The sequence below is a fragment of the Microcoleus sp. K5-D4 genome (genome assembly GCF_036704575.1).
In the GTDB taxonomy this organism is placed as follows: domain Bacteria; phylum Cyanobacteriota; class Cyanobacteriia; order Cyanobacteriales; family Microcoleaceae; genus Microcoleus.
This window is the reverse complement of sequence record NZ_JAUBSD010000037.1, coordinates 1-57671: the sequence shown is the minus strand read 5'-3', so window position 1 is coordinate 57671 and position 57671 is coordinate 1. Positions and strand designations below refer to the sequence as shown.

The 57671-nt window shown below is 45.8% G+C and carries 47 protein-coding genes and 1 tRNA gene (1 of these 48 running past the window's edge); 14 read left to right on the top strand and 34 right to left on the bottom strand.

Annotated elements, in window-relative coordinates:
• From QUA77_RS13880 to QUA77_RS13865, 4 genes are all read right to left on the bottom strand, one after another.
• Positions 1-4616: the 5' portion of a tetratricopeptide repeat protein gene (locus tag QUA77_RS13880; protein ID WP_333450620.1), read on the bottom strand. Its footprint begins 178 nt before the window's first position; 4616 of the gene's 4794 nt are visible here — the first part of the coding sequence; the start codon lies at positions 4614-4616; its stop codon lies off the left edge, out of view.
• 96 nt (positions 4617-4712) lie between these two features.
• Positions 4713-4931 carry a hypothetical protein gene (locus tag QUA77_RS13875; protein ID WP_333036689.1) on the bottom strand — a complete coding sequence of 73 codons (219 nt, stop codon included), beginning with the start codon at positions 4929-4931 and terminating at the stop codon, positions 4713-4715.
• A 152-nt stretch (positions 4932-5083) separates the two neighbouring features.
• Positions 5084-5689, bottom strand: a complete 606-nt coding sequence (locus QUA77_RS13870) for a 50S ribosomal protein L25/general stress protein Ctc (protein ID WP_333059165.1) — start codon at positions 5687-5689, stop codon at positions 5084-5086.
• A gap of 193 nt (positions 5690-5882) precedes the next feature.
• Positions 5883-7220 carry an adenylosuccinate synthase gene (locus QUA77_RS13865; RefSeq protein ID WP_333182403.1) on the bottom strand — a complete coding sequence of 446 codons (1338 nt, stop codon included), beginning with the start codon at positions 7218-7220 and terminating at the stop codon, positions 5883-5885.
• 254 nt (positions 7221-7474) lie between these two features.
• Here QUA77_RS13865 and QUA77_RS13860 point away from each other — a divergent pair, with 254 nt between their 5' ends.
• The 5 genes from QUA77_RS13860 to QUA77_RS13840 all read left to right on the top strand — a co-directional run bounded on the left by QUA77_RS13860 (position 7475) and on the right by QUA77_RS13840 (position 14793).
• Entirely contained in the window at positions 7475-8512 is a 1038-nt protein-coding gene (locus QUA77_RS13860; protein ID WP_333036693.1) for an adenosine deaminase, read from the top strand.
• Between the two features lie 321 nt (positions 8513-8833).
• Positions 8834-10138, top strand: a complete 1305-nt coding sequence (locus QUA77_RS13855; protein WP_333036696.1) for an aspartate aminotransferase family protein — start codon at positions 8834-8836, stop codon at positions 10136-10138.
• Positions 10139-10406: 268 nt separating this feature from the next.
• Entirely contained in the window at positions 10407-11885 is a 1479-nt protein-coding gene (locus QUA77_RS13850; RefSeq protein WP_333450617.1) for a TldD/PmbA family protein, read from the top strand.
• Between the two features lie 132 nt (positions 11886-12017).
• Entirely contained in the window at positions 12018-13364 is a 1347-nt protein-coding gene (locus QUA77_RS13845; RefSeq protein ID WP_333450616.1) for a TldD/PmbA family protein, read from the top strand.
• Between the two features lie 304 nt (positions 13365-13668).
• Entirely contained in the window at positions 13669-14793 is a 1125-nt protein-coding gene (locus tag QUA77_RS13840) for a THUMP domain-containing protein (RefSeq protein WP_333045060.1), read from the top strand.
• A 206-nt stretch (positions 14794-14999) separates the two neighbouring features.
• Here the strand turns inward: QUA77_RS13840 and hpxZ are convergent, their stop codons facing one another.
• The 3 genes from hpxZ to QUA77_RS13825 form a co-directional block, all read right to left on the bottom strand.
• A complete protein-coding gene (gene hpxZ, locus QUA77_RS13835; RefSeq protein ID WP_333450613.1) occupies positions 15000-15392 on the bottom strand; it encodes an oxalurate catabolism protein HpxZ in 393 nt (130 codons plus the stop codon).
• 91 nt (positions 15393-15483) lie between these two features.
• On the bottom strand, positions 15484-15903 hold the full coding sequence (locus tag QUA77_RS13830; RefSeq protein ID WP_333293063.1) for a peptidylprolyl isomerase: 420 nt from the start codon (positions 15901-15903) through the stop codon (positions 15484-15486).
• 236 nt (positions 15904-16139) lie between these two features.
• Complete coding sequence (locus QUA77_RS13825; protein WP_333450611.1) at positions 16140-17009, bottom strand: prohibitin family protein; 870 nt, start codon at positions 17007-17009, stop codon at positions 16140-16142.
• Between the two features lie 87 nt (positions 17010-17096).
• On the opposite strand from QUA77_RS13825, the gene QUA77_RS13820 reads away from it, so the two are divergent.
• Together QUA77_RS13820 and QUA77_RS13815 are read left to right on the top strand one after the other, a co-directional pair.
• Positions 17097-17888, top strand: coding sequence for an RNA ligase family protein (locus QUA77_RS13820; RefSeq protein WP_333450609.1), 792 nt, complete (start codon positions 17097-17099; stop codon positions 17886-17888).
• Between the two features lie 15 nt (positions 17889-17903).
• Positions 17904-19058, top strand: coding sequence for an AAA family ATPase (locus tag QUA77_RS13815; protein ID WP_333450607.1), 1155 nt, complete (start codon positions 17904-17906; stop codon positions 19056-19058).
• Positions 19059-19144: 86 nt separating this feature from the next.
• On the opposite strand, the gene QUA77_RS13810 is transcribed toward QUA77_RS13815, so the two are convergent.
• On the bottom strand, positions 19145-19354 hold the full coding sequence (locus tag QUA77_RS13810; protein WP_333182414.1) for an acetyltransferase: 210 nt from the start codon (positions 19352-19354) through the stop codon (positions 19145-19147).
• 27 nt (positions 19355-19381) lie between these two features.
• Complete coding sequence (locus QUA77_RS13805) at positions 19382-20548, bottom strand: zinc-dependent alcohol dehydrogenase (protein WP_333450605.1); 1167 nt, start codon at positions 20546-20548, stop codon at positions 19382-19384.
• A 662-nt stretch (positions 20549-21210) separates the two neighbouring features.
• Between QUA77_RS13805 and mutS the strand changes: the two genes are divergently transcribed.
• Complete coding sequence (mutS, locus tag QUA77_RS13800) at positions 21211-23838, top strand: DNA mismatch repair protein MutS (protein ID WP_333450604.1); 2628 nt, start codon at positions 21211-21213, stop codon at positions 23836-23838.
• Positions 23839-24010: 172 nt separating this feature from the next.
• Here the strand turns inward: mutS and QUA77_RS13795 are convergent, their stop codons facing one another.
• The 16 genes from QUA77_RS13795 to QUA77_RS13720 all read right to left on the bottom strand — a co-directional run bounded on the left by QUA77_RS13795 (position 24011) and on the right by QUA77_RS13720 (position 42637).
• The gene (locus tag QUA77_RS13795) at positions 24011-24721 is read right to left on the bottom strand and encodes a hypothetical protein (RefSeq protein ID WP_333450602.1); all 711 of its coding nucleotides are present in this window, start codon (positions 24719-24721) and stop codon (positions 24011-24013) included.
• A gap of 29 nt (positions 24722-24750) precedes the next feature.
• The gene (locus QUA77_RS13790) at positions 24751-25428 is read right to left on the bottom strand and encodes an actin-binding WH2 domain-containing protein (RefSeq protein ID WP_333450601.1); all 678 of its coding nucleotides are present in this window, start codon (positions 25426-25428) and stop codon (positions 24751-24753) included.
• A 371-nt stretch (positions 25429-25799) separates the two neighbouring features.
• A tRNA-Gly gene (locus tag QUA77_RS13785) sits at positions 25800-25870 on the bottom strand.
• A 162-nt stretch (positions 25871-26032) separates the two neighbouring features.
• Entirely contained in the window at positions 26033-28045 is a 2013-nt protein-coding gene (gene uvrC, locus QUA77_RS13780; RefSeq protein ID WP_333450599.1) for an excinuclease ABC subunit UvrC, read from the bottom strand.
• A 116-nt stretch (positions 28046-28161) separates the two neighbouring features.
• Entirely contained in the window at positions 28162-28914 is a 753-nt protein-coding gene (locus QUA77_RS13775; protein ID WP_333450597.1) for an amino acid ABC transporter ATP-binding protein, read from the bottom strand.
• A gap of 51 nt (positions 28915-28965) precedes the next feature.
• Positions 28966-30165 carry an amino acid ABC transporter permease gene (locus QUA77_RS13770; RefSeq protein ID WP_333450595.1) on the bottom strand — a complete coding sequence of 400 codons (1200 nt, stop codon included), beginning with the start codon at positions 30163-30165 and terminating at the stop codon, positions 28966-28968.
• Between the two features lie 117 nt (positions 30166-30282).
• Positions 30283-30804, bottom strand: coding sequence for a DUF29 family protein (locus tag QUA77_RS13765; protein WP_333450593.1), 522 nt, complete (start codon positions 30802-30804; stop codon positions 30283-30285).
• 170 nt (positions 30805-30974) lie between these two features.
• Positions 30975-32189 carry an ABC transporter permease subunit gene (locus tag QUA77_RS13760; RefSeq protein ID WP_333450591.1) on the bottom strand — a complete coding sequence of 405 codons (1215 nt, stop codon included), beginning with the start codon at positions 32187-32189 and terminating at the stop codon, positions 30975-30977.
• A gap of 180 nt (positions 32190-32369) precedes the next feature.
• Positions 32370-33455, bottom strand: a complete 1086-nt coding sequence (locus QUA77_RS13755; protein ID WP_333450589.1) for an amino acid ABC transporter substrate-binding protein — start codon at positions 33453-33455, stop codon at positions 32370-32372.
• Between the two features lie 317 nt (positions 33456-33772).
• Complete coding sequence (locus QUA77_RS13750) at positions 33773-34000, bottom strand: hypothetical protein (protein WP_190656515.1); 228 nt, start codon at positions 33998-34000, stop codon at positions 33773-33775.
• 315 nt (positions 34001-34315) lie between these two features.
• The gene (locus QUA77_RS13745) at positions 34316-39421 is read right to left on the bottom strand and encodes a PAS domain S-box protein (RefSeq protein ID WP_333450587.1); all 5106 of its coding nucleotides are present in this window, start codon (positions 39419-39421) and stop codon (positions 34316-34318) included.
• 203 nt (positions 39422-39624) lie between these two features.
• The gene (locus QUA77_RS13740; protein WP_006634220.1) at positions 39625-40026 is read right to left on the bottom strand and encodes a fasciclin domain-containing protein; all 402 of its coding nucleotides are present in this window, start codon (positions 40024-40026) and stop codon (positions 39625-39627) included.
• 347 nt (positions 40027-40373) lie between these two features.
• Entirely contained in the window at positions 40374-40763 is a 390-nt protein-coding gene (locus QUA77_RS13735) for a hypothetical protein (RefSeq protein WP_333036734.1), read from the bottom strand.
• A 1-nt stretch (position 40764) separates the two neighbouring features.
• Positions 40765-41127 (bottom strand): hypothetical protein, encoded by a 363-nt coding sequence (locus tag QUA77_RS13730; RefSeq protein ID WP_333036735.1) that lies wholly within the window; start codon positions 41125-41127, stop codon positions 40765-40767.
• 283 nt (positions 41128-41410) lie between these two features.
• Complete coding sequence (locus QUA77_RS13725; protein WP_333036736.1) at positions 41411-41854, bottom strand: Hsp20/alpha crystallin family protein; 444 nt, start codon at positions 41852-41854, stop codon at positions 41411-41413.
• 495 nt (positions 41855-42349) lie between these two features.
• Complete coding sequence (locus tag QUA77_RS13720) at positions 42350-42637, bottom strand: hypothetical protein (protein ID WP_190656534.1); 288 nt, start codon at positions 42635-42637, stop codon at positions 42350-42352.
• A 186-nt stretch (positions 42638-42823) separates the two neighbouring features.
• On the opposite strand from QUA77_RS13720, the gene QUA77_RS13715 reads away from it, so the two are divergent.
• From QUA77_RS13715 to plsY, 4 genes are all read left to right on the top strand, one after another.
• Positions 42824-43618, top strand: a complete 795-nt coding sequence (locus QUA77_RS13715; protein WP_333036742.1) for an MlaE family lipid ABC transporter permease subunit — start codon at positions 42824-42826, stop codon at positions 43616-43618.
• Positions 43619-43681: 63 nt separating this feature from the next.
• On the top strand, positions 43682-44074 hold the full coding sequence (locus QUA77_RS13710) for a DUF3119 family protein (RefSeq protein ID WP_333036744.1): 393 nt from the start codon (positions 43682-43684) through the stop codon (positions 44072-44074).
• A 59-nt stretch (positions 44075-44133) separates the two neighbouring features.
• Positions 44134-45465, top strand: coding sequence for a DUF3086 domain-containing protein (locus QUA77_RS13705; protein WP_333182425.1), 1332 nt, complete (start codon positions 44134-44136; stop codon positions 45463-45465).
• Positions 45466-45577: 112 nt separating this feature from the next.
• The gene (gene plsY, locus QUA77_RS13700) at positions 45578-46258 is read left to right on the top strand and encodes a glycerol-3-phosphate 1-O-acyltransferase PlsY (protein ID WP_333036748.1); all 681 of its coding nucleotides are present in this window, start codon (positions 45578-45580) and stop codon (positions 46256-46258) included.
• A gap of 96 nt (positions 46259-46354) precedes the next feature.
• On the opposite strand, the gene QUA77_RS13695 is transcribed toward plsY, so the two are convergent.
• Positions 46355-47176, bottom strand: coding sequence for a calcium-binding protein (locus QUA77_RS13695; protein ID WP_333036750.1), 822 nt, complete (start codon positions 47174-47176; stop codon positions 46355-46357).
• 124 nt (positions 47177-47300) lie between these two features.
• Between QUA77_RS13695 and QUA77_RS13690 the strand changes: the two genes are divergently transcribed.
• Positions 47301-49766 carry a protein kinase domain-containing protein gene (locus QUA77_RS13690; RefSeq protein ID WP_333450584.1) on the top strand — a complete coding sequence of 822 codons (2466 nt, stop codon included), beginning with the start codon at positions 47301-47303 and terminating at the stop codon, positions 49764-49766.
• A gap of 36 nt (positions 49767-49802) precedes the next feature.
• On the opposite strand, the gene proC is transcribed toward QUA77_RS13690, so the two are convergent.
• From proC to der, 7 genes are all read right to left on the bottom strand, one after another.
• Positions 49803-50648 (bottom strand): pyrroline-5-carboxylate reductase, encoded by an 846-nt coding sequence (proC, locus tag QUA77_RS13685; RefSeq protein ID WP_333450582.1) that lies wholly within the window; start codon positions 50646-50648, stop codon positions 49803-49805.
• 206 nt (positions 50649-50854) lie between these two features.
• Positions 50855-51472 (bottom strand): cell division protein SepF, encoded by a 618-nt coding sequence (locus QUA77_RS13680; RefSeq protein ID WP_006634207.1) that lies wholly within the window; start codon positions 51470-51472, stop codon positions 50855-50857.
• A gap of 117 nt (positions 51473-51589) precedes the next feature.
• The gene (locus QUA77_RS13675) at positions 51590-52255 is read right to left on the bottom strand and encodes a YggS family pyridoxal phosphate-dependent enzyme (RefSeq protein WP_333036755.1); all 666 of its coding nucleotides are present in this window, start codon (positions 52253-52255) and stop codon (positions 51590-51592) included.
• A gap of 72 nt (positions 52256-52327) precedes the next feature.
• The gene (gene pipX, locus QUA77_RS13670; protein ID WP_006634205.1) at positions 52328-52597 is read right to left on the bottom strand and encodes a transcriptional coactivator PipX; all 270 of its coding nucleotides are present in this window, start codon (positions 52595-52597) and stop codon (positions 52328-52330) included.
• A gap of 42 nt (positions 52598-52639) precedes the next feature.
• Positions 52640-53098 (bottom strand): holo-ACP synthase, encoded by a 459-nt coding sequence (gene acpS, locus QUA77_RS13665; protein ID WP_333036758.1) that lies wholly within the window; start codon positions 53096-53098, stop codon positions 52640-52642.
• A 255-nt stretch (positions 53099-53353) separates the two neighbouring features.
• A complete protein-coding gene (locus tag QUA77_RS13660; RefSeq protein ID WP_333450579.1) occupies positions 53354-54352 on the bottom strand; it encodes an energy-coupling factor transporter transmembrane protein EcfT in 999 nt (332 codons plus the stop codon).
• 169 nt (positions 54353-54521) lie between these two features.
• Entirely contained in the window at positions 54522-55883 is a 1362-nt protein-coding gene (gene der / locus QUA77_RS13655) for a ribosome biogenesis GTPase Der (protein WP_333036762.1), read from the bottom strand.
• Positions 55884-56128: 245 nt separating this feature from the next.
• On the opposite strand from der, the gene QUA77_RS13650 reads away from it, so the two are divergent.
• Entirely contained in the window at positions 56129-57337 is a 1209-nt protein-coding gene (locus QUA77_RS13650) for a NupC/NupG family nucleoside CNT transporter (protein WP_333450577.1), read from the top strand.
• A 1-nt stretch (position 57338) separates the two neighbouring features.
• Here the strand turns inward: QUA77_RS13650 and QUA77_RS13645 are convergent, their stop codons facing one another.
• On the bottom strand, positions 57339-57632 hold the full coding sequence (locus tag QUA77_RS13645) for a zinc ribbon domain-containing protein (RefSeq protein WP_333450627.1): 294 nt from the start codon (positions 57630-57632) through the stop codon (positions 57339-57341).
• Positions 57633-57671 lie beyond the last annotated feature (39 nt).

The window sequence follows — 57671 nt, the reverse complement described above, 5'->3', positions numbered from 1 at the left end:
GTGTTTGCCTTCATCCTAGGTAGTTCATCAGGATTGCTAGCTAGGGAGGCTAAAACTTCTAGTAAGCCATCCGCCGAGACCGATTTACTAACCCATCCTACATTGTATTCTCTCACTCGTTCAGCGATCGCACCTAGATGTGTCGTAATAATTGGTATGCCTAATGACAAAACTTCATCGGCTACCAAACTGTAAGTTTCAGACCAAACTGCTGGCAGGATAACCACATCGGTATGTTTTAGCAACTCTGGCAGATCTTGTCTATTATAAGCACCGCGAAACTCAATATGTTTCTTGAGCGACTCCATAGTAGAATTATCGGTCGTTTCTACACAACCACCATACCCTTCAAAAACAAAGTTATTTCTTAATTCTTCTTGAGTGGCAACTTTTTCTAATAAATCTATTATCAAATGCGCCCCTTTTGTGTAAGTCACAAAATTCCCAACAAAGGCTACTTTAATTGGCAAGGATTGATTGTTGACAACAGTATTATTTGTCCTCAATTGCACCCGTCTATCGTTCTCTAATTCTTTCAAAGCCCCATGTCTAATCACCGTAATTTTATCGCTCAAATCGGGATATTCTCTAGCAAAGTATGACCCCGCAGCAGCAGAAGGTGAAATTATCTCAGATGCACCGGTGAATAGTTCTTGACATATACTATGCCAATTTTGTCTTAAGTCTTTTCCTTCTCCGAATAACGACTGACTGCATTCCTGACAATATACTTCGCTTTTGTGTTCAAAACAAAATTGTGCATTTTTGTCTAGCAGGTTATAGCTGGGGCAAATAAAGTAGTAATCATGCGTGGAAATAATGTAAGGTATCTGCATTTTATTGAGGACAGATACAACATCTCGTAAAGGCCAGCGAAACAAATGGTGAATATGTATTATGCTGGGAGCAAAATATTGTAGTATTCCTCGAAACGTTTTCTGAAAATCGGGATGATTGGACAGGTAAGGACGATGCTTTAGACCAGGACAGTTAAATTCAAACTTAAACTTTTCGTCTTTGAAAAAGACAGTAAGGACAACTGTTTCTTTTTCTGTTGCATACAGAGTATAAACAGGTCGATTTGGACTGATTTCTGCAATCAATGCAGCGCAGTGATATTCAGTTCCTCCCAAAGGAGCATTGGCTATACTCTCTGTATCGTTGTGAAGAATGAAGCAAATTGGTGACAAGCGCTTAAGTTCTGCCAAACGCTGATGAAGCTGGATATTAGCAATAATATATTGAAATGGTCTGGCGTTAATGAAGTTGCCCACATCTTCGAGATATGTTGGATGTAACTTAGACATCTGTTGTAAATTGACAGTGGCGATTTCTTGCTTTTCTGCTCCAAAAGATTTACTGCCTGCATGGTAAACAAATGTTGAATCATCAATGATGTGAGAATATCCCTTCTGAGCGGCTCTGTAGCAAAAATCATTTTCTTCTCCATAGCCCTTTCCAAAATTTAATTCGTCAAAATAGCCTACTTTATTCAAAACTTCGCGTTTAATGTACATACAGAAACCGACACCCGTTGGAATAGTAGGATAGTGCCGCCACGAAATTCGATTAATTAAATCTGCAAAACTATCAATAGTTTGATTGGGTGGAATATTATTTTCCTGTAGCCAACTGGGAACAGAACATATTGTACCGTTATTGGTCAAAGGAGTAACAGTAGCTATTTGAGCGTCGGAGTAGGCAGCAATAATTAGGTTTTCGAGCCAATTTGCTGTCAATACTGTGTCACTGTTAACCAAGATAATATCTCGCCCTTGAGCAGTTTTAAACGCCAAATTACAAGTTTTGACAAAACCAAGGTTTTTGGCATTCTTTATTAACGTTACCTGGGGATAATGGGATGAAAAGTGAGTTGTCAACTCGGTTATCCTTTCATCTGTACTGGCATCGTTAACGATTAAAATCTGGTGTTTACAGTCTGTATATTTTAACAAAGATTCCAGACATTTTTTGGTGTCTTCATAGGCATTGAATATGGGTATCACCACAGTTACGTCAGGGTGACAATCAATAGCTTTTGTTTGAAAATAAATTTTCCCATCCTTTTCTCCCTGGTTAGCTAAATTACCTCCCAAATATTCATAACACCAAGAAGCATCTGTTTTTGGGTTAAGTTGAAATGCACGTCGGTAACAAGCAACGGCTTCATCCCACTGTTCTTGTTTAGCCAGAGCTTCCCCCAAGTAGTAATAATCTAAACATGAGCTCTGGTCAAGGTTAATAACATAGCGATAATGAGCTATTAACTCATCTAAGGAATTTTTTTTTTTCAGGACACTCTCTAAATTTCGGGTGATTTCAGCATCGCCCGGCCGAATTTGCAACGCCATCTGATAAAAGACGATCGCCCCATCCGGCCAACTGTGCCGCACCAAAGCATCAGCCAACTCAACATAAAGGTCAGCATCATTCGGCGCAATCTCCAGGGCCTTGTGATACAACTGCACGTCATCACGATTATCCTGAATCGCCCGCCGGTACAAACGCATCGCCTCCTTCAAATCCCACTGCGATCGCATCCTCAAAGCATCAGCCAACTTTTGCGAAAGCCAGGGCAAATCCGCCTGAATTTCCGCAGCGCGGCGGTAAGCGGCGATCGACTCATCCCACCGTTCCAGTTGCTCAAAAGCCGTTCCCATGTTGTAATAAGTCCACGGAAAATCGGGATTCAACTCGGCCGCGCGTCGGTAAACATCGATCGCTTCCTCCCACCTTTCCATTTCTAGCAGCACGTCGCCCAATTTGCTCTGCGACCAGAAGAAATTCGGATTAACGTCGTTAGCACGCCGGTAGGCAACAACCGCCTCATCCCAACGTTCCAAATTCACCAGCGCTTCTGCTAAATTGTTGTGCGCCCAAAAATGCTCTGGATTGAGTTCGATCGACCTTCGGTAAGCCGAAATTGCCTCATCCCACCTTCCCAGTTTAATTAGCGCGTCTGCTAAATAGTTGTGCGACCAACTGAAATCAGGATTTAATTCTGTTGCTTTCCGGTAAGACTCTACAGCTTCTTCCCACCGTTCCAACTTCAGCAACACATCCGCTAAATTGTTGTGAGACCAGCTAAAATCAGGATTTAATTCGATCGCCTTGCGGTAAGCATTTACAGCTTCTTCCCACCGTTCCAACTTAACCAGCGACTCAGCTAAATTGTTGTGCGACCAAGAAAGATCGGGATTGTTTCTAATAGCATTAGTGTAAGCATCTACCGCCGCTTCCCACTGTTCTTGACCCTTAAGAATTTCGCCCAATTCGTGATAAGCTGCCCCAGCATTTGGGTTCAACTCAACCGCGCGCCGGTAACACTCAATTCCCTTATCTACCTTACCTTGCTCGATCAAAGTTTTGGCTAAATTCTCGTGTTCCTCAGCCGTGCCGGATTTGGGGTCGATCGCAAATGCTCGATACCAAGCCTCAGCCGCCTCCTCTGACTTGCCTAACTGCGTCAAAAGTTTTGCAAAATTGCGAAAAGCACCGGCAAAGTCCGGTTTCAGGGCGATCGCCTTTTCGTAAGCAGAAACCGCTTGTTGCCACTGTTCTTGCTGCGCGCAAATGCTGCCGTAATTAGCGTATGCTTCGGCAAAATTTGGGTTAATTTCTATTGCTTTGACATAGCAACTTTTAGCTTCATCAATTTTGCCACCAGCTTGCAGGGCGTTGCCCAGCATTTTGTAAAGGGGCGCTTCCGGCTTAATTTGCAGTGCCTTCTTGCAAGCTGCGATCGCCTGTTCCAATTTACCCTGAGCAAAATAGCCTTCTGCCAATATTTTGTATGCTTCTGGATCTTCTATATTAATTGTAGAATTAACTGCCTGCTGCTGCACTGGCTGCTGCACTGGCTGCTGCACTGGCTGCTTGACTGCGGTTGCTGCCGGCTGCTGCTTAACTGCACCGTTTTTTGCAGTGGCACCCGCTAAAGTTTGCTGTCCCTCGCTGCCATTTCTCGCCTGAGCTGCGTTCAGTTCAATAGCTTTGCGATAATATGCTGTCGCTTCCTCTAACTTGCCTTGTTTTTTTAGCGCTTCGCCCAAATTTTGGTAAGCAGTCGCCACATTAGGATTTAATTTTATGGCGCGATCGTAACAAGCGATCGCTTCGGGGTATTTTTCCTGCCGAAAAAAAGCGTCGCCCATATTCAAGTGTTCCCCAGGGGCTACTTTTTCCGGTTCCAAACTAAATGCTTGATACCAGCACTGCTGCGCTTCTTCCGGTTTGCTAATTTGTCCAAATACTTTTGCTAAATTCCGGTACACTCCCGCGAAATTCGGCTTAATCGCGATCGCCTTTTGATAAAATCCGATCGCCTCCTGCCATTTTTGCTGCTGCGCGCCAAGACTACCTAAATTCGCGTATACTTCCGCAAAATTCGGTTCTATTTCAATCGCTTTAGCGTACCAGTGCCGCGCCTCTTCCATCCTGCCTTGAGCTTGCAGCGCGTTGCCCAAAGTCTTGTAAGCTGGTGCAAAATTGGGGTGAATCTTCAAAGCTTGCTCGCAGGATGCGATCGCTTCTTCTATTTTTCCTTGGGATAAGTATGTTTCTCCCTGTTGGTTAAATTGAACCGCTGTTGATTCTGTATTCACTGTTGATGGCATATGGGCGGCGGCTCCAGAGGCAGGAATTAAATAAGGTAGTCTAAACGTTTCACAATTATACTCGCGTTTGACACTAAGAGTAGCGGGCTTGTTCCCCTAATTCTTAATTTTTTTGATTCCCGCTGCTGGCGAGGAACCGGGATTCTCGGCTGATTTTTTGATTTTACGGCTAAAGATGTAAGAATTCAGTACGGTTTCTGGCGGATTTGCGCGCCCGTCCAGACTTTTGTACCTTCCGGTCGATCGCCCGTTTTGTAAAGCAAAGTAAACAATGCCGCTTCTTGCTTGTGGGAGGCTTTGTTGTGGACGGCGCAAGGGAGTCCACCTAAAAAATATTACAAACGGCGCAAAATCGGCGATCGAACCCAAACGAGAATAGCCTTTTTAGCAAAAAACGATCGCCCTTTTGCGAGAAAGCGATCGCCCTTTTTTTCAACCATTAGTTAACAACTATTAGCAATTACTAATTAAGCTGCTGCGGCTGCGTCTTCTTCTGCGTCTTCTGCTTCAGAACCTGCTTGAATTCCCAGCACGGTAACAACCACCTGATCTGGTTCGCCGAGAGCTACCACTCCCGCAGGCAAAACTAATTCGTGAATGTGCAGCGCATCCCCTAACTTTAAATTAGAAATATCTACTTCAATTGCTTCAGGAATGCTGTCAGGTTTGCACTTAACTGCCAGTTGCGTCAGCACGGTATCCAAGATGCCGCCTTCTAACTTGACGCCGACAGCTTCGCCGACAAAATTCAGCGACACTTCAACTTCCAGGGAGTCTTGAGTTGCCACGGAGAAAAAGCTCAGGTGGTAAGGATAGCCCTTCCAAGGATGAACTTGAACTTCACGCAGCAAGGTTTTTCCGCTCCAAGAGAGGTCGGGAATGCTGAGGTCAATTAGGGTATTGTTGACTACGTGCTTTTTGAGCAGGTGTTCAACTGTTTTGGCTTTGATGGTAAGGGAAATAGATTCAGAGCCTTTGTGGCCGTAGAGGACGGCGGGAATCAATCCAGAGCGGCGGAGGGCGTTAGGTTTGCTGCCTTCTGCCCGCTTTTGACATTCTACTGCGAGTTCCATTTTATGACTTTCTGTTGATTGTTTTTACATTTTATCAAATTTATGCTACAGCGATCGAAGTTAATTAAATTCGCTGAATATTTGATAATAATAACTGGGAATTGGGAATTGGGAATTTGGCTATTCTCCGAATCTCGGTCTCTTCAGCTCACCCAATCTCCCCATCAATATTTCCCAATCTAAAATCTCAAACCTAAAATGGTTTGGCGGGATGGCCGTCTGCTGAAAGCAAAGCGCGTTTCGGACCGTGAATCGGGTCTTCTACAATAATAGTTTGGTCGCGGCTGGCACCGAGAGAAACAATTGCGATCGGCACTTCCATCAAGTCTGCCAAAAACTTTAGATAATCCAATGCTTGCGGCGGTAAATCTTCCAAATTCCGGCACTCTTCCGTAGATTGTTTCCAACCGGGAATGGTTTCGTAAATAGGTTTGCAGCGAGCAAAGATCCGGGAACTTTTCGGGAAATCAACACATCTTTCGCCGTCAATTTCGTAAGCAACGCAAACTTTTATTTCTTCTAATTCATCCAAAACATCTAGTTTGGTAATTGCCAGACAGTCAAGGCCGTTGATGCGGACTGCGTAGCGGCCGATTACCGCGTCGAACCAACCGCAGCGGCGTTTCCTGCCCGTTGTCGTGCCGAATTCTGCACCTCTCTCGCCCAAAATTGCGCCTATTCCATCTACCATTTCGGTAGGGAAGGGGCCTTCTCCGACGCGGGTTGTATAAGCTTTTGCTACGCCAATTACGCGATCGATCGCTGTTGGGCCGACTCCCGTTCCCACACAAGCACCGCCAGCGATGGGATTGCTCGAAGTAACGTAAGGATAAGTGCCGTGGTCTAAGTCTAATAAAGTGCCTTGCGCGCCTTCAAACAGAATATTTTTCCGCTTGTGAATTCCCTCATAAATTTTCAGGGAACTATCTACTACGTGCGGTCGCAAACGTTCCGCATAAACTCGATATTCATCAATTACATCTTGCGGATTTAGAGGCGGCAAATTGTAGAGTTTTTCGAGAAGGACATTTTTACAATTAATCGTCCATTCCAGTTGTTCTTGCAATCCTTCCAAGTCCATTAAATCGAGCATCCGAATGCCAGTGCGTTCGGACTTGTCGGCGTAAGTAGGGCCAATTCCGCGTCCCGTCGTCCCGATTTTATAATTTCCCCGCTGGGTTTCCGATGCTACATCAATTAATCGATGATAGGGCATCGTTACGTGAGCAGTTTCCGAAATCATCAGCGAGGCCGTCGAAATATTCAGTGCCTCTAGCTGGTCTAACTCTGCAATTAAAACTTTGGGGTCGATGACCGTACCGCAGCCGATAATACACTCTTTATCAGGGTAGAGAATCCCAGACGGAATTAAGTGCAGCTTGAAAGTCTGACCGTTAACTACCACGGTGTGACCCGCGTTGACGCCCCCTTGGTAGCGGACAACGATATCTGCGGATTTGCTGAGCAAATCGGTAATTTTGCCTTTTCCTTCATCGCCCCACTGGGCGCCGATCACAACTACGTTAGCCAAGGGTTTCTCGCGTTCAGTTCAGGTTGACACAATCTCCGATTATCTATGAATGCGTCCCAAATGTCAATCAATTTTAAATTTTAGATTTTGGATTGGAGATTTGAGAGGCTACGCCACGGATACATCGGTTCACACGTCGATCAGATACGCAAATTAGTGAGAGCCGATCCACAGACGAGTCCGGGGGCAACACACCCAATTGCTTTCGGTCAAATTAATTTTTGTTACAATCGAGAAAATTGAGGCTTTTTGCCATGACTTTACACGCTGAGTTGCACCGCCATCTGGGTGGTTCTGTCGTTCCTAGGGTGCTGTGGCGGTATTTCGATCGCCACAATGCTGAGATGGTTAATCGATTTCAAAAATACTCGGATTTTGAGGAATTTTACACTCGTCCCCGCAATACTCTCAATGAGTATTTGGAACTGCACACGCTGGTAGAAAGCGTTCAAACTGTTGAGACTTTGCCTTATTTTATCTATCGGTTGATGCGGGGCGCTTACGTGTTTGAAAATATGGCTTATTTGGAGTTGCGCTATACGCCTTATTTGCGGACTCCAGAACATTTGGAACAGTCAGAACGCATTGATTTGATGGCAGAAATTGTAAAAGTTGTGGGCAAGGCAAGTCAAATTAGCGATTGTCCGATTGTTACCAGCCAAATTTTGTGTATGCACTCGCGTTTGCCTTATGAAGTGAATCGGGCGATCGTAGATTTGGCGGCCGGGATGCGAGAATATGTTTGCGCGATCGATATAGCTGGGGGCGATGATTGTATTGGCGAGCGTTTGGAGGAGTTTGTCGGATTGTACCAGTATGCGAGGTCGATCGGCATCAAAACTACCGGCCACCTCTACGAAACTACGTCTGGTTGTTATCCCGAACTTCTGCCTTATCTGATGCGTATCGGCCACGGGATTCAAATTCCGTTAAAATATCCCGAACTGCTGCCAGAAGTCGCGCGCAGGGGTCAATGCTTGGAAGTTTGCCCGACTACCTATCTCAAAACGGGGACGTTGCAGGATATGCGCGAATTGAAGGTTGTGTTCGATCGATGTTTTGAAGCTGGCGTCGATATTGCCATTTGCACCGACAACGCCGGATTGCACAACGTGCGATTGCCTTTTGAGTACGAGAATTTGTTAACTTTGGATATCATTGATTTTCGGCAGTTGCAAGCGTGTCAAGAAGCTGCTTTCCGCCATGCTTTCGCCTGGCCCTACGGGGAGCGGCCAGTGAAAATGCTAACTGGTTTGTTGCAGCATGAGTCTGTGGGGGCGATCGTTAATTAGCTAGTTTTTGTCATTAAACATCAAGTTTTTAGGTAACTTAAAAACCCGGTTTGTTTTTATGTTAATTAATGAACCGGGTTTTTTATCTGATATCTCTGCGGCTAGGAAAGCCATCGCCAAGATTTAGGATTGCGGCAGTGATTTTATTTCATTTGTGAATGATATTTTTTTTACTAACCGCAGAGGGCGCAGAGGAGATAGAAAAGATAGAAAGAGGGAGAGAGGTGTTTTGTAAACTTATAATAAGCGTCTGGCGATCGGCAATCGGTAGCAAGTTATAGTTTGAAGGCAGAATCATCAATATAAAAAGATAAAAAAACGATGACAAATATGGATGCTTACTGGATGCCCTTCACTGCCAACCGACAGTTTAAAGCCAATCCGCGAATATTGGTTTCGGCAAAAGATATGCACTTTACAAGCGATGATAACCGCTCAATTTTAGATGGTACTGCGGGGCTGTGGTGCGTGAATGCAGGACACGCCCGCGAGACAATTGCCGAAGCAGTTAAACAGCAGGTTTTGCGTTTGGATTACTCTCCGGCTTTTCAGATGGGGCATCCAGGTGCTTTTGAATTGGCGGAACGTTTGGTAAAGATGATTCCGGGCAATTTCGATCGCGTTTTCTTTACTAATTCGGGTTCGGAATCTGTAGAAACTGCTTTAAAAATTGCGATTGCTTATCACCGGGTGAAAGGTGAAGGAACTCGCCAAAGATTGATCGGTAGGGAACGCGGCTATCACGGCGTTGGTTTTGGGGGAATTTCTGTCGGCGGTATCGGTACAAACCGCAAGTTTTTTGGCAGTTTGCTCACGGGAGTCGATCATTTGCCTCACACTCACAATCTCGAACACAATGCTTTCAGCCGCAAACAACCGGAATGGGGAGCGCATTTGGCGGATGAATTGGAGCGGATTGTCGCTTTGCACGATGCGTCTAATATTGCAGCGGTAATTGTGGAACCGGTGGCTGGTTCTACAGGGGTTTTGATTCCGCCGAAAGGTTATTTGGAGCGACTGCGGGCGATTTGCGACAAATACGGAATTCTGCTGATTTTTGATGAGGTCATTACCGGATTCGGACGGCTTGGCTCTAGTTTTGCTACTGAATATTTTGGGGTAGTGCCCGATATTGTGACGGCGGCGAAAGGGATAACTAACGGTACGGTGCCGATGGGGGCGGTGTTTGTGAAAGAGGGGATTTATGATGCTTTTATGAATGCTCCTGAAAATGCGATCGAGCTTTTTCACGGTTATACTTATTCTGGTCATCCTCTGGCTTGTGCGGCTGCTCTGGCGACCCTGGATATTTATGAGGAAGAAAGGTTATTTGAACGAGCCGATAAGATGGCTGGTTACTGGGAAGATGCGGTGCATTCTTTGAAGGGAGTGCGGCACGTAATTGATGTTCGGAATCTGGGACTGGTAGCGGGTATTGAGTTGGAATCTATTGCTGGGAAGCCTGGGAAACGGGCTTTTGATTGTTTTCTTCAGTGCTATGAAAAAGGGTTGCTAATTCGGACGACGGGTGATATTATTGCTTTGTCGCCACCGCTGATTATTGAGAAGGAACATATCGATCGCCTTGTGGAAATTTTGACAGGGGTTTTGCAGGAGATGGAGTGAGATTAAACTGAGATATTGCCCCATGATAAACAACAGGCAAGATGCCTGTTCCACAAAGAGTGAATTTATATTGTGGGGTGGGTATCCTGCCCGCCATTAAACTCACTCTTTGTACTATTTTTAAGAATAGGCAAGATGCCTGTTCCACAAAGAGTGAATTTATTGTTGGGTGGGCATCCTGCCCGCCCATAGAAGGCTTGTTGAAAATGGTTCAAAAAATTGAAAAGCGCTATAATAATTAACAACTAACGACGAATGACGAATAACTATGGTGCAATTAACTGCAAAAATCTCTGCTAACGAGTTAGCAAATTTGGCTGTAGATTTGATTCGGAAAACAGGTTGCGAGTACGGTGATGTGCGTTTTTGCAGTTATCGAAGGCAGAATCTTTACGCGCGCGATCGATCTTTAAGTCAACTGTCAGATAATGTAAGTTCCGGTTTTGGCGTGCGAGTGCTTCTAGACGGCGCTTGGGGGTTTGCCGCCAGTCACAGCAAAACGCCGGCAGAGGTTGCAAGAATAGTCGCTTTGGCTGTAGAAATCGCTAAAGGCAGCCGCTTAACTCAGAAGGAACCGGTGCGGTTAGTGCCTGTCGAAAAATATGTCGATACCTACATTACTCCCATCGCCATTGACCCTTTTTCGGTACCGGTTGCTGATAAAGCGGAACTGCTGCTAACTATCAACGAGAAGCTGCTAGCACACGGCGCACAAGGCATCAAAAAAGCTGATTCTTTTTTGCAGTCAAGCCGCGAAGACAAGGTTTTTGCTTCTACAGAAGGCTCGCTAATCGAACAAACAATCTATCGCAGCTATCCGGGTTTTAGCTGTACGGCAATTGCAGGCGGCGATGCCCAAAGTCGCAGTTACGAACGCCCGCCCCTGAATATCGGTTACGAACATATTAATCCCGATGATTTGTTGAGTCAAGTCGAAAGAGTTGCCGCCGAAGCTATTGAGAAAGTCCGCGCTCCCAAAATCGCTGCGGGTATTTGCAAATCCATGATTCTCAAGCCGACAAATTTGTATTTGACAATCCACGAATCAGTAGGACATCCAACTGAATTAGACCGGGTTTACGGCTACGAATCTAATTTTGCTGGCACCAGCTTTGCTACTACTGATAAGTTAAATAAACTGCAATATGCTGCACCTTGGGTAAATTTTAAGTGCGATCGCACTCAGCCAGGGGGCCGCGGTACAATGGGTTACGATGATGAGGGCGTAAAATCACAAGATTGGTACGTTGTCAAGGATGGAATTTTAGTTGATTATCTCACTGACAGAGAGACGGCTTATCGCCTCGGACGCGGTAGCAGCAACGGTTCTGCTTACGCTGACAGTTGGTCGAGCGTGCCGATGGTGAGAATTCCCAATTTGGGATTGGAGCCGGGCCCGGATGGCGGCAGCCATACTGCTACTTTGACAGAGATGATTGCTGATACCGAAGACGGGATTTTAATCGACGGTATCGGTAGTTATTCAATCGACCAGCAGCGGCGCAATTTTCAATTCGGCGGCGATGCTTTTTGGAAGGTGGAAAAAGGTAAAGTTGTCGGTATGTTGAAGGATGTAACTTATCAGGCGATGACTACTGATTTCTGGAATCAAATAGATGCGATCGGGCCGGCTTCGGAGCAGGTTCAGTGCGGTACTAATATGTGCGGAAAGGGCGAGCCGATGCAAGTTGCTCAAATGACTCACGCTTGTGTGCCGGTGCGAGTGAGGGATATTCAAATTGGGTAATAGGGCATGGGGCATCGGTTCTTAGTTATTAGTTAATTGCTAACAATGCCCAATGCCCAATGTCCAATTTGCCATGCCCAATTCGCCATGCCCAATTCGCCATGCCCAATTCGCCATGCCTAATTACTAATCATGATTGTAACAACATCGCCCGCAAGTTTAAGTGAAGACCAAGCCTTATCAGTAGTAGAAAAAGCAGTCAAACTATCCAAAGCAGAGGAAGTATTTGTCAGTCTCTCTACTGGCGAGGAATCTCTTTCGAGATTCTCGGAAAATCAAATCAGTCAAAATATCAGCAAAACTGTATTTAACCTGAGCATTACTAGCTATTTTGGCAACAAAAGCGCCTCTGCTGCTGTTACAGAATTTGATGAAGATGCGATCGCCTCTGCAGTCAAGCGATCGGAAGAATTGGCCCGAATTGCGCCGGCAGACCCCGAATGGATGCCGCTGCTGCCACCTCAAACCTACGATTTGCGATCGCCCGCCTTTGACACGGCAACGGCAACTGTATCGCCTTTAGCACGGGCCGAAATGGTGCAGCAAGCTTGCGCCATTGCTTCCCAGGGGGGCGCTCACGGTTCGGGCACTTTGAGCGCTGAGGCGTCGCTGTACGCGATCGCCTCGTCAACCGGACTCCGCGCCTGCAACCAGTCTACACAGGCGGATTTCAGCTTGACTGCTCGCGTTGAAGACGGTTCTAGCTGGGCGAGGAGCACTGCTTGGAGTATCAACGAATTGCCCATCGCCGAATTAGCAGAACAAGTGCTCGATCGGGCGATCGCATCCCGCAACCCGCGCCCCATCACTCCGGGCGTTTATCCGGTAATCCTTGACGGCGCTGCTTTTGGGGGGTTGCTACCGTGGGTGATTTGGGGGCTGGATGCGAGGGCGGCGGATGAGGGACGATCGTTTATGTCGATCGCCGATGCAGAGGGAAAACCAGCGGGAAACCGCGCGGGGGAACAACTTTTCAGCCCGTTAGTGCAAGTGCAGCGCGATCCGGCTCATCCTTTGCTGCGATCGAATACTTTTTTCGGCGACGGATTGAGCAATAACTATTTGGAAATCGTCAAAGATGGCGTCCCTCAAAGTTTGTCTTATTCCCGCTACTGGGCCGCACAAAAAGGTAAAGAGGCAAAAGGTGCTTATTACCCGATTGTAATGACAGGTTCCGACCAAAGTTTAGCAGATTTAATTGCTCAAACCGAGCGAGGAATTTTTGTTAGTCGAGCTTGGTACGTGCGCTACGTTAATCCGAAAACATTGGAAGTAACGGGGATGACTCGCGACGGTACTTTTTGGATTGAGGATGGCAAAATTGCTTACCCGATTAAAAACCTGCGTTTCAATCAAGTTTTACCTGATATGTTGCGCGATGTGGATGCAGTTAGTGCGGTGAAGCGTTACGGCGGTAATGTCGTGCCCGGAGTGCGTGTAAAAGCTTTTAATTTCACGAGTATTACTGACAGTTTGTGACTTGCAAGGGTGAGGTGTGCGGAAACTCACCCGGAGGAGTCGAAATTATTCATCTCTCTCTTCTCTTTATCTGCGTAAATCCGCGTCAATCTATTGTCATCTGCGGTTCTAGAAATTCTCTTTTTTTAACCGCAGATACAGGCAGATAAACACAGATTAACGCAGATGAATTATATCAATTGCGGTTGCACCGTCGGAGATTGTTGACTGTTGACTCGATTTTACAATTCCGATGGTACCGGATTTGATATAATTTAGGGCTATCGAGAAAAACCAATTCCCAATTCCCAATTCCCAATTATCAATGAATCAATATTTTGCTACAGTTGCGCGCGGTTTAGAAACTATTGCCGCCCAAGAATTAGAACGTTTAGGGGCGCAGGATGTCAAGCCAGATTTTACTGGGGTTTACTTTGCGGGCGATCGCGCTTTATTGTACCGCGTCAATCTGTGGTCGAGAACAATTTTTCGAGTGCTAATGCCGATCGCCGAATTCCGGTGTTACAACTCGGATATGCTCTACCGCGAAGTGCAAAAAATCCCTTGGGACGAATACTTATATCCCGACAATACTTTAGCAGTAAACTGCACCGGCGGCAACGAAAATTTGAACCACACTCACTTTACAGCTTTGCAGGTCAAAAATGCGATCGCCGACCAACAGCGCCTTCAATTTAACAAGCGTTCTAATGTTGATGTAGAGAATCCCGATTTGCTAATTAACATTCACATTCATCAAGATAGAGCTATTTTAAGCTTAGACAGTTCTGGCGGCAGTTTGCACCGCCGGGGATATCGACCGGCGATGGGGCTTGCTCCCCTGAAAGAAACCCTAGCTGCGGCTTTGTTGGAGATGGCAGAATGGACGCCTGATTTGCCGTTTTTAGACCCGATGTGCGGTTCTGGAACTTTGCCTTTGGAAGCGACGTTAAAGGGCTTGAATATTGCACCGGGATTGTTTCGAGAAAAGTTTGGATTTATGAGTTGGCGCGATTTTGACGAACCTTTGTGGGATAAATTGTGGGCCGAAGCTGAAAATAGTGAGTTACCGGAACTTAAAGAGGTGATTGCAGGGTGCGATCGCGATTCCGATATGTTAACTCAAGCTCGCACGAACGCGCAGCAAGCTGGTATTTCCGGTAAGATTCAGTTTGCTCAAACCGAGTTATCTCAGTTGGAAGCCCCCGCAGACAGAGGCGTTTTGATTTGCAATCCTCCTTACGGAGAGCGCCTGGGAGATGCTAGCGAATTGGGAGATTTGTACAAGATGTTGGGGGATATTTTTAAGAACCGTTTTAAAGGTTGGAATGCGTTTATTTTGACAGGAAATAAGGAGTTGGGTAAAAAGGTTGGACTCAGAACATCGCGGCGAATTCCAGTTTTTAATGGGTCGATTCCGTGTACTTTGCTTAAATATGAACTGTATTAGAGGATCGGAGCCGGGAAAATAGCGGTAATGACGAAGCTACTGCAAAAGTGGAGAACCAAGAAACCAGAAGATAGGTGACAAGGCAGAGAGAGGCACTAATAGTAAAAGAAAAAAAGAATATCTGCGGAATTAAATGGCTCAACAATAATCAAATTCAAATACCGACAGGGGAAATTATTTCACCTTGATCGGAGGTGAATCACCGCTCATCCCTCCATCGGCAAAAAAGAAACGTGAGCGGAAACAATCTTCCACCCTTGAGGAAACTTGCGCCACATCTGACTCTGCCGCCCCAGCCGCACCACTCCATCCATCACACGGCGAAATTCCAGCGTCACAGCCGCGGTGTCTGCATCGAAAGTCACGACTTTGAGGTTGAACATTTCTCGATCGACATTTACAGGCGATCGTCCTTTGCGAAAAGCCCTCACCTCATCGCTCCCGTAGAGGTTCTCCGTCACCCCAAACCGCACGACTTCCGGCGCATCCCAGAACAAATTATCGAGAGTTTCAATATCATTCGTACAAAGAGCTTTTTCGTATTTTAAATATAGTTTAGTTAACTCAGCCACCACAGCAGAATCATTGATAACAGTCATAAATTGTAGATTTTAAAACTCTTAACTTTCACAAGTTGTGTTTGCAATAAGGACGAAAATCCTTACTACAAACACAACTAATTACGGGAAATTAATGCTCAATTTTGAGCGAAATAATCTTGTCACCTTGGCGGATAGCATTGACGACAGACATATCCTCAGTTTTGCCAAAAGTTGTGTGAACTCCATCTAAATGAGACTGGGGAGAATGGCAAATAAAGAATTGGCTACCACCCGTATCTTTACCTGCGTGAGCCATCGATAAAGTTCCTGCCAAATGTTTGTTCGAGTTGATTTCACACTTGATTTTGTAGCCGGGGCCGCCAGTTCCATTGCCTTTTGGACAGCCACCTTGAATCATAAAGTTAGGAATGACTCGGTGAAAGGACAATCCATCGTAAAAACCTTTTTCCGCCAAGTCAACAAAATTCTTCACAGTGTTAGGCGCATCCGCATCGAACAATTCCAAATTGATTGTGCCTTTGTCGGTTTCCATTATAGCGCGGGTCATGATTTTTCCTTGCTTCCTAAAATGAGTGTGTTGCCTGCGTGTTAATTGCGGACTTCGCTTTTATAGCGACAGGTTTCAAACTGTCGTTATATTGTGGCTTTCAGAAGTGTAGCATATTCCCGCAACTCTCATAGGACTTATGTGCGCTTTCGGAGGAAACCCGGTTTATTGCGAGATTTCTGGTTAGCAAAGCCAATATTTTCGGATACACGGGGTTTGTTACCCTCTGTCATATTTTAATTGTTGGTCACTGGCGGGTGATCGGGTTCTTCCTGAATATCGCTCATATTAAAAATGAAAGGAACCCGACTCGAACCTGCGCCCATAACCAACACTTTTGGCATCTGAGCGCCGCCGCTTCTCCAAGCTTCGATCGCCTCTTTTTGCAGAACTAAATTGCCGCCCTGAGCCTTCAAAGTTTCCGCCAACAGCCTTTGAGCTTCAGCCCTACCTTGAGCGCGGTTAATGTCAGCTTGAGCCTGTTGTTCTGCTTCCTGAGCCACATAAACAGCCCTTTGCGCTCGCTGTTCAGCAACCTGTTTCTCCTCAACCGCTTTCGCAAAATCTGCGGAGAATCGAATGTTAACAACGCTCGTATCGAGCACGATTACATCATACTTGGATAGCCTTTCCTTCAGCGCAGTATCAAAGTCTCGCTTCAGTTCACTTCTTTGAGTAATAGATTGTTCGGCGGTTCTCAGTGCAGCGGCTGTTTTAAATGCTTCTTGCGTCTGAGGAGCAATAATTTTTGATACTATATTCTCCAAAGTTCCTTGAGTCCTTCTGATATCCACTATTTTCTCAGCATCAAGGCGAAAATTGATCGCAAAACTAGCATTTAAATCCTGGAGGTCTTTAGTAGCACTCTGGGCGGGAACTTCAAATTTTTGCACTGTTACATCGTACACATCTACCTTGGATATTAGCGGGGGTCTGAGGTGAAACCCCTCTAACAATGCTCCATCTGTGGCTTTTCCTAAAACGCTAACCACCCCGGCTTCACCTGGATTGATAACGACGAAAGAGTTTAAGCCGAGGAGTAGCACACTTACTAATATAATTCCAGCGATTGCTGATGATATGCTTTGGAAACTTTGACTTTTCAACTTACACGCTCCTTTTTGATAATTCCATTATAATGGTTAAATAGATTGGGTCGCCTCTAAAGTCTCAAATCTCAAAGGGATTGGCTGATGGTCAAAATTGTTAAATATCCTCGAACTTATCACATCGAAGGTTCGCGTTTCCAACCGGGTGATGAAGACCTCGACAGCGTGCCATTTAGCGTTTTGAGCGATCGCCCTCTAATTATAGAAGAAAAGGTAGACGGCGCTAATACAGGCATCAGCTTCGCACCAGATGGACAAATGCTGCTGCAAAGTCGGGGCCACTATCTCACCGGTGGGCCGAGGGAAAAACATTTTAACTTATTCAAACAGTGGGCTTTCAGTCTCAGCGGAACCCTGGGAGAAGTGCTGCGAAATCGCTACATTCTTTACGGCGAATGGCTGTATGCGAAACACACTGTTTTTTATGATTTTCTGCCGCACTATTTTATGGAATACGATGTGCTGGACTTAGAAACAAATCAATTTTTGAGTACAGAATCCCGCCGCAAGTTGTTGAGCGGACTGCCGTTGGTGTCAGTTCCCGTGCTGTTTTCGGGAGTGCTGAAATCTCCCAAGCAAATGATGCAGTTTATGGAAAAATCTAATTTTATTCAACCGGGCCATTTGGAGCGCTTGCGTTTGTACTGCGGGGAATTGGGATTAGATGAAGAACGATGTTTGAAAGAGACTGACAAGAGTGAGATTATGGAAGGTTTGTATATTAAAATAGAAGAAGACGGAATTGTCAAGGCGCGTTACAAATACGTGCGCGCCAGCTTTTTGACGGCTATTAAAAATGCCGAGGGACATTGGCTAAATCGCCCCATTATACCCAATATTCTGCGTCCCGATGTGAATTTATTTAATTTTAGTTAACCAGCAGGTGAATTTATGAATGCACTGTTATCGCCATCGGCAACTTGGACTTTTCCCTTTTGTCCCGAACCGCCCGATTGGTTTCTGGATTGGGACGGTATTCAAAATCATTTCGACTGGATTGACAGCCTCAAAGGATGTCAGCAAGACCCGATTTACCACGCCGAAGGAGATGTTTTTATTCATACCAAAATGGTCTGCGAAGCCTTAATATCTTCTCCAAATTGGCGGCAATTACCCGAAAAAGAACGATCGATACTTTTTGCCGCGGCTTTGCTGCACGATGTCGCCAAACCAGCCTTTACAAAAATAGAAGCCGACGGCAGAATTAGCTCAAAAGGTCACGCCCGCCAAGGTGCGAGAATGGTCAGACAAATTTTATCTCAATTCGAGCCGCCAGTGCAGTTTGAGATTCGCGAAACAGTGGTGGCGATCGTCCAATTCGGCAGTTTACCCATCTGGCTGATCGACAAACCCAACCCGCAGCAGTCTGTAATTAAAGTTAGTCAAGTTGTCCGCTGCGATTTTCTCGCACTTTTAGCCGAAGCAGACGTGCGGGGCCGACAGTGTAGTGACAGACAAGAACTGCTCGATAAAATAGAACTATTTCGGGAGTTTTGTCAAGAAAATAATTGTTTGGATTCTCCCCGACAGTTTCCATCAGCACACAGCCGATTTATCTACTTCCGCAAAGAGAACGGGAATCCCGATTACGAAGCATTTGACGATACTCGATGCGAAGTAATTTTGATGTCTGGCTTGCCAGGAAGCGGTAAAGATTATTGGATTCGGAAAAATCTCCCAGATTTGCCATTAATCTCGCTGGATGCACTGCGAAAAGAGATGAATCTCCCTCCCGACGAAACCCCTGGAAATGTGGTCACAGCCGCAAAAAAAAGAGCACGCGAATACATGAATGAGGAGCGTTCTTTTGTGTGGAACGCCACGAATACTACTAAACAAATGCGGCAGCAATTAATTAATTTTTTTGCTGCTTATCAAGCGCGAATTCGCATTGTTTATCTAGAAGTACCTCTAGAAGAAATATTGCAGCGGAATCGATCGCGCACAGCAACTGTACCGGAAGCAGTCATTCGCAAATTAGCTGCGCGGCTGGACATTCCAGATATCACAGAAGCGCATCAAGTTGATCGGATAGTTAACAATTAATCTCCCTTTTTATCTCAAACTTTTAGAGCCCCGACTTCTTTAAGAAGTCGGGGCTCTGGGTATTACGTTTGGGGTTTCCTTTGATATCAATGAGTTTGATAATTTTCCTCAGTCCAACAGCGCGGCAGAGTTTCACCGGAAGGAAACACTAAATTACTTTTTGGAAAAGTTGCTGTCTCTTGCTCTTCTTGACCAGCTTGATTTTTTCCAGGCACTTCATTTTTTGTAGGGCTGATTAAAGCCTCTACATCGAGGATTTCAATCAAGTCGCCTGATTCTTTTTCTTGTAAAAGCATAGTTTTTCCGTGAAGGGTAAATGCGAGTTAGGGTTTGAGGACAACTTTGATGCAGTTGTCTTTTTTGTTTTTGAAAATGTCGTAGGCGTGGGGCGCTTCATCCAATTTCATTCGGTGCGTAATTACGAATGACGGGTCAATTTCGCCTTTTTGAACGCGATCGAGCAAAGGCCGCAAATAGCGGTGAACGTGCGTCTGTCCCATTTTCATGGTTAAACCTTTGTTGAAAGCTGCACCTAATGGCACTTTGTCAACGAAACCGCCGTAAACGCCGGGAATTGACACTGTGCCACCCTTGCGACACGCGAGGATCACTTGTCGCAGGGCGGTGGGTCGATCGCTCTCCAAACGCACGGCTTGCTTGGCTTTGTCGTACAAAGCGTCGAGACCGGTGCCGTGGGCTTCCATCCCCACCGCGTCGATGCAAGAGTCGGGTCCGCGTCCCCCCGTCATTTCGGTGACTGCTTCCCCGGCGTCGATTTCTTCGTAGTTGATGATTTCAGCTTTGGCCGCGGCCGCCATTTGCAAGCGTTCCGGTATGCGGTCGATCGCAATTACTCGCTCGGCCCCCAGCATAAACGCGCTTCTGATCGCAAATTGTCCGACTGGCCCGCATCCCCAAACAGCTACAGTATCCCCCGGTTGAATGTCGCAGTTTTCGGCCGCCATGTAACCGGTAGGAAAGATATCGGTAAGGAACAATACTTGTTCGTCAGAAAGTCCGTCGGGAATTTTTAAAGGGCCGACATCTGCAAACGGAACTCGCGCGTATTCTGCTTGTCCGCCTGCATAGCCGCCCGTTAAATGCGAGTAGCCAAACAGTCCTGCAGGCGAATGACCGAACATTTTTTCAGCCAGCCCAGCATTGGGGTTGGAGTTGTCGCACAGCGACCACAAATCGCGGTTGCAAAAAAAGCAACTGCCGCAAGAAATAGTAAAAGGAATGACGACGCGATCGCCCTTTTTTAAGTTCTTGACTTGGCTGCCGAGTTCGACTACTTCCCCCATGAATTCGTGCCCCATGATGTCCCCCGATTGCATTGTCGGGATGAAGCCATCGTAGAGGTGCAAATCTGAGCCGCAGATTGCTGTGGACGTGATTTTAACTATTGCATCGCGCGGGTTGATAATTTTTGGGTCTGGTACATTATCAACGCGCACATCATTTGCTCCGTGCCAGCAAAGAGCTTTCATTATTTTTTTTCCTCTAGTTAACTACTAGCTAGCAAATTTTTGATTCTAAATCTTACCTTTACTAAGCCGATCAATTACTCGGTTGGATGTTTTTAATTTTAAGCATATAAAATATATATTCTCTCTATCCAAGGTATAATTTATAAATCTATCTTCCGGCTGTTTTCAATACCAAAAATGTAAAGTTTATGCCCCTAAAGTGCGGGAAATTTTACATTCTTGTTTTAACCGCCAACAGTTATAGCAACCGCGCCCGACGGTTAGGACGTTCTTAATTGCTAAAATCCTTGGGGAAGATTGCAACTTCGGTCTTCGTTCAACATCTGCTAGAACAGCTAATAACGAGATGGATGAGGTTGTTTTTGTCGATCGGCGATCGCTTTTATCTCACAAAAAATAAATTTTCTCACTTAATCTCACTAAAGCCGATGTCTTGGCTCACTTTAGATAAAGAGCGCCCGAAAACTTCTCAAGTAAAAGTGGGTTGATCGATTATTAAGTAGGGTGCATGACTTTTGTATCGCTCCATACTCCACCTGAATCTGGAGAATCACGCACCCTGCTTAAGGATGATTAATAGTCAAATATTGTATCATTAGTTATAACTAAAAGCCGAGCTTGCGGTAAAGTTGTTAAAGATTAAAATTTATCGATCGCCTTTTATGCCTTACACTGCATCTACCCCAACAGACCCCAATCAACCCAACATCCGCAATGCCGACCACCGCCTACTAGAATTCACCAAGCTAACTCCGATGATGCAGCGGTATGTGGAAGTGAAAGAACAGTATCCCCACGCACTTTTATTGTTTCGAGTCGGAGATTTCTTTGAGTGTTTTTTCCAAGATGCAGTTACTATTTCGCAGGAATTAGAACTTGTTTGTACTAGCAAAGAAAGTGGCAAGGAAATCGGCCGAGTGCCGATGACAGGAGTACCGCACCACGCTCTAGACCGCTACACCTCAATGTTAGTAGAAAAAGGCTATGCTGTGGTAGTTTGCGACCAAGTGGAAGATGCCTCGATTGCTGCTAAAGAAGGCCGCCAAGTCAAGCGAGAAATTACCCGCATTCTCACCCCCGGAACTTTGACTGATGACGGAATGCTCAAACCCAGGCAAAATAATTTTTTAGCCGCAATTGTGATAGCGGGGGAACATTGGGGATTGGCTTATACAGATATTTCTACGGGAGAATTCGTAACTACCCAAGCAGATACTTTAGAACAATTAACCCTAGAATTGCTGCGCTTGCAGCCTTCGGAAGTCTTGGTACCGACTAATGCGCCGGATTTGGTGACTATGTTGAGGCCCGGAGAGAAATCCGAGCATTTGCCCGATTGTTTGCCGAATTCGTTTTGCTATTCTTTGCGATCGCAAATTCCGTTTACTTTGCCCGAAGCAAAACAGAGAATCCTGCAAAAATTCAAAGTGCGATCGCTCGAAGGCATGGGATGCGGCCATTTGCCCCTCGCAGTGCGCGCCGCCGGCGGTTTGCTGCAATATCTCGAAGAAACTCAAAAGGAAAAAGCAGTTTCTTTGCAAAGATTGCACACTTACACTCTCACCGATTTTCTCATCCTCGACTACCAAACCCGCCGCAATCTCGAAATTACTCAAACGGTGAGAGATGGGGTTTTTCACGGTTCGCTGCTGTGGGCTATAGATAAAACCAGCACCGCAATGGGAGGTCGCGCTTTGCGCCGCTGGGTGCTGCAACCTTTGCTCAGCATTAAAGGCATTTGCGCCCGACACGACACGATTCAAGAATTAGTAGAAAATAACGGTCTGCGCCAAGATTTTCAGCAGTTGCTGCGCCAAATTTACGATATCGAAAGACTAACAGGTCGCGCCGGTTCTGGAACAGCTAGCGCGCGGGATTTGGTCGCTTTAGCTGATTCTCTGGGAAAACTGCCGGAATTAGCTTCGATCGCAGCCCAAGGGATATCGCCATATTTGAAAGCGCTGCAAAATGTACCGCCAATTTTAGAAGAATTAGCAACTAAAATTCACGCTCATTTAGTTGACGAACCGCCGATTCATTTAAAAGAAGGAGGCTTGATTCGAGCGGGAATCAATCCCATGCTAGATGAAATGCGCCACACTGCATCAGCCGACCAAGAATGGATTGCCAATTTAGAAGCAACCGAGAGAAAACGCACGGGAATTTCTAATCTAAAAGTAGGCTACAATAAAGCTTTCGGCTATTACATCAGCATTACAAAATCGAAAGTAGACCAAGTGCCGAAGGACTACACCCGCAAGCAAACTCTCACTAATGAAGAACGTTATAGCACTGAAGAATTAAAAGAAAGGGAAGTGCGAATTCTGACAGCGCGGGAAGATTTAAATCAATTGGAATACGATATTTTTGCTAAAGTGCGATCGGAGGTAGGAGAACACGCCGAAATTATTCGCAATGTTTCCCGCGCAGTGGCGGCGGTAGATGTTTTGTGCGGTTTGTCAGAAGTAGCAGTTTACCAGAATTACTGCCGCCCGACTATGACAGAAAGTCGGGAAATTAAAATTATTGAAGGTTGTCACCCGGTAGTGGAAAAGTCTTTGCCGCCCGGATTTTTTGTACCTAATTCTGCTTTTTTGGGTCGGGAAGAATCGCTAAACCGCCCAGATTTAATTATTTTAACCGGGCCGAATGCTAGCGGGAAAAGCTGCTACTTGCGGCAGGTGGGCTTGATCCAGTTAATGGCGCAGATGGGCAGTTTTGTGCCGGCAAAAGCTGCTAGTTTGGGAATTTGCGATCGCATTTTTACCCGCGTCGGCGCAGTAGACGATTTGGCAACCGGTCAGTCTACGTTTATGGTGGAAATGAACGAAACTGCAAATATTCTCAATCACGCCACGCCGCAATCATTGGTTTTGTTAGATGAAATTGGCAGGGGAACGGCGACGTTTGACGGACTTTCTATTGCTTGGTCTGTAGCAGAATACTTAGCAACTGAGATTCGGGCGCGGACGATTTTTGCGACTCACTATCACGAATTGAATGAGTTAGCTTCTATTTTAGATAATGTCGCAAATTATCAAGTAACAGTGAAAGAATTGCCGGATCAAATCGTATTTTTGCACCAAGTTCAGGCGGGAGGTGCGGACAAATCTTACGGAATTGAAGCGGGGAGATTGGCAGGTTTGCCGCCGTCGGTGATTGACAGGGCGAGACAGGTGATGAAGCAGATTGAGAAACATAGCAAAATTGCGATCGGGCTGCGGAAAGGTGTTAAAAAAAATGGTAGAAAAGAGTCGGAGGGCGAACAGTTGGATATTTTTGAAGATTAAAGTTTAAGGTCTGTAAAAAAGTTTGTAGATGTGTAGTGTGCGTCCGAGCGTCCAAACCTGTTACAATCGAAAGGATCGATGTCTGACGCACCCTACAACTGCGACACTTGCCTCTGCCTTAAAAGCTTAGATTTAAAGACTAAAGTCCTTACTACAAACCTGCAATTCAAATTCACTTTCCATTTTGCAATTTTCTTACCTCTTTGTGCACGCTCATCCCAATTTCCAAAGCCTCATTTAGCAACCGCCCGTATTCAGTCGCCCGATCGCTCACATCCAGCGCCATCAAAGCAGCCAAATTACTTTCAATATTAGCAAATAACTCGTAACGGCGGCCGATAAATTTCTGATTTTCCCTGAGAATCCTCTCTGTTTTCAAAGCACAGACTAAACTTTCTCTAGTAATTTTTAATGCTTCAATTGCATCTCCTCGGTTAATTAAATTGGCTTGTAAATTGCCAGCATCCGTTAGGCGATCGATAATATCTAAAGCCTGAATTACCTCATGATACTTCTCAACTTCATCCAGCAGACCCGCCAGCGTTGCCAGAGGCTTTGCCTTAACCCATTTATAGGCATTCCAAGCAACAGTAATCGCCAGCGACAAACTCAAAGTTATTTGTAAAACCCGGACAAATATTTCAGCATCGCTAAATAAACCAACATTATGTTGATTAGCCAGTAAAGCCACAGGCAGCGAAACAACTAATGTCAGGCAAAATATCAGCAACTCATTCAACAAAATAGAAAACAGCTTTTTGCTGTCCCGGAGTGCCGCAGGTCGGTAAAAATCCGCTGCAAAACCGTCGCTCAAAGCTATTCCGCTCAAATCCTCCAACTCCTTCTCAGGAATTTGTAACTGTTCCAAATCCGCTTGTATCACTCTTTAAAATCTCCTTAAATTGGGATTAATTACGATCCTCCCAGAGACATAATTGATTGCCACAGACTCATATAAAAATTGCTGTCTCGGTCTCGGAACAGTTGAAAAGCTTGTCCCGGTGCGCCAAAAAACGGTCTTAGCGTCCATCCCAATTGACTGCCAACAAACGCATAAAGTCCCAACCAGAAGCGCAAAATATTTAACCTGATGTCTTTGCCTTCCGCATCTTGTTCTGAAAGAAAGTGCATTCCTTGATAAATGAAATTTACTCCCAAAAATCCTGTGATTGCCATGATAGCAACATTCAGCACCAGATAAAAATTGTAATTGGTACTGCTTATGAGGAAAAACAAACTAACAGGTGCAAATCCAAACAGCAAAACGCTAATCATCGCCATCGCTGTCATCAACAATGTCAAATACTGCTCAAAAGTACGTTTTGAACCAAACATGACATTAAAAAAGTAAAGTGTGGGAAAGCAGATAATCAGCGTCAGTAGGTAAAGTGCTGGCAACTTAATTGCTGAAACCAGACATTGCATCCACGTACTAGATGCACCTAATATCGCTCCGTAAATGGCAAAAAATAGCGTACTAGAAATCAACAAACCGAAAATTTTAGATTTGAGCTTGACACCTTGGCGAATTTCTTCGAGAAACTGTTGCCGTTCCCGCAGCAAATACATTACTACTGAAAAATATTTCACGGGCTCTCCTTGTGACTGATGCGACTCCGAATCAGTCATAACTCAAGCTGAGTTCGATCGGCAATCTTGTCAAATCAGGGCACTCTATGTTAACCACTTATTCTTGCAGATACAGGGCTTACACAGAACCTAATTATGTAGGGTGCTCTTGGGCCGCGCACCTTACTGCTATTAACTATCGGCTGGATATTTCTAGTCAAATTCTAGTCACATTGTCTCCAAATTGTATCCAAAAAGGTCATTGGATAGTCATTTCGTAGTCATTTCCTAGTCATTTGATAGTCACTTTGACCGCCGCATCAGCCGTATTCTGGGCAATAAAAAACCTCAAACCGTTCATTTATCGTTGGTTTGAGGTTTTTGTAGGCGCAAGCGGGCAGCGGGAATCGAACCCGCATAGTTAGCTTGGAAGGCTAAAGTTTTACCACTAAACTATGCCCGCGCACAGAAACTAAACATACCACAAGTCTCTGGGGATTGCAATAGGCCTGTGCAAAATTTTTGAAGACCTCCCTCACAGTGGCTGAATCGGGGCTGAATCGGGACTTGCGGGCCGATCGCCCCCTCGCCCCAAAAATCCCCGTCTCCCATGCTGCGTAAGACTTTACGGATGGAAATAATCGTAAATTTGCTGCGCCAGACGCGGGCCAATCCCAGAAACTTCTGCCAACTGTTCGGGAGTCGCTAAACGGAGGTAGTCGATCGACCGAAAATGTGCCAACAATTGTTTTTGTCGGTGGTGTCCCAATCCCGGAATTTCATCAAGGCGCGATCGCTTCATTCTCTCGCTTCTTCGATCGCGGTGAAAACTCACAGCAAATCTGTGGGCCTCATCCCGCACCCGGCGCAATAATTGTACCCCAGGCTGCTCAGAATTAGTTTGCAGTGGCAAAGATTCCCCCGGCAAAAATATCTCCTCTCGCTGCTTTGCCAAACTGACAACGCGCAACTCTTCTAGCAAATTCATTTCGCGCAAAACAGCCACAACTGCTGACAGTTGACCTTTGCCGCCATCTATCATAATTAAGTCGGGTTTGTCGGAAATAGTATGAGAAACAGAAGAAAAACTACTGATTTCTTCCGGTTCTCCTAAATTACTCAATTCATCTTCCTTTTTTTTATCCGTTAAATCCGCTACAAAATCCGTTGCCGAACTTTCTTCTTCCTTCAATCCTCGGAATCGGCGACCGATAACTTCTGCTAAACTAGCAAAATCATCAGAATGACCCGATTTAATTTCAGGATTTTTAATTTTGTAATGGCGGTAGTGTTGATTGGCCGGCAAACCGTCAATAAATACGACGCGGGAAGCTACGGCGTCAGAACCTTGAATGTGAGAAATATCGTAACCTTCAATGCGGCGAGGAACTTCTGGCAAATCGAGAATTTCTGCTAAATCTTGCATTGCTTGAGAATTGCGATCGCTCAATCTTTGCATTCTCGCCAATTCATACTCAGCATTGCGTTCCACCATCTCAATCAACTCAGCCTTAGTTTGCCGCTGCGGCGTCAAGATCGTAACTTTTCGTCCCTTACGGTTGCTCAACCAATCTGCTAATATTTCCGCTTCTGGCAATTCGTACTGCACAGAAATTTCGCTGGGAATTTCTACGGATTCGACATTTTGATAGTGTTCTTCCAACACCCGCTGCAAAATCGCTCCGGCCTCTACCCCCCCCGATTGTAGGGGCGGTGCCCCCGTGCCCGCCCTGGGTTGGGGAGGTATTTCCGCCATAAATCCCAATCTTCCGACCAATTGACCGGCGCGAATTTGAAACAATTGAACGCAAGCGTGTTGACTATCGGCCGCAAGTGCGATCGCATCTCTCGAAACCGTATCGTCGGGCAAAGACACTTTTTGACCCGCACTCAAAGACTGCAAACCCTTAATTTGGTCGCGAATGCGCGCCGCCGTTTCAAAGTTTAAATCTTCTGCTGCCTCTTCCATTTGGGGCTGCAAAATATCGAGCAATTCCTCAGTCCTTCCCTGGAAAATCATCGCTACTTTTTGGATGATTTTTCGATATTCTTCCGGCGAAGTTAACCCTTGACAAACGCCAACGCAGCGCCCGATGTCGTAATTCAAACAGGGACGGTCTTTAAACAGCGGTTGAGGGCGTTGCCGCAGCGGGAAAATTCGCTTAATTAAATGTAGCGTACTCCGCAGTGCCCCTGTATCGACGTAAGGGCCGTAATAGCGGTCTTTTGCACTACCTGCGCGGCGTTTCCGGGTGATAAAAATGCGCGGGTATTCCTCCGACCAAGTTATGCACAAATAAGGATATTTTTTATCATCTTTGAGAAGGACATTAAAGTAAGGTTGGTGCTGTTTTACAAGGTTTGCTTCTAACGCTAAAGCTTCTGCTTCGGTGTCGGTGGCGATGAATTCAATTTCGCGCACTTGCTGCACCATCATCGCGATGCGGGGACTAAGATTTTGGCTTTCGCGGAAGTAGGAACGGACGCGGTTTCGGAGTTTTTTGGATTTGCCGATGTAAAGGATGCGATCGCTCTCATCGCGCATTAAATATACACCAGGAACCGCCGGAATTTCTTTGAGGCGACTTTCTAGGCGTTCCGAGTCTTTAACTAACGGCAGAGTTTTTGTGGATGGCATTGCAAGCTATCTCAGCAAAATAGAGACTGATTGTACACTCTTTTATTTTACCTTAATTAGGTCGATTTTGACTGCTGGGACGGTCGCCAAACCCACCGATTAAACTGGAAAATCAGTTACAGTATCTGAGATAAAAACTTGCGGGTGCGTTCTTCCTTCGGGTTCTGAAAAAACTCTTCTGGTTGGGCTTCTTCCACTAAAACACCGCCATCCATCAACACAATGCGATCGGCAACTTCGCGCGCAAACCCGACTTCGTGAGTCACCACGACCATTGTAATTCCAGTTTGAGCCAAATTTCGCATTACATCTAACACTTCCCGCACCATCTCCGGGTCTAATGCTGATGTCGGTTCATCAAACAGCATAATTTTAGGCTGCATGGCTAGAGAACGTGCAATAGCGACCCGCTGCTGTTGTCCTCCAGACAACTGTCCGGGATATTTTTTTGCTTGTTCCAAAATTCCCACTCTTTCTAACAGTTGCATTGCCACTTCTTCGGCTTTTTTCTTGGGCCATCGACGCACCCATACTGGCGCTAACATCACGTTTTGCAAGACTGATAAGTGGGGAAACAGGTTGAATTGCTGAAACACCATTCCTACTTCGCGGCGAATTGTCTCGATGTTGCGTAAGTCGTGGGAAAGTTCGATTCCGTCGATCGTAATTTTACCTTGTTGGTATTCTTCTAAAGCGTTGAATGTGCGAATAAACGTCGATTTTCCCGAACCAGAGGGCCCCATCACGACAACGACTTCGCCCCGGTTTACGGTCAGGCTGACACCTCGCAGTACGTGAAATTGTCCGTACCATTTGTGGACGTTTTCTGCTACGATTACTTGTTCTGCGATTGTGGGTTTAGTTTCCATAGTTTTTGGTTTTTAAACCGCTGATGAACGCGGATGAACGCAGATATTGTTTTACCTTTCCCCTACGCCTAAAGTTCGCTCTATTTTGCGGCTTGCTAGTGACATTGAGTAGCAAAATATCCAATAAATGATGCCGACGAATATGTAAACTTCGGCGTATCTACCGATATAGGATGGATTTGCTAAAACTGCGCGGGATATTCCGATTAATTCTAACATTCCGAATAGAGATAGCAGGGATGTATCCATGAATAATCCGATGAATTGACCGCCGATCGCCGGAATGACTATTCGCAGTGCTTGAGGCAGTACAATGAGAATTGTAAGCAGGGGTGTATTGAGTCCGATCGACCTCGCTGCTTCTATTTGTCCCCTGGGCACAGCCTGCAAGCCACCGCGCACGTTTTCCGCCAAGTATGCCGCACTAAATAACGTTAATCCCGCAATGGCTCTAATTACTCTATCCAATTTCGGATATTCTGGCGGCAAGAAGAGTTGCAGCATCACTTGACCTAAAAACAAAATGCCAATTAATGGTAAACCGCGAATAATTTCAATGTATAGTGTTGATAACAGTCTCACAACTGGCAAAGAACTTTGTCTGCCGAGTGCTAGCAATACTCCCAAAGGAAAGGAAAGCACAATACTAATAACTGCTAAAAACAGCGTCAATACTAAACCGCCCCAATCATTTGTTGACACTTCGGTCAAACCCAACCCGCCTTTAATTAACCACAAAATTATGGGGAAAGAAAGAGCCCAAACTGCTGGCATCCAGCCCATGATTTTTGGGTGAATTTGCCTGCCGATGACATAGCTGGCGGCGGCTGCGATAATAATTCCTAAGAGGTAGAGGCGAGAGGTTAGGTCGATCGGCGAAATGACCGCACCTACAACCGCAGCACCGAGTATAATTAGTAAAGGCGGATTCCAAAGACGTTCTTGCCGCTGAATGTTTCCCCAAGTTAATCCTCCCAACAAGGCAATTATGGCCGTTACTATCCACAGCCGCCAGTAGGATTCGCGGGGAAATCTGCCGGCGAAAAATAGCGGCAAGTTAGCTTCTAAAACGCGCCATTGAGCTTTTGTTGTTGCCCAAACGATAATTCCTTTAATAGTTTGGAAAGCGATAATTAGGCAAACTACCGTCAGAATGCTGTTGTACCAGGTACTAAATAAATTTTTGCGCGCCCAATTCCAGGGGGTAGGTGATTCGGTGGTTGGGGGCGGTAATATGGGGACAGTTTCCATATAGCGGTTTTCAATCCTATGACGTAGAGTAACAACCAGTTATTTTATTAACCCGCGTAGGCGGATTTTGTTTGTATAGACGCGATTTCCAATCGCCAAAGCTAAAAAAAATCCTACTTATTTTCGCCGATTTATCCAATCTTCTCCACCTGGTAACTGACTTAAATGCTGGGCTAACACTGCGGGTAAATCTTTGGCGGAATGGATATAAGTCAAGTTCAATAACCTCACAGCAGTTTGAAGAATCAGGTTTCTATCCATCATCTCTGCAAGTTGAAATTGAGTATAAACACCATTCAATACTTCCTCCGCAGCCTCTGCAATCGCATCCTCAATCACCTCCTCCTCTATAAAACTCTCCCATTCATCAGAATTGATGTAATAAGATGTTTTATTATCTTTAATATTTACCTTTTTAATTTCTCTGATTGCATTGCGAATCGAACTTGCCCAAGAACCAGTTAATCGCTGTTCAACTTGATTTTTAATCAAGTGAATAAGCAAAATATTTAAAAAAGATTGGATTTGTCGCAAAATAGCCTGTTTGCTCATTCCATCTAACTCATCGACTATTGCCAAAGCATCCGTATACCTTCCTTCCAATATGCTCTTTCTAAGAGCAATTAATTCTTGTGTCATTTGATCCACCTCCAATTTGATACTAGCAAGCCAAAGATAGTTGTGAGTTATTTATTATTGCTTAATCCTCAACTCACAAGTTTTAGTTACTCGGTCTAAGCTAAAGTCACTGTATGCCATTTGACGGATTCTCATTTTATTCCAATTAAAATAGATTAAATATAAACTATTTACCTTTCCTTGATTTGTACGGTTTTATTGTACCAATTCATGAACAAAGAAACTATCAAACTAATTGTGAGGTATGTTACCATGATAATTAACATTGCTTCGATCGCGCGACCGGTCTGATTCAACGTCGGAGAGCCCACCACAAAATAAACGTCGGGATAAGCAACCGCAACCGCTAAACTAGAATTCTTAGCTAAATTCAGATACTGACTGGTTAAAGGCGGCACAATCACCCGCAAAGCTTGCGGTAAAATTACCATCCGCATCATGGTTCCAGACTTCAGCCCCAAAGACTTTCCCGCTTCCCACTGGCCTTTCGATACTGACTGAATTCCGGCCCGCACAATTTCTGCAATGTAACTGCCAGTATACAAGCTGAGTCCTGTCACCAAGGCGGCAAATTCAGGAGTTAATTTTAACCCTCCTTCGAGTTGCAATTCTGGTGTCAGGCGGGGGAAATCTAGACGAAAAGGCAGATTTTTGGTGATAATAAAAGCTAAGATTGCACTTAGCCCGATCGCACCTAGAGCCCAAAACAACTGTCTTCCCGGCTTAGCTTCTTCCAACATCACCCGCGCCCGCCACATCCACAGCCCCGCGGCCGCCAAAACTCCGACTGTTAGCAAAATCAACCAAATCTCAAAACCCGGCAAAGTCACAGGCCAAGGTACAGCAATGCCGCGATTTGTCAAGTAAATCGGCCCCCTCATCTGCAGATTGTCTTCGAGTTTTGGCAGAGAAATGAAAACTGCAAAATACCAGAAAAATAATTGCAGCAATAACGGCGTATTCCGCAAAATTTCTACGTACAAACCCGCCAAATTCCGCAGCAACCAATTGTCGGAAAGGCGCGCAATTCCTACCGTCAAACCCGCAACTGTTGCAAAAATAATGCCGATAGCCATCACCCGCAGCGAGTTGATTAAACCCACAAAATAAGCTTGCCTGTAACTGTTGGCGGGACTGTAGGGAATCACGCTTTCACCGATATCAAAAGATGCTTGGGAATTGAGAAAATCAAATCCAAATGCAATCCCCAGTTGCGAGTAATTGGCACTGAGATTGTCCCAGAGAATGGCGATCACAACTATTACTAAAATTAGGGCGATCGCCTGTCCGGCTATTTTCCAGAAGCGATCGTCCCGCAGCAGTTTTGATATATCTTTAAATTTGGGCAATTTCTGCGATTTGCCCGGTTGAGGTTCTGGGTTCATAACTGTTTAATGTATAGCGCACTATACCTAACTTTAGTCGGCCTAAAATATCTTCTAGGGTAGACCTAGAAAGCACCTTAAAAGTCGTGTAAGCGCGGATTACCTTGCTGTCTAAAATATTTTGTTGGTTAACTGTTAACAGTTAACAGTTAACTGTTAACTGTCAACTGTTAACTAAAATTAACGGAACGGCGGCGAGTAAAGCAAACCGCCATCTTTCCAGAGTCTGTTTTGACCCCGTTCTAACTTGAGTGTACTTTTCGGGCCGAGGTTGCGATCGTACATTTCCCCGTAATTCCCCACTTTCTTCACAACGCGGACGGCGTAGTCGTTCGGGAGTCCCAAACCTTTACCTAAATCTCCTTCGGTTCCTAGCAAACGTTTGACGCTGGGGTCAGTAGTGCTTGCAACAAGTTGGTCTACATTTCCTGAATTAATTCCCAAATCTTCAGCTTCAATCGCAGCAAAAACGACCCATCTCACCGCGTCAGCCCATTTAGGATCGCCGCTTTTCACCGCTGGGGCTAACGGTTCTTTTGACATCACGATCGGCAAAACAACATTATTCTCGGAATTCGGCAGAGTTGTCCGCTTAGAAACAAGTTGCGATCGATCGGCAGTAACACCTTGACAGCGACCTTCTTGATAGGTAGCAAAGGTAGAATTCACATCTTCAAACACGACAGGAGTGTATTTAACTCCTAATCTTCGCATTTGGTCGGACAAATTTTGTTCCGTGCTCGTACCTGTCTGCACGCAGATAGATTTGCCCGCAAAATCTTTTAAACTTTTGATGCCGCTGTCTTTTTTGACCATGATGCTTTGAGAGTCATAAAAGATCACCGGGGCAAATTCCATTCCGGTAGTGCTGTCGCGACTCGCGGTATAGGTGGTATTTCGGCTGAGAATGTCGATTTCTCCCGCCTGCAAAACTGTAAATCTATCTTTAGCGTTGAGTTTTCGGTACTCGACTTTTTCTGGGTCGTCAAATATTGCCGCCGCTACAGCCCTGCACACATCCACATCCAGTCCCGAGTATTTGCCTTTTTCGTCTACAAAGCTAAAACCCGGCAGTTCGCCGCTGACGCCACAAATCAGTTTGCCGCGGCTGACAATTGTATCTATCCGGCTGGAACCTTGTTGCGAGTTGCCGCCGGCAGTAGTTGTTGCGGTTGTTTGTCCGGTTTGTGCCGATCGATCTCTACAAGACGCCAACGGTGCAACAAACAACACACTTGCTAGTAGCAGAAATCCCCATTTACGCATAGATTTTAATAGAACGCTTTCCTGACAATCCTACCTTGTAGCTGTCAGAACTGTGGCGATCGGCGATCTACACAGCCTCCGGTTTCAAATTAGCCGTTCTGCATCCGGTGCTGCACTGCAGCAACTGCACCGACTACCCGCCTGTTTTTTTTGAGCAAACTGGGAGCCCAGAGTTGGAAACCCGGTTTCCGGCTGGAGGTCTGGTCGTCAAACCTAAGATTTATCCTTGAAACCCGGTTTCTTTTCTGCTATTTCTGCCCAGCGCAAGGGCTCATCGCCCTTCCCTGGAATATTTATCCGATTTTGATTGAATCCGCTCACAGTAGCTCTGGTGCGAGCCGCTGCTCAGCTAAATCGCGGATTAGGGAAAGCCGAGACTGGATGTATTCGTCCAACACATCTGCTTCTTTGCCATTAAGCGCAGAGTTCGTTTTTAACTGCTTTAGCAGCCACTGTACCAAGGTCGCATCGTCTAAATTGACTAACAGAGTAGCTTGGGTGGTCTCAATTAATGACCAGAGTTGGCGTAACATGACTGGAGTCATAAAACCTCGTTGAGCGTAAATACGCACTTAATGGGCGGGGATAGCGAAAAGCGGGTCTTGGTGTCTCAAGCCGATAGACGAAAAGCACCCTTATGTCGATCGGCTTAATGATTATTTTATATTTGACCACATTAACTTAATACAGTAGTGTCATAAGTTACAACACACAAGATGTTATAAGAGTTCCCAATTCCTTCACATTGAGATAAATATCTTGATAAAAGATTAAAAATCTTTACAAGCGAGCGATCGCGGGGCTGCCAAGAGCCGTCCGCGATCGGGCTGGAGAGCCCGGTTCAAAACAAAATTGATTCATTACTCACTAGCCACCAACTTTTCAACCCCCGCCAGAATTATTTCTAATTCAGCGATGATTCTTGTAGCCCCCTCCAAATCATTAGATTCAGCCCGACTTTGAAGCTGATCTGCCATGTTGGGCATTAACCGCACGGCCGCCGTAGCGCTGACACCTTTAATTTGATGAGCGTGGCGGGCGAGTGTCTCCATATCTCCCGAAGCAATCGCCTCCTTAGCAGCTTCTAAATAACTACCAGTATCCACCACAAAAGCTTGCAGTATTTCCCGCTCAAACTCTAAATCAGCGCCCGAAATTTCGTGCAGACGTGCCATATCGACTAGCGATTCGATATCTGGCTCAGAATTTTGAAGTTCCTCGCCCTTAAACTTGGGAGTTTCAATTTTTAGCTTGGCGGACCAATTTTCTAGTACCGATTTTAACTTTTCAATCGCAATAGGTTTGCTAATATAATCGTCCATGCCCGCCGCCAGACACTTTTCCCGATCGCCCTTCAAAGCATTCGCCGTCATCGCAATCACCACCGTCTTTTGATGCGGCTGCATCTTCCCAGCAGCAACATCTGCCGCTTCTAGGCGGCGCAATTGCAGCGTTGCTTCGTAACCGTCCAAAACCGGCATCTGACAGTCCATCAACACAATGTCATACTTTTTCAGAGCAACCATAGATACCGCCTCTGCACCGTTATTGGCCACATCCGCCGCGCATCCCAAAACTCTGAGTTGATTCAGACCAACTTTTTGATTGATTGGAGTATCTTCAACTAACAAAATCTTTAAACTTGCTAAGTCCCGGTTGTCAATAGCTGAGGCTCGATTGGACGTTGAATTTGGCAGCGGCTCATCAATCAGCGTCATCGGGGCGATCGCATTCGCCAAGCAATCAAATAGTCGGTGAGCTTTCACAGGTTTAGTTAAATACCCGCTAAAACCGCTATCTACCAAGCGTTTCGCCTCTGCAAGCTGAGTCATTGAAGTCAGCACCACCCACTTTGTTTGCTGCATTGCAGGCTCAGAAATCCTCAAGCGTTCGAGACTCCCCGCCACCATTTCCGGCAACTGAATATCAACCAAAACGATATCGTAAGGGGAATTAAGGCTGACAGCTTTGTACATAGATGCGATCGTCATCCAACCGTTCTCAACCTCCTCAACCTCCATTCCCCACAAAACAGCCATTCTCACTAGCACTTTTCGCACTGTCGGCTTGTCGCTGGCAACTAACATTTTTCGCCCTGCCAGCACCGTTTCAAAATTCACTTCGCACGCTGTCCCGACAGCAGTTAAATTTTCATTAACTGTCGGCACAGTAAACCAAAAAGTCGAGCCTTTGCCAGGGGTACTTTCCACACCGATTTGCCCACCCATTAACTCCACCAACTCCTTGGAAATAGCCAGCCCCAAACCTGTGCCACCATATTTTCTTGTCGTAGAGGCATCAACTTGAGTAAAAGATTGAAACAGCTTTTTTTTGTCTTCGGGAGCAATCCCAATCCCTGTATCTGTGACTTTAAACAGCAGGAGCATAGAGTCATTATTTTCTGTTTTTAACGCTCCGATATTTTCTAAAATTTTCTGATTGTCGCTGGCTGCCAATAACCCAGAATTACTAGCATTAGCTACCTCAATTACAACTTCTCCTGCTTCTGTAAACTTAATAGCATTGTTGATCAAATTAGTGAGTATTTGCCGCAACCGCGCTGCATCACCTTTAATTTGCACCGGCACGTCGCTGTCAATCAGCGCCACCACTTCTATACCTTTTTCTTGTGCGGGAGTAGCCAACAAATCCAGCACTTCATTCATACAGATACTCAGGTTAAATTCTAGTATTTCTAAGCGCATTTCTCCTGCTTCCAGTTTGGATAGATCCAAAATATCATTAATGATGGAGAGTAAATTTTGACCGCTGAGTTTCAGCGTCTGTACAAAGTCAAGCTGTTCGGGAGTAAGATTCGTTTTCAGCAGCAATTCAGTCATCCCCATCACTCCATTCATCGGAGTACGGATTTCGTGACTCATATTTGCTAAAAATAGCGACTTCATTCGAGACGCTTCTAGGGCTGCTTCTCGGGCCTGCTGTGCTTGTTCAAAAAGAGTAGATTGCTGAATGGCGATCGCCAACTGCACGCTCAACCTTCCCAGCAAATCCATCTCAGAATCAGTCCAAACACGCGGAGCGCTACACTGATGGGCAATCAGCAATCCCCACAACCGATTTTGACTCGTTTCCAAACTCCTTCCCGGCAGTTCAATTCGAGTTTCCGGCGAATATTCTGCTGCCAACCCCTGACTTTCATCGCCTATAAAAATTGGTACAACTAAATTAGCCCTTACCTGCAAACTAGCAAGTAAATCTCGGTGTTCCTCGCTCAAATTGGCAGTATAAATATCTGCCATTGCTTGAATTGTTTCTGCACTGTACAGCCATACATAACTTTCCCCAAAGGATGTTCTTTGAACTTTTCTGCCCAGCAGGGGCATCCAATCATCCCCTACAGATTCCACAACAACCAGCGCTGTTTCCTCGGACTCAAAACGATAAATTACCGTGCGGTCAGTTGCCAGCAACTGTCGCACTTCTTGTACAGCAGTGCTCAGAGTTTGAGTCAGGTTGAGAGACTGGCGGACTCGCTGGGCGATCGCCGAAACCAGCCGTTCTTGTTCTGCTTGTTCGCGCAGCATTCTCTCAGCTTGCTTGCGTTCGGTGACATCGCGAATTACCGCAGCAAAGCACAGCGGTTCGGTGGTTTGAGGGTGCTTGACCAGAAAAGCATTCATCACAACATCAATGGGTTGTCCGTTGCCCAAGTGCTGCATTTGACCTTCGCCTTGCCACTGGCCATGACTGATAATTGTTGGTAAAATCTCTTGACTGAATTTCTGTTGAAAATAGGGCCCAATATAATCCCATATCTCCGAATAAAGCACTGCCGAAAGATTCTCTACACCCACCAGTTTTCGTCCGGCTTCGTTGACAAACAGCGTTTTGCCTTTCAGGGTAGCCATACCGATAAAATCGCTGCTGTTTTCAATCAGCGACACAAATTTTTGCCGTTCTTCTTCTCCTTTTTTGCGTTCGGTAATGTCGCGCTTGACGCAGACATGACAAATTACATCGTCGGCGTTGTTAATCACAGAGTATGCTGCAACGTCGATCGCCAGCGTCTGACCTTTTTTAGTGCAGTTAGTAATTTCGCCCCGAAAACTTCCTGTTTTCGCTAAACTTTGGGCAATTGCCGAAAAGCGCTCCCCCGCAAGCAGCGGCGAAGCTTCTGCTTCTAATTCCGCGTCTGTGTATTCTAAAAGCGTTTGGTGAGCAAGATTTTGTTCGAGGAAAAACCCGTCAGCATCGATAATGACGATCGCATCATTGGAGTTTAAAAATATTTCTCGGTAAAGCTTTAGTTTTTCCTCAGCTCGCTTGCGTTCGGTGATGTCTCTTTTGACATTTACGTAGCAAACTACATCCCCAGCATCATTTAAAACCGCAAAAGCCGAAACCTCCACCTCAACTGTTCCTGCTTGCATAGCCTTAATACAGGTCATTTCGCCTCGGTAGCTCCCTGTTTCCGCCAAGCTTTGCAGCACAGACATAAATGCCTGTTCTCCCATGTGAATGGCAGGCGTTTTTCCCCACAATTTTGACGCGCTGTGACCCAGCAAAGCCGTGTGAGCTTGATTTGTTTCTAAGTAATAGCCTTCGGGGTCTAGTATCGCGATCGCATCGTTGGATTTCAAAAAGATTTGTTGATAAAGTTGCAGCTTCCGTTCAGCTTGTTTCCGGCCGCTAATATCCGTGAACAAGCCGTAGTAAACAATCTCCCCCGATGCTTGAAATTCTGGCTGGGAAGCTCCTTGCACCCATTTAAGTTTTCCTGACGGAGTGACAATTCTTCCTTCCCACCGCCAAGGCTGCAAATTTTCAGCAGAAAGCGTCACCGAGTTGAGAAAATCATCTCGATCTTCGGGATGAATCATGTCAACAATTACATTAAAATCCTGCTGAGCAGCCTCGGGTTCTATTTCATACAATTCTCGGCAGCCCGCACTCACAAACGAGAAGGCCATCGAGCCATCTGGATGCAAGTCAATTTGATATACCGTACCGGGTACGCTAGCAGTAATTTTTTGCAGTTTGGCTTGGCTTTGATTCCTGGCTTCATCTGTGGCCTGCAATTGACCAATCTCTCTAGAAAAACCCAAAACCCCAAATATATTACCCTCTACATCGCACAGCGGCACTTTTTGCGTATCAAAGACGTGCTGTTTGCCATTTTCAAAGACGATCGCCTGGTAGGGATTGCGAACCCTCTCCCCAGCCAGCACAGCTCGATCTTCCTCGCGGATGCCCCTAATTGAGTTGTTGCGATCGCCAAATACTAATTCGGCTGAAAAACCTAATTCAATATCATCTTTGCCGATAATTTCCTCAACATTTTTCCCCAAATATTCAGCAAAACTTTGATTGACAAAAATGTATCTAAAGTTTCTATCTTTCGCAAACACTCTGTCCGGAGCCTCGTCCATTACAGCCCGCAACAATAGTTCTTGACTTTCCGAATCCAGAGCAAAATTATTTTGAAATCTATCCTTGGCACTGGTCGTTTGACGTGCTAAAGTTACTAACTGTTTTGCACAAATTTGAGCTACAGTGTGGAGCAAACAAAGGTGTTCCAAATTAAAAGCAGTTGCTTGCTCTGCACCAATGAAAAATACTCCCAACAATTCTTCACTTTCATCCAGGTTGGCTGGTGCCATCAAGACCGACTGAAACTGAGCAATTGGTGGCGGAGTGATGTTGTGCGCCCAGTCCCGATTGCCAGCAAGCCATTCAGCGCGAGCAGCTTGCAAGCGCCCTTCCATTTCGGCTTTGGTGCTAGCACTTAACGGCTGTAAGTGTTCCAGATATATTTGATCGTCCGGTAGCGTCAAAATTGCGATCGCCTGTGTGGGAATGAGGCGATCGAGATGTGCCAGACACGCAGACCAAATTTCCTCAACACTGAGAGCGGCTTGAACTTTTGCAGTAAGTTCATTGAGAACTTGCAGTTCCAAGGTACGCTGGCGGACTTTTGCTTTGAGGCTGGCGGCTAGGATTTGCATAGTGCTCACCAAACTGGTTTGCTTATATTATAATTATTGATTTTTAAACTTTTTCAAACAATCATCTTAAAATACATCCGCCGAAAAAACAACTTTTTTATATTGAAATTACCTTCAACCGATAAAAAAAAAGCGTGCGATCGGGAGCAAAGCGGCACCGCAAAGCACCTGCTTGGCTCCCGCAGCGAGATTAAACGGCGAAATTATCCCATTAAAATTACGTTATCGATCACATGGATCACACCGTTATCAGCTTCGATATCCGCAGCGACAACTGTAGCATTTTTCACCTCAAAACCGTCAGAACAATCAATTTTAATCGGCGAACCTTCCAAGGAAGTAACAAAACCGAGTTTTGCCAAATCAGCTTTCATAAACTTGCCGGAGACGACGTGAAACATCAAAATCCTAGTGAGTTGGGGAACGTTCTGCACTAGGGTTGTGATTGTTCCTGGCGGCAATTTCGCAAAAGCATCGTCAGTGGGTGCAAAGACAGTAAAAGGGCCCGGACTTTTGAGCGCGTCTACTAAATTAGCTACTTGCACGGCTGTTACGAGGGTTTGGAACGAACCCGCACCTACGGCAATATCAACAATATCAGGCATTATGTTTTACCTCATCTGGGAAAAAAGTTCTATTAAGTATCGTAAACTGAGGCGGGCAACAATACCTACTGTCTTTTTTGAAAAATTGGTAATGATTTTGTAGTAAGGAGTTCAATCCTCAGATTTTTGATGAGGACTTCAGCCCTCACTACAAACCTAATAATATAGAACTTACGCATGGGGGTCCAGAAACCGGGTTTGTTACGATAATACTTCGTAAAAACCCGAATATTAGGTAAAAAAACAAGTTTTGATGAGTCGGAGTGCGTAAGTCCTGTAATAGTTATTTTACCAGATATAATATTACTAACCGCTTGGCAATTTAACGGCGCGGTGCTTTTCAATTGTTACAAGACTGCTGGCGATTGTGATACCAAAACCTCTGTTTTAAAATCTGCTACTTCAGTATTTAGGTTTTCTCCCTTTTGTATGCTAAAACTGCCGTACACAATTGAAATTTCAAAAATATCCGTATGAATTAAAGCTGGTTTCCGGTGCGCGTCTTCACCCAAATGAAAACCAATCAAATCAGCTAATGGTTCATTTACTTCCTCTTCATCATGCACCTCCCACATAATTTCTCGGCAGTCTTGAAAAACTAAAGAGTAAGGCAATCGATCGCCTGTAGGATCGTAAATACATTCCAGTAATACTTCATTCCCCCACAAAGACACATGGACATTTTTCACGAGGGATGTAAGTCCACCTAAATTAAGCAAGTTGTAGTCATCAGGCATATTAATTACTCACTTTTTCTCCAGTAATGTGCGTATCAGGAATCTGATTGCCAAATTCATCGCGTGTTTGGAGTACGCTACCATCTTTGTCAAGACGCAAACCCCAGTTTATTCTTCTACCATCTGAGCCATATCGCGGTGCTGGCAGGCGAACAACTTCACTATTAGTGCGGATTATGACTTTTGACCTGTCAGAAAATTTGTATTCAACATAATTTCCTGAAGAACTTTTTACCTTAGCACCCAGTCCGCGCAAAAAGTCATCGACTTCTTGGCGAGTCATCCCAGTTAAGTCTCCAAACTCAGATGCAATTCCATTTCCTCCCACTCCCTGACTCGGCACGCAAGTCTCCTCACCAACCATTGCCTCTTCGAGTTTAGCACAGTTACCGAATCGGAAAAAGGAAGTTCGGCAACGGATTCGCTTTCAGAAGAGGTAACGGATGTAACGGATAAATGGATGGAAGAAGGAAGAAGGAAGAAGGATAAAGGATAAAGGAAGAATCATTCCTAAAATTCGCAATGGCCAATGCTTTTCGACCAAATTTTCAATTCCCAATGACCAATTATCAATTCCCAAAACAAATAGGGGGTGCTTTGCGCCCCCCTACTCATTAACTAAAACTAACTAAAGCAGGAAACAATTATTAGCCGCCGATTTGCACTTTCACCACGCGGTTCTTTTCTGCTTCCGCTTTGGGCAAATTCAGGTGCAAAACTCCATTTTTGTACTCAGCTTCTACGCTGTCATTTTGAACCCGTGCGGGTAGGGGAATCACCCGGCGGAACGAACCGTAGCGGAACTCAGAGCGAGTCATGCCTTTATCTTCACTCTTAGTTTCCAGACGGCGTTCGCCGCTAATAGCAACAGCTTCTGCGGTTACTTGTACGTCCAAATCCTTAGCTTCCATGCCCGGAACTTCTAATTTAAGGTGGATGGCTTCGGGAGTTTCATCGAGTTCGGCGGGGGGTACAAAAGCAACACCGTTAGATGCGCGATCGGTGGCCGGTGTCAAGCTATCAAACAACCGATTCATTTCTCGTTGCAAGGAGTCCATTTCCCGCAAAGGTTCCCAACGAATAAGTGCCATAACTAATACCTCGACTATCTGAAGTTTTTAGGGTTGAGAAACATTTGACTCAACCTGTATTTAATATATTCCAGCTCCAGAAACTGGGGGATTCGGTTTTCCGCAAAAAGGCCGATCGCATTACCGAACATTTGCGAGCAATAATGTTGAGGGAGTCGGTTGGAGAGTTGAGATTTGAGATTGACTCCACAGATGAATCTGGAAGTTTGACCAAGAGTCTAAAATTTCAAGTATCCGTTTTTAGGCGAAGTCAGCCGATTTGAGGTTGGAGAGTTGAGATTTGAGATTGACTCCACACATGACTCGGGAAATTTTAACTTTGGTCTAAAATTTTTGGCTCTCCACCACTCCTGTCTGCTAGCAACTATCCGTTTGTGGGCGAAGTCATTGCAGGTGGCGGTATTCGATCGCATCGGAACCCAACAATTTGAGATTTTAGATTTAATTTAGAATTCCCAACCTAAAATCTTAAATTCGACATATAACGAAACAAAATTAACTCCACCGCGAATGCTGATAAGAAGCGTAGGTATCAAACAAAGCACCCACTAAACCAAAAGTTAGACCAATGACGAAAAAGCCCTGGAGGGGACAGCCGCTGCCAAAAGTAGCTAAGAACTGCAAAATCATGTCTTCTCCAGAACGACCAACTCCTTGGAGAGCAGGCACGAAGCCGATCAGCGAAAAGCTAGTCAATCCCGCGCCGATTAACAATACGGGAGCGACAAAGCTCAACAGGCTGGTCAGCAGTACAGAGCGAAGAAAATTGGGAAAAATGCTCATAAGAGTCAGTAAATTCAGCTAAACTGCCGAAAGGTGCAAGCAAACAAAACTTGTCCTTTTCTACGATAGGCAGCGATCGCCCTCAGTGGCCAGTTCTGTCAGAAATCTTAAATGTTATAGAAAAAACTTGTTTAAGATTTGTAGATAGATTTCATTTTTTGCAGTTGTTCTACACTCGAAATCCCCTTGAGCACCACTACATCTTCGAGCCTCAGTTTGTGGAGTCAGCGGTTGCTGGCAGCAATTTTATTGGGCGGCCAAGTCATGCTGCACTTGCTGAAGGGCAAAATTCACCGTCGCAACACCATCGACCAAATGGCAGCAGTCGGCCCGGAATCTCTGCTGATTGCTTTGCTGACTGCGGGTTTTGTCGGCATGGTATTTACTATCCAGGTAGCGAGGGAGTTTATTAACCTCGGGGCCGGCAATGTCGTCGGTGGCGTTTTAGCTTTGTCTTTGACTCGCGAGCTCGGCCCCGTCTTAACAGCCGTCATCGTGACGGGACGGGTAGGTTCGGCTTTTGCAGCGGAAATCGGCACGATGCAGGTAACAGAACAGATAGATGCCCTGCTGATGCTCAGAACAGACCCGATCGACTATTTAGTAATTCCCCGCGTCCTGGCTTGCTGCTTGATGCTGCCAATTTTAACGATCATGTGTCTCGTCACCGGCATTATCGGCGGACTGCTGATTGCTACCACAATGTACGGCATCTCTCAAAGCGTGTTTTTAGAATCAGTCCGCAATTTCCTGAGTCTGTGGGATATTTGCAGCGCGGCAATTAAGGCTTTTGTATTCGGTGGCTTGATTGCTGTAATCGGCACTAGCTGGGGTTTGACCACCACCGGCGGGGCAAAAGGCGTCGGTCAATCGACTACTACGGCGGTGGTGACGGCTTTACTGGCTATTTTTATTGTGAACTTTTTCCTGACTTGGCTGATGTTTCAGGGGACGGGCTCTAGCGTACTCAAAGGCTTGTAAGCTAGGAAACAGATAAAATATGAATAATTGGCAACATTAGTTTACTACCCTTGATTTAAACCCGTGAATACCACTGCCTCTTCGACTGCGCCGACAAGTACGATCGAACTCGCTCCGAGTTATGCGATTCCCTTAGTCCTGGTACTGGCGGCCCTACCGCTGCTGTTCGTGCAAAAGTGGGCAAGTTTGCCGCTTTCGCTGTTCGGCTTGTTTCTGATGTACCAAACCGCCACCCTCCGGCTGCAATTTACCCCAACCGATTTGGACATTTATCGATCGTCCAACTTAATCCGCCGCTTTCCTTACCGAGAATGGCAAAATTGGCGGATATTTTGGCCCGCTGTGCCGATTTTGTTCTATTTCAAAGAAATTAACAGCATTCACTTTCTGCCGGTTCTGTTCGATCGTAAAATGCTACAGACCTGCTTAGAACAGCGTTGTCCCCGTCAAGACTAAAAAAGTTGTTAATTTTAAATTTTTAACTTTTCCGAGCCCTACGCCGAACCAAATTTCCCATGAATTCAGACGAATCTCCAACCCAAGAACCGCAACCACAACCAGACGCGCCCACCGCTGACGGCGAAGTCAATTTACCCGTGAATGAGACGGAGTACCAACTTCCATCTCAAACACCGGATTTGTCGATCGAGCTTCAGGAGTCCGCCGCCCAACTCCCGGGCGAAACAGACCTGCCGCTGGGCGAGGAAGATGCCGAAATCGCCCAATTCGTGGACCCAGCAGGCGCAATCGCCCAAATTCCGCCCAACACCGACTATCGCGAATCAGAAAGTCAGATCGCTCAAATCGAGCCTCCAACAGACTCCCAGCCAACAGCAACCGCAGAAACGGTAACGCACATCCCAGAAAATGTTACCGAACAGTTGGCAGAGAGAGTCAAAGAATTGCAGCAGCAAGAACAAGCTTTGACAGAAAAAATTGCAGCCTTGGAAGCCGACAAAGCCAATGCTATAGAAGCGTTGGGCCAGGCTCAAGCATCGATCGGGCGTTTGGTACAAGACGGCTTGATTCAATTAGATCAGCGCAAACAAGCGCTACAAATCGAAGTAGAAAAACTCGAACGCCGGCGCGATCGAATTCAGAAGGAAATGCGAACCACTTTTGCCGGCGTTTCCCAAGATTTAGCAATTCGAGTCCAGGGTTTCAAAGACTATTTAGTAGGCAGTTTGCAGGATTTGGCCGCCACCGCCGAACTCTTAGATTTGACCCCACCGATGCAAGAGACACCCAAGCAAATTCCTGCTGAGGAGTCTCAATCCTCAGCACCGGTAAATCCCAAATTTGCCGAACAGGGATTTCAAGAACAAGCCAAACAAATTCGCCGCACCCTCGATCAATATCGCACTGTCCCCGACTACTACGGCCCGCCTTGGCAACTCCGTCGCACTTTTGAACCCATCCACGCGGAACGAGTTTCTAACTGGTTTTTCACCCAAGGAGGAAGGGGTGCTTTGCGAACTATGGGCTCGCGCTTGCAAAATATCTTGATTACTTCGACAATTATTTCTGTACTCAGAAGCGTCTACGGTGGACGGGTGCGGACTTTGGTGCTCGCCAACAGTCCCGAACGTTTGGGAGAGTGGCGCCGGGGTTTGCAGGACTGTTTGGGCATTACTCGCAGCGATTTTGGCCCGGAAAGGGGGATTATTATGTTTGAGTCGGCGGAAGCTTTGGCTCAAAAAGCCGATCGACTGGTGAAAGATGGCAAATTGCCGCTAATTGTCATTGATGAAACTGAGGATTTAATTAGTTTGTCAATCCTGCAATTTCCGCTATGGCTGGCCTTTGCTGCCGATCCGCAAACTTTGATGGCTGCTAAGGATTTTTAATTGGTAATTGGTAATTGGTAATTGGTAATTGCTAATGAGTAATTGCTAATTGCTAATTATGCTAGGGGAAAGGTTGCAAAATTTAAAAGTACACGAAATCTCAAATTAAAAAATGGCTAGCTGGATAATTTTAAATGGCGCATTGCTAATAGCAGCTTATCTGCTGGGATCGATTCCTACTGGTTACGCCTTGGGGAAATGGATGCTAGGAATTGATATTCGAGAGGTTGGTTCGGGTTCGACTGGTGCGACTAACGTACTGAGGACTTTGGGTAAGTGGCCGGGGTTGGGGGTGTTGCTGGTTGACGTGTTGAAGGGGGTAAGTGCGATCGTCCTAATCCGCTACATTTACTCGCTCGATTTTACCAGCCAGCTAGCAACCGCCGCAGGTTTAGAAAATACTGAAACAGTCATCCCTTGGATGGCAACTTTGGCGGGTTTCTCTGCTGTTTTGGGCCACAGCAAATCTATTTGGCTGGGGTTTACCGGCGGTAAATCTGTGGCTACGAGTTTGGGAGTTTTGCTTGGTTTGTACTGGCCTGTTGGTTTGGGAACTTTCGGAATTTTTGGAATCGTGTTTGCGGTGTCGCGAATTGTTTCTTTAAGTTCGATTATCGGGGCAATTAGCGTGGCTGGATTGATGTTTGCTTTACATCAGCCGCTAGCTTATGTATTGTTTGGCCTTGCGGGCGGCGTATTTGTAATTGTGCGGCATCGCAGCAATATTCAGCGGCTTTTGAACGGTACTGAACCGAGGATTGGAGAGAAATTGGAAACAGCAGCTAGCGATTGATCGGTAGTATTGTTGTACGGCTGGTTGCAGATTACTATTTCTCTGTCCAATCTCCAATTAAGCTTTTATAGCAGGCATGGCAGCGCATTATACAGCTCAGAATCCCTGAACAGGGATAATGGTGTTTAGAATGCTGTTTTGCAGTTGCACAGGCGTTACACCCTCAACAAAACCGATTGCATCTCCTGAATTCCTGACTTTGATCAGAGTCCCGGAACTCACTATCGATACGGGTTTTAATAGCTGTGATTGCTCTGGCGTGACAACAGAACCCGCAACTTGCGGAAATTCTAGCTGTACCGTAATTGGCACATTTGTCAAGTTTTCCAACACTATATCATTCACAGTTAAACCGCCTGCTAATCCAATTTTATCGAAAGGTTGTCTGAAACCTACAATGAGATCGGCATTATTGACATCTCTAACTCCGGATTCTGCTTGAAGGACGTACAAGTTGCTGCCCCCGATTTTGAGTGAACTACTATCACCCAAACCTGCTAAAAAGTCGCGACCCAAGCCTCCCACCAAAGTGTCATTTCCGCTACCGCTGACTAAAAAATCATTGCCTTTACCTCCCAATAAAATATCATTGCCACTCTCACCAAAAAGTAAATCTCCATCTTGACCTCCGTTTAGAGAGTCATTGCCTTCAGTTCCATATATTGCGTCTTTCCCTCTTCCCCCAAGTAAAGAATCGTTGCCAAAATTCCCTCTGATAATATCTTCCCCTTCATTGCCATAAACCAAATCGCTAGCTGTTGAGCCTATGACTGTATCGTCACCTCCAAGCATCCATACTCCCGAGGGGAAATTAGTTACACCTCCGAATCGGGAATTAGCGACGGATAACTCAACAGATTCAGATGTATTGTCGCCAACTAAGCGAGGCACTCCTGATGGGTCTCTTTGTAAAGCCATAAAATATTTTGTTCCTAAAATCTCAGATGCCAAGATTATTAAATAAGCCAATCTCAAAATCAATTCATATATTCATAACTTTGAGTTCATAAAAGTCATAACTTTGAGTTCATAAAAGTCATATTTGTGGTACGCTCGACACCAACGAGTGCAGCGAGTTAAGGGGATGGAACAATTTAGGTGTCTGAATCCAGGGGATATTCTGCGCGATCGCTACCGAATTATCGCTAAATTAGGTGAGGGAGGGTTTGCTAAAACCTATACGGCTAACGACGCTTTGGGCAGCCCCGATAATCCTCTGTGCGTCGTCAAGGAAATTCCCCCTCCTGAATCTAACGATGAGCGGCTGTTGGAGGAAGCACAGCACCAATTTGAAAAAGAAGCTAAAACCCTGAAGTATCTCGATAAGTGTCCGCAGATTCCCAAGTTAATCGATCGCTTTCAAGAACAGGGAAAATTTTACTTAATTCAAGAATACATCGAAGGAAATCCGCTCAACAAAGAACTTGCATCTCTCAGGCAGTTTCAGGAGTCAGAAGTTATTGATTTATTGCAAGATATTTTGTCAGTTTTAGATTGCGTCCACTCTCAAGGTATTATTCACCGCGATCTGAAACCGTCAAACTTAATCCGGCGCCAGCTTGACGGCAAAATTGTGTTAATTGACTTTGGGGCAGTAAAAGCGATCGGCACTTTGGCGATCGAGAACGGTCAAATAACTCAAACTCGCGTCATCGGTACAGACGGTTATATGCCAGCCGAACAGTGGAAAAATCAACCAAGATTTAACAGCGATATCTATGCTGCGGGAATCATCGGCATTCAAGCGATCGCAGGGTTAGATATTGAAGACTTTTTTCATGATAAAAAAACTGGGGAACTCGTCTGGCACTACTCAACTGACGATCGCCCGATGGTACAAATTAGCGACAAGCTGAAAAAAGTTTTAAATAAGATGGTGCGCTACCACTTTAACGATCGCTACCAATCTGTTGCTGAAGTGTTGCAGGATTTGATCTCGCTAACAGCGTTGCACTCAACTGCCCCCCCTTCACAACAACCTCTGCTGCCGAAGCCTAAACGCCAATGGCAAGATACATTGAGAGTCTGCTTGCCGATCGCGATCGCAGGATGCCTCGGGCTAGCAGCATTTTTAATACACAAAATTTTCACACCTCAAACTTGTCCTTTAATCCAGGGAGATGCTGTGAGTTGTGGCGAGGAAATCCTGATAAAAACATCGAGTCCTCGCTTAAAACAACGGGGAATTAATGATTTTTTTACTACTAACTATCAATCAGCATTTAATTTATTTAAACAATCGTGGAACGAAGAAGAACGCAAAGATCCAGAAACTTTAATTTACCTGAATAATGCCCTTTTGAAGGTGAAAAAAGCTGATTATTACACCATTGCAGTTGCCGTTCCCATCAGCAACACCGAAGGAGGTACTGTCAATTCTGATTTGGCTAAAGAAATGCTGCGCGGCATTGCCCACGCCCAAACAGAAGTCAATCTAGGACTCTTTAATTCCGAGCACAATAACGACTTTCCAGGTCAAGATTTTTTACCAGGTAAAGACATTAATGGCAAGGGTATTAGAGTCATTATCGCTGACGATGCCAATCTGAAAGCAGAGGCACAAGCTAGGGCCTCTTCACTCGTCAAGCAAACCGAGATTTTGGGTGTCGTCGGTCACTATACTAGCAAGATGACTGTGCATACAGTCGATATTTATGACAAAGATCACTTGGTCTTAATTTCGCCTGGGAGTACAACTGAACAATTAACAGAAAAACCTCGGAAGTTTTTCTTTCGCACTGTCCCTAGAAATCAAATTACTGCTGAAGCTTTCAAAAAGTATCTGAGTCAAAAGGCAGGTCAGAAAAAAGCGGTGGGTTTCTACTGTCCTGAGATTCAAGCTACTTCTTCATTGTGGGAAGAATTCAGAAAACAGTTTAGACAAGCAGGAGGAAATATTTTCAGCATCACTGAATTCGATTTGTGTAAGAAAAATTTCAATGTTGAACTAGCATTACAAGAAGTCGAACGCAGTGATAAAACAGCGATCGTCTTAACTACGAGTCATGTCCCGGATGCGGTCAAAAATGCAATGGCACTTATTAAAGCCAATGGCGATCGCAATTGGGTAGTGGGAACCGGGGGAATCTATAGCCAGAAAACCTTAGAAACCGCTTCCCAGTTACCGTCTTTTGAGAAACTGGTGACATCATCCTCTTGGCATCCTTTAACTGCTCCCAACCGCACATTTGCCGATAATGCTCGAAAGCTTTGGGGAGGAAATGTCAACCACCGCACAGCTTTAACCTACGATGCAACTCGGACGCTAATTAAAGCCATAGAAATCCAACAGCAACCCAGTCGCGAAGGGATGCAGAAAACTATTGCGAGTCCGAATTTTAGCGCCACAGGAGCAACCGGAAATATTGAGTTTGATGCGAACGGCGATCGCCAAAATTTTCAACCGGAGTTAGTGCATATTGTCAAGTGTGGAAAAGAACAGTTTGGTGTAGCTTTTGTTCCCGTCAAATATCGGACGGCAAAAGCGGCAGGTTTAAAGTGCGATTGAACTCGTTTATGATTGTTTCTGTGCGTTATTCCTAACTTATTTGCCCAATTCTTGAGAACGCAAACAAGCTGCTTTCACTGCTTCGATTAGTGCAGAACGAAAGCCGCTACTCTCTAATTTAGCAATTCCCGCAATAGTCGTGCCGCCGGGACTTGTAACTTGATCTTTCAATTGTGCCGGGTGCATTCCCGTTTCTTGCAATAACTTTGCCGTACCGAATACAGTTTGCAAAGCTAATTGAGAGGCGATCGCCCGTGGCAGTCCTGCACAAACTCCGCCATCTGTCAATGCCTCAATTAAAACTGCTACATAACCAGGCCCGGAACCGGAAAGCCCTGTCACCGCATCGAGCATACTCTCAGGTACTTCTACCACTTCTCCTACGGCCTGAAAGATGCGCTTTACCAATTCTAAATCAGCCGGTTGAACAAGTTTTCCCGGGGCGATCGCGCTCATTCCCGCTCCTACCGTGGCCGGAGTATTCGGCATCACCCGCAGCACTCCCCGCCCTGGGAACGCGGGTTCTAGCTTGCTCAGTGGCACTCCTGCCAAAATCGACACTACCAGCGCTTCTGGCTGGGAATTAGCCGTTTCTCCATTATTTCCCTGTTTGCGATCGGCCGCCACGGCCAACTCCAAAGCTACCGTATCAAAAACTTGCGGTTTAATCGCCAAAAACAGCACTTCTGTAGCGGCAGCAACTTCTAGATTGCTGGCTGTTGTTCCAATCCCGTAGGTTTCAGTCAAAAATTGGCGACGTTGAAGTTGTGGGTCGCTCACCAAGATTTCTGAAGGCAAATAAACTTTTTGTGCAATTAAGCGGGATAAGAGAGCTTCTCCCATTACCCCGCCTCCGATCGTACCAAATTTTATGTTAGTCATTAGTCAGTTGTCACTTGTCACTTTTGAGTTGTCAGTTGTCAGTTGTCAGTTGTCAGTTGTCATTGGTTACTTAGTTGTTAGCTAATGTTATTAATCCGCAGTGTTTATTCCACAGTTATTAGTTGTTAACTATTGACTACTGACTACTAACTACTGACTACTGACTACTGACTACTCACCACTGTCAACTGACTACTAACTACTGACTACTGAGCGATTGGAGCTTGTTCTGCCGGCCAGACTGTTGGTGCAGGAGCAGCAGGACGAGGGCGTCCTTGAGCAGGAGGAACTTCGTGAACCACACCAGACTGAGTTCTCACCTGCACGCAGCTAGGCGTAAACAAGAAAATACTTTCACCAATTCGCTCTTGATGACCGTCCAGGGCATAAGTACCGCCCGCCACAAAGTCCACAGCTCTTTGCGCTTGGTCTGGGTCCATCACCGTCAGGTTCAAAACCACAGACTTCCGTTCCTTAAGGGCTCGAATTGCTGCCGGCATCTCTTCAAAAGTGCGCGGCTCCATTACTACTACTTCCGAAATCCCGTTCATAGCTCCAGGCATTCCTATCACGTTATTCATTACTGACCCTACTCCGCCGGTTGGTGCAACGACATCCATACCTGTCGATCCTACTACTGACCGCTCCCGCATTCTACGATTTTGACGACGTTCTTCTTCTGCTGCTGCGACGGCAGCGGGGTTCGGTTCAGGCGCTTGGTAGAAGTTCTGATAGCGCTCCCCTTCCGTTTCGTCGTAAACGTCATCGTACTCAGGCTCATTGTTGATGCCTACAAAATCTCGCAGTTTAGAAAAAATATTCATGATTCACGCTCCTTCACGACTTGGCTGCCCCGACTATACTCGCGTTGCGCGTTAGTCGCTGGCGGCTGACTACTCTATATTTAACCTAAATTGTCTTTATTAGAAGATTTCAATTATTTATCCCCTCCTAGAGCCAAATAAGGTTTGTCCTAGCCGTACCATAGTAGCACCTGCTTGAATTGCCAAATGATAATCCCCCGACATCCCCATCGATAGCTGCTGCATTTGAATGCAGGGCAAATTTTGCTGCTGGATTTTCTGTGCAAGTTCGTGAGTGCTGTTAAATAATTCTAGGATTTGCGAGTCATCTAATCCCAGCGGAGGAATTGTCATCAAACCTTGAATTTTGATATGCTGACATTTGCTGAGTTCTGGAAGGTCGGCCAGCAGTTCTGGAACGCTCCAGCCGTATTTGTCCGGGTCGGGCAACATTTTGACTTGCAGGCAGACTTGGGGAGAGCAGGACATTTCCCCCGCCAAGCGCGAAAGTCGCTGAGCGAGTTTTAAATTGTCGAGAGAGTGAATCCACTGGAAATGCTCTAAGGCCTTGGCGGCTTTGTTGGCTTGCAAGTGGCCGATCAAGTGCCAGTTGATATCCGGCAAATCTTGCAGTTGAGTTTGTTTTTCGGCAGTCTCTTGAACCTTACTCTCGCCAAAATCCCGGATACCGGCGTCGTATGCTTCGCGGATAGCATCAGTCGGTACCTGTTTGGTAACGGCAATTAACCGCACTGATTCGGGCAACTGTTGGCGAATGCTGTTAATTCGAGAGGCTATGGTCATGGGTACTCAACGCTGGGAACTGGAGGGAATGAAAATTAAGACAGTTACCAATTACCAAATTACTGATTTTCGTTATTGAAACGTGCGCTGGTGAATGGTCTGCAATTGGTCGTACTCTTGATATTGACCGCTGCGACGCAGGGTTCGCAGGCGAATTTCGACCATGAGGCGAGCGTCGGATCGGCTGATTGGTTCAAATCTCAGCCCGCCAGGGCCGTTTGTCACCAAAAAAAACAGGCGCTGGGCGTATAGGGTGGTAAATAATTCTTGGCTGTCTTCAACCTGGGATACCCTGAAGAGGAGGCCAAAGTTTGGATGATTCAGGTAAGTTTCGGTAGTCATTCACGCTCACAATCGATCAATTTTAGATTAAAGATTTAGATTTTAGATTTTAGTTTCACTCGATCGCCCGACGGCGTTGTTTGACGGCGGGGTACAAAGGGCGAGCGCCGTAGCCGTGCAATAGTCTCCGTCGTGGCTGAGGCTCAATTGCCACTGGCAATTTCCCCAAACAGAGGCTTGTGCTGCTGCGGTTCCGTGCAGTTGCACCTTGGGAGCACCGTTTTCGGAGCGCCGAATTTCCACATCTGCATACCGTATTCCCCGCCATCCCGTGCCTAGAGCTTTGACAACGGCTTCTTTTGCTGCCCAGCGCCCCGCTAGTTGGTTGCAGGAAACTCGATTCATTTTACCTTTAATGCTGCTGTGTTGAGAATTTAGTTGCCCGCAATCCCTTTGTTCGGCGGGCGTGTAAACTTTTTCGAGGAAGCGATCGCCAAACCGGTCTAATGCGGCTTGTATGCGCGGAACATATACGATATCTGTCCCAAGATAGATGTTCAAGGTCTTGGTTCTCTAAATATTTGTCTCCATTACTTTAGCAGGACTGTCGCGTACCAGACAAAACTTACTCAAATGTCGGCTCGTCCTCCAAACCCCGCTCGAATCCAGGGCTGTTTCATTCTCTTGTAGGGCCAATCCCTCGTGAAGAGCCCCGATATCTGAAACTCGAATCAGTCCTTCCCAATTCTTCAATCTCAAATCTAATCAATCAATCAATCAATCAATCAATCAATCTCAAATCTCAAATCTCAAATCTCAACTGTCCCAACCCCAAACGAAGCGGGCGCTCCAGAGGACGATCAAGCATCCGAGGGCGATCCAATCTCGGATTTTCAATTGCAATTGGTGCCATTCTACACGGTGTCGATCGGGACTGGTGAAGCCGCGAACTTTCATCGCGCTGGCTATTTGTTCAGCTCGCAGGAGCAAGTTTTCTAACAGCCGCTCCGCTATCATCAACCACACTTGAGCGGCGCTGCGAAATCCGAGTTTTTTCCAGTTTATCGCTCGGGTTCTGACCGATCGCACTAAATTTTGTATTTCTTCCAATACTAGGGGAATGAATCGCAAAGATAAAGTTAATGTTAAGGCTATTTCGGTAACAGGCCAGTTCAAGCGGCGCAGAGGCTGCATTAAGTTTTCAATGGCGGCGGTAATTTCTTCGCTGGCTGTGGTGAGAAGGTAGAGGTTGGTACTGTAAATTACTGTGAAAAATAGGGTGCTGACGTTGATAGCTAAATCTAGGGATTTGCGGGTGATTTTAATCGGGCCTTGTTTGAATACAACGTAACGGTAGTTTGTGGGTTGGGGGAGTTGATTTGGGCTTTGGGCTTTGGGATTATTGGGGATTGGGGAGTTTGAGCCTAAGTTAAAAGATTGGTACCAGGGTTTGGGCTTTTGAGGGGCCCGAAGGGTTGCCGGCTGTTGGGAAAAGGTTAATTCGTCGGCGGGGATGCGGGGCTGGTGTTCTGCGGGGAGTCCGTCGGGGGCGATCGCGCTGAGGCAAAATACTAATAGGCAGAATAGCAGCAGCATTCCCATTTGCTGTTTCCACACGCGCAAGGGAATTGCTGCTGTTAGTGTCAGTAAGATTAACATTCCTACTAGCATCAACCGCCAGAGGGGATTGGCGAGTATTGGTGCAATCAGAAATGTCATCAACCAAGCTAATTTTACGCGGGAGTCTAGCCTGTGAAGCCAGGTTACTGGTTGTTCTAGGTAAAGTCCTATGGGGAGCGATCGAAGTAAGTCCATCTTGGGATTTTAGATTTTAGATTTTAGATTGTCGATTATTAATAATACTAATTTATTGAACCGCGAAGACGCGAAGGACGCCAAGAAGGAAGAGAAGGAAGAAAATAGAAAAAAACGCAATTTGCTTTGGTCGTTAAATTGCGTTTTTTATTGAATCTAAAATCGAAAATTACTTGACGCGCAGTGCTCTGTTTGTTGTGCTCATTTCTGTGGCACGAACTTTTTTGCCTCTCCAAAGTAGCCGCATTGGTGTACCGGTAAAGCCTAGATGTTTGCGGAATTGGCTTTCCATGTAGCGGCGGTAATTTTCGGTGAAGCGTTTGGGATCATTGACAAATAGCGCGATTGTCGGTGGCTGCGATCGCACTTGAGTACCGTAATAGATTTTGCCTTGTTTTCCTTGGCGGGTAACTGGGGCTGAGTGCCAGGTTGTGGCTTCTTCTATGACTTCGTTAATCACGGCGGTAGGGACGCGACGTTTGTGTTCGTCGGAGGCTTTGTCTACTAATTCAATGATTTTTTCAACTCGCTGTCCACTCATGGCGCTAACAAAAATCATTTCGGCCCAGTCGAGGAAATAAAGTCGGGTTCTTACTTCTCTTTCGTACTCGTAGATGGTGTCGGAGTCTTTTTCTACTGCGTCCCATTTGTTGACGACTATGATACAGGCGCGACCTTCTTCGCTGATGCGATCGGCTAATTTTTGGTCTTGATCGGTAACGCCGTCTATTGCGTCAATTACTAACAGTATGACGTTGGCGCGGCGGATGGCTTTGAAAGCGCGGTTGATCCCGAAAAATTCTGCGCCGTATTCGACGTTTTTCTTTTTACGAATTCCGGCTGTGTCGATCAGGCGGTAGGTTTTACCGTTGCGTTCTACTAAGGTGTCGATCGCGTCGCGGGTTGTGCCGGAAATCGGGCTGACTATAGCGCGATTTTCTCCTAGAAATGCGTTTAACAAACTCGATTTGCCGACGTTGGGACGACCGATAATTGCTACTTTAATTTCCTCAACTTCTGGTAATACTTCTGTAGGAAGGTAAGTAATTAATTTGTCCAGCAATTCGCCGGTGCCGTTGCCGTGAATGCCGGAAATTGGGTAAGGTTCTCCCAGTCCCAATTGCCAAAAGTCGGCTGCTTGGGTAAGCCCTGTATTTTCGGATTCGCATTTGTTAACGGCGAGAATGACTGGGACTTTTTGCAGTCTCAGCCAAGATGCGATCGATTCGTCGCCGCCGGTGAGTCCCGTTTGTCCGTCTACTACGAAAATGGCTGCGCTGGCTTCTGCCAGGGCTGCCATTGCTTGTTCGCGAATTAAAGGCAGAAATTCTGTCTCGTCGTCGAATACTAGCCCGCCGGTGTCTACGACTTGATATTCCCGATCGCCCCAGTATGCTGGTCTGTAAGTGCGATCGCGCGTGATTCCTGCTTCGTCGTGGACGATCGCGTCTTGGGTGTTGGCTAAACGGTTGACGATCGTCGATTTGCCTACATTGGGGCGTCCAATAATAGCAACTATAGGTAGAGACATAAAAGTAGCAGCAATGAGGCTGCGCCGTAATTTTGAGGTTTAGCCTTTTATTGTAAGCGAAACTGGCCCAGATTGTATGCGATCGGACTGCATCGTGTATTATACCCTCTCCGGGGCTGTGCGCCCCGCGCCGCGAACTCATGGCCACCTCCGGAAACGAGATAAAGTACGATCGGACTGTTAACCTGGATTACCAGAGCTTGGTAACGATAAATGCTTCCTCCACATTCTCTAAAAATTGCTAAATGGAACGACTTATTTCTGTATTCGGGTTAGCTGTTTTTGTCGGTTTGTCCTACGCCTTTTCAGTTAATCGGCGCGCTGTCAAGTGGCCACCCGTACTGTGGGGAATTGCATTACAGCTAATTTTTGCTATTTTGATTCTCAAAACTGCTCCTGGTTTGGCTGTCTTTAAATTTTTGGCAGATTTGGTGACGCAGTTTCTCAATTTTTCTGATGTGGGGGCGAAGTTTATCTTTGGAGACAATTTTGCCGAACACTTTATCGCTTTTAAAGTGCTGCCGACTATCATTTTTTTCTCTTCGTTTATCACCCTACTTTATCACTACGGCATTTTGCAGCGAGTTGTCCAAGCAGTGGCCTGGTTGATGATTAAAACCATGAAAACTTCTGGCGCAGAAACGCTTTCTTGTGCTGCGAATATCTTTATCGGGCAAACGGAAGCTCCTTTGTTAATTAAACCTTATTTGGCGGCAATGACGCTCTCGGAACTCCATGCTGTCATGACGGGAGGATTTGCCACAATTGCCGGCGGAGTCATGGCAGCTTATATTTCTTTTGGAGTACCGGCTCAACATTTAATTGCGGCGTCGGTGATGTCTGCACCAGCAGCTTTGGCTATTTCTAAATTGCTTTACCCAGAAACTGAAAAGTCGCTGACTGCTGGGGAGGTGGAGGTGAAGGTGGAAAAGGTTTATGCTAATGCTGTGGATGCGGCGGCTCCGGGTGCTAGCGACGGGTTGAAGTTGGCGGCGAATGTGGCAGCCATGCTGATTGCTTTTTTGGGTTTGTTGGCTTTTTTTAATGCGCTTTTGGGGTGGTTTGGAGGGCTAATTAGTTTGCCTCAGTTGTCGCTAGAATTAATTTTTGCTTATTTGATGGCTCCGGTTGCTTGGCTGATGGGGGTGCCTTGGGCTGATTGTGCAGCGGTGGGGATTGTTTTGGGAAAAAAAACGATTTTGAATGAGTTTATTGCTTATTTAGATTTGATGGAATTGGTGAAACAACAGGCGATTTCTGAACGATCGCAAATTATCTCGACTTATGCTTTGTGCGGGTTTTCTAACATTGGTTCGATCGGGATTCAGATTGGGGGAATTGGCGCGATGGCTCCGCAGCGGCAAGGCGATTTGGCGAGGTTGGGCTTGAGGGCGATGATTGCTGGCTCTGTGGCTTGTTTTATGACTGCTTGTATCGCGGGGATGCTGATGTAAATTACCCAGCACTGACCTGAGTACAGTTACAGTGTGGGCTTTCAATAGCCCTGAAATGATCTTGCAAATTGCAAAATAACCTCGAACCTTCGGGCTTATTTACCAAAGCCCCAATAGCAGCAATATTCTTACTGCCGTTTAAGTCGGGATCACCTTTCCATCCACAATGACCACAAGCAAACTTTTTGCCATTCCTATAAGACTCACCCTGTACAGGGTGAATATGATTGCACTTGTGGCACATTTGGCTAGTGTATCTAGGGCGTCGGTTCAGTATTAGGAGTTGACAAAACAAACTGAAAATGATAGGTGAATTGAAAAGCCTGTTAAATTC

Excerpts from the sequence above, each read along its gene's own strand:
- QUA77_RS13725 (WP_333036736.1), bottom strand. The coding sequence starts at position 41,854 with ATGGCACTTATTCGTTGGGAACCTTTGCGGGAAATGGACTCCTTGCAA.
- QUA77_RS13830 (WP_333293063.1), bottom strand. The coding sequence starts at position 15,903 with ATGACCCGCGCTATAATGGAAACCGACAAAGGCACAATCAATTTGGAA.
- QUA77_RS13720 (WP_190656534.1), bottom strand. The coding sequence starts at position 42,637 with ATGAGCATTTTTCCCAATTTTCTTCGCTCTGTACTGCTGACCAGCCTG.
- QUA77_RS13660 (WP_333450579.1), bottom strand. The coding sequence starts at position 54,352 with ATGGACTTACTTCGATCGCTCCCCATAGGACTTTACCTAGAACAACCA.
- QUA77_RS13740 (WP_006634220.1), bottom strand. The coding sequence starts at position 40,026 with ATGCCTGATATTGTTGATATTGCCGTAGGTGCGGGTTCGTTCCAAACC.
- QUA77_RS13810 (WP_333182414.1), bottom strand. The coding sequence starts at position 19,354 with ATGCTTTTACAAGAAAAAGAATCAGGCGACTTGATTGAAATCCTCGAT.
- QUA77_RS13760 (WP_333450591.1), bottom strand. The coding sequence starts at position 32,189 with ATGAACCCAGAACCTCAACCGGGCAAATCGCAGAAATTGCCCAAATTT.
- QUA77_RS13680 (WP_006634207.1), bottom strand. The coding sequence starts at position 51,472 with ATGAATATTTTTTCTAAACTGCGAGATTTTGTAGGCATCAACAATGAG.
- proC (WP_333450582.1), bottom strand. The coding sequence starts at position 50,648 with ATGACTAACATAAAATTTGGTACGATCGGAGGCGGGGTAATGGGAGAA.
- der (WP_333036762.1), bottom strand. The coding sequence starts at position 55,883 with ATGTCTCTACCTATAGTTGCTATTATTGGACGCCCCAATGTAGGCAAA.
- QUA77_RS13820 (WP_333450609.1), top strand. The coding sequence starts at position 17,097 with ATGGTCAAAATTGTTAAATATCCTCGAACTTATCACATCGAAGGTTCG.
- QUA77_RS13860 (WP_333036693.1), top strand. The coding sequence starts at position 7,475 with ATGACTTTACACGCTGAGTTGCACCGCCATCTGGGTGGTTCTGTCGTT.
- QUA77_RS13765 (WP_333450593.1), bottom strand. The coding sequence starts at position 30,804 with ATGACACAAGAATTAATTGCTCTTAGAAAGAGCATATTGGAAGGAAGG.
- QUA77_RS13845 (WP_333450616.1), top strand. The coding sequence starts at position 12,018 with ATGATTGTAACAACATCGCCCGCAAGTTTAAGTGAAGACCAAGCCTTA.
- QUA77_RS13850 (WP_333450617.1), top strand. The coding sequence starts at position 10,407 with ATGGTGCAATTAACTGCAAAAATCTCTGCTAACGAGTTAGCAAATTTG.
- hpxZ (WP_333450613.1), bottom strand. The coding sequence starts at position 15,392 with ATGACTGTTATCAATGATTCTGCTGTGGTGGCTGAGTTAACTAAACTA.
- QUA77_RS13805 (WP_333450605.1), bottom strand. The coding sequence starts at position 20,548 with ATGAAAGCTCTTTGCTGGCACGGAGCAAATGATGTGCGCGTTGATAAT.
- QUA77_RS13675 (WP_333036755.1), bottom strand. The coding sequence starts at position 52,255 with ATGACCATAGCCTCTCGAATTAACAGCATTCGCCAACAGTTGCCCGAA.
- QUA77_RS13840 (WP_333045060.1), top strand. The coding sequence starts at position 13,669 with ATGAATCAATATTTTGCTACAGTTGCGCGCGGTTTAGAAACTATTGCC.
- pipX (WP_006634205.1), bottom strand. The coding sequence starts at position 52,597 with ATGACTACCGAAACTTACCTGAATCATCCAAACTTTGGCCTCCTCTTC.
- QUA77_RS13695 (WP_333036750.1), bottom strand. The coding sequence starts at position 47,176 with ATGGCTTTACAAAGAGACCCATCAGGAGTGCCTCGCTTAGTTGGCGAC.
- QUA77_RS13745 (WP_333450587.1), bottom strand. The coding sequence starts at position 39,421 with ATGCAAATCCTAGCCGCCAGCCTCAAAGCAAAAGTCCGCCAGCGTACC.
- uvrC (WP_333450599.1), bottom strand. The coding sequence starts at position 28,045 with ATGCCATCCACAAAAACTCTGCCGTTAGTTAAAGACTCGGAACGCCTA.
- QUA77_RS13755 (WP_333450589.1), bottom strand. The coding sequence starts at position 33,455 with ATGCGTAAATGGGGATTTCTGCTACTAGCAAGTGTGTTGTTTGTTGCA.
- plsY (WP_333036748.1), top strand. The coding sequence starts at position 45,578 with ATGGCTAGCTGGATAATTTTAAATGGCGCATTGCTAATAGCAGCTTAT.
- QUA77_RS13735 (WP_333036734.1), bottom strand. The coding sequence starts at position 40,763 with ATGCCTGATGACTACAACTTGCTTAATTTAGGTGGACTTACATCCCTC.
- QUA77_RS13870 (WP_333059165.1), bottom strand. The coding sequence starts at position 5,689 with ATGGAACTCGCAGTAGAATGTCAAAAGCGGGCAGAAGGCAGCAAACCT.
- QUA77_RS13750 (WP_190656515.1), bottom strand. The coding sequence starts at position 34,000 with ATGACTCCAGTCATGTTACGCCAACTCTGGTCATTAATTGAGACCACC.
- QUA77_RS13650 (WP_333450577.1), top strand. The coding sequence starts at position 56,129 with ATGGAACGACTTATTTCTGTATTCGGGTTAGCTGTTTTTGTCGGTTTG.
- QUA77_RS13855 (WP_333036696.1), top strand. The coding sequence starts at position 8,834 with ATGACAAATATGGATGCTTACTGGATGCCCTTCACTGCCAACCGACAG.
- QUA77_RS13730 (WP_333036735.1), bottom strand. The coding sequence starts at position 41,127 with ATGGTTGGTGAGGAGACTTGCGTGCCGAGTCAGGGAGTGGGAGGAAAT.
- QUA77_RS13815 (WP_333450607.1), top strand. The coding sequence starts at position 17,904 with ATGAATGCACTGTTATCGCCATCGGCAACTTGGACTTTTCCCTTTTGT.
- QUA77_RS13705 (WP_333182425.1), top strand. The coding sequence starts at position 44,134 with ATGAATTCAGACGAATCTCCAACCCAAGAACCGCAACCACAACCAGAC.
- QUA77_RS13775 (WP_333450597.1), bottom strand. The coding sequence starts at position 28,914 with ATGGAAACTAAACCCACAATCGCAGAACAAGTAATCGTAGCAGAAAAC.
- mutS (WP_333450604.1), top strand. The coding sequence starts at position 21,211 with ATGCCTTACACTGCATCTACCCCAACAGACCCCAATCAACCCAACATC.
- QUA77_RS13770 (WP_333450595.1), bottom strand. The coding sequence starts at position 30,165 with ATGGAAACTGTCCCCATATTACCGCCCCCAACCACCGAATCACCTACC.